This is a genomic window from Amycolatopsis sp. NPDC004772, from assembly GCF_053601215.1.
Genome location: NZ_JBSGBK010000042.1, coordinates 1 through 56,348 on the forward strand (window position 1 = coordinate 1; position 56,348 = coordinate 56,348).

A 56,348-nucleotide genomic window follows, 5' to 3' on the forward strand; every position below is an offset into this window, starting at 1 on the left:
GGGCGCTCATCCTCGGCGGTGTGGGGGTGGGGGGGGGGGTTGTGGGGTGGTCGCCGGGCGACTCCCCACCCGCCTTACCACTCACGACCGCGAGGAGGTGGTGTGGTGGTGCTACGAGGCTTCGGCGGCGGGTTCCTCGGGAGCCGTCGGGTCGTCCGCGGTGCCCAGCGCGTTGCGCAGCCACTGCTCCACGCCCGCGACGTGCACGGTCGCCCACGAGCGGGCCAGTTCCGGTTCGCGCGCGGCGATGGCCTCGTAGATCGCCGTGTGCTGCTCGCGGGTCTTCGCGACCGCGCCCTCCTGGGTGAGCCCGCGCCAGATCCGGGCGCGGGCGGTCGGCCCGGACAGGCTGTCGAGCAGCGAGCACAGCACCGGGTTGCCCGAGCCGTCGGCGATCTTGCGGTGGAACTGCAGGTCGTTGGCGACCAGCGCCTCGACCGTCGGCGAGTCCTCCAGCTCGCCGAGCAGCGTGCCCAGCTCCGCGATGTCGGCGTCGCTCATGTGCAGGGCGGCCAGCGCGGTCGCGGCGGGCTCGAGGATCCGGCGCACGGCCAGGAAGTCGAGCACGGTGTCGTCGCGGTGGAAGTCGACCACGAACGTCATGGCGTCGAGCAGCAGGTTGGGCTCGAGGCTGGTGACGTACGTGCCGTCGCCCTGGCGGACGTCGAGGACCCTGATCAGGCACAACGCCTTGACGGCCTCCCGCAGGGAGCTGCGCGAGAGCCCGAGCCGCTGGGCCAGCTCGGCCTCCTTCGGCAGCCGGTCGCCCGGCGCCAGCTCGCCGGAGATGATCATGTCCTTGATCTTGTCGATCGCGACATCGGTGACGGGCATCGCGTCCGCCCTCCCTGCAACAGACCTCGGATGTTTCGGTGTTACTCCCCAGCGTGCCATGTCCCGGCGAAGGAGGGGCGATGACCCACCAGGGCACACCACAACGAGTGGCTCTGCACACCCGGCTCAAACCCGGCAAAGAGGCCGAGTACGAGTCCGTCCACGCGGTCATCCCGCCGGAACTGGACACCGCGTTGCGCGAAGCCGGTGTCCACTCCTGGCGGATCTGGCGTAACGGACTCGACCTGTTCCACGTCCTCGAAGTCGACGACTACGAAGCGATGCGCGCGGCGCTGCGGGACCACCCCGCGAACGTGCCGTGGCAGGCCAGGATGGCCGGGCTGCTGGCCGTCGAGGACGACTACTCCGGCGGCGACACCGGCATCGGACTGGTCTGGGAACTGCCGGTGAAGGAGTGACGGCGTTGGAACTCTCCCTGTCCCCGCTGGGGCTCGGCTGCGCGCAACTGGGCAACCTCTACCACGCGATCACCGACGAGACGGCGGCCGCGACCGTCCGGCGCGCGTGGGAGGAGGGCATCCGCTACTTCGACACCGCGCCGCACTACGGCCTCGGCCTGTCGGAGACCCGGCTCGGCGCGGCGCTGAGCGCATACCCGCGGGACGAGTACGTGCTTTCGACGAAGGTCGGCCGGGTGCTGGAGCCGAACCCCGGCGGCGCCGGCGCCCGCGACGACCAGGGCTTCGCGGTCCCGGCCGCGTACCGGCGCCGGTGGGACTTCAGCCGCGACGGCGTCCTGCGGTCCCTCGACGACAGCCTGACGCGGCTGGGCCTCGACCGCGTCGACATCGTGTACGTCCACGACCCCGACGACCACTTCGAGGAGGCGGTGTCGGGGGCGTTCCCGGCGTTGCGCGAGCTGCGGGAGCAGGGCGTGATCGGCGGGTTCGGCGCCGGGATGAACCAGGCGCCGATGCTGGCCGAGTTCGTCCGCCGCACCGACCTCGACGTCCTGCTGGTGGCCGGCCGCTACACGCTGCTCGACCAGCCGGCGCTGGACGAGCTGTTCCCGCTCTGCGCCGCGCGGGGCGTCGAGGTGGTGGCCGGGGGCGCGTTCAACGGCGGGATCCTGGCGACCGCCGAACCGGGCCGGGTCTACGACTACGCCGAAGCCCCGCCCGAGCTGGTCGAACGGGCCGGGCGGATCGCGGAGATCTGCGCGCGGCACGGCGTCGAGCTGCCGGAAGCCGCGCTGGCCCTGCCGATGGGGCATCCCGCGGTGGCGTCGGTGGTCGTCGGCGCGCACGATCCTTCGCAGGTGAGCGTCAACGCCCGGCGCGCGCGGGCCGCGGTGCCGCCGGCCCTGTGGACCGAGCTGATCGACGCGGGACTGCTGCGCGCCGACGTCGTCATCGCCGAAGGGGTCTCATGATCGACGCGCACCACCACCTTTGGGACCCCGCGCGGCGCGAGTACCCGTGGATGACGGGTGACGCCATGGACCCGATCCGGCGTCCGTACACCGTCGACGACCTGCGCGCGGTGACGAAGGCGGCGGGCGTGCACGCGACGGTCCTGGTCCAGACGGTGTCCTCGGCGGAGGAGACGGCGGAGTTCCTCGCGACGGCGGCCGCGGAGCCGGTGATCGCGGGTGTGGTCGGCTGGGTGGACCTCACCGCCGCGGACGTCGCCGACCGCCTGGCCGCCCTCGGCGGACCCCTGGTCGGCGTCCGGCACCAGGTGGAGAACGAGCCGGACGACGACTGGCTGCTGCGGCCCGAGGTGCTGGCCGGGCTGAGTGCCGTGGCGGCGGCGGGATTGGCGTTCGACCTGCTGGTGCGCCCTGCGCAGCTGCCGGCCGCGGCCGAGGTGGCGTTGCGCCTGCCGCAGCTGCGCCTGGTGCTGGACCACGCGGCGAAGCCCCCGATCGCGGCGGGGGAGTGGGAGCCGTGGGCGTCCGCCGTGGCGGCGCTGGCGGGGCGCGAGAACGTCGTGTGCAAGCTGTCCGGCCTGGTCACCGAAGCGGACTGGACGGGCTGGGAGGTCGGGCACCTGCGCCGGTACGTCGACCACGTGCTGGACGTGTTCGGCCCGGAGCGCCTGCTGTTCGGCTCGGACTGGCCGGTCTGCGAACTGGCGGCGTCCTACGAAGTGGTCCTCGACGCGGCGATCGCCCTGACGGGCTCGCTGTCGGACGCCGAGCGCCTGGCCGTCTTCGAGCACAACGCCCGCACGGTCTACGGGCTGGATGCGGGCGGGGTCACCTCCTCCAGGGGGTAAAAAAGGCGACCCCGCCCGCCCGCCGGTGTGGTCTCAGAACTCTTCGTCGCGGATCATGCCGCGCAGCCGGGTCAGGGCGCGGTGCTGCGTCACGCGGACGTTGCCCGCGGAGATGCCGAGCGCTTCGGCGGTTTCGGTGGCCGAGAAGCCGACGGCGATGCGCAGGGTCAGGATCTCCTGCTGCACGCGGGGCAGGGAGGCGAGCAGCCGGCCGAGGCGGGCGCCGAGGTCGAGGTGCAGCGCGTGGGACTCGGGCTCGTTGCCGGCGACGTGCGGGCTCTCCGGGAGCTCGGGGACGGGCTCGGAGCGGTCGCGGGCGACGGCGCGGTAGGCGTCGGCGACCTTGTTCGCGGCGATCGCGTGGACCAGGTAGAGGAAGGAGCCGCCGCGGTCCTGGTAGTCGGGCAGGGCCTTGAGCACGGCGAGGCAGACTTCCTGGGCGACGTCGTCGGCCGACAGGTAGGAGAGGTCACGGCCGCCCATGCGCGCGCGGCAGTAGCGGACCACCACCGGCTCGATCATCTGCAGCAGCGAGTGGATCGCCGCCGGGTTGCCCTCGCCCGCGTCCTTGACGAGGGGGTCGAGGTCCTCCTTGGTGAGCCGTCCGCCCGGGCGGGGCAGAGTCTCGGGGGTGCGATAATCGCGAAGGCTGGAAGCGGATTGTTCGGTGGTACTCGGCGGTGCCGTCATGGTCGTCTCCCCGGCCGACCCTCGACCGTCGCTGCCGGGGGTTCAACACTCCGTAACTGATCCATCGCAGATGCTCCGATGGATCGGGGCCGATCTGCGGTCCGTGCGACGCAGGGTAATCGTAAGCACCTCCAGGCGGGTCAGTCCAGATTTCAACGACCAATACCCCGTTAGCAGTATCGACCGTGATGTTCCCGCGACCCGCCCCCGCACATTGCGATTAATCGGTTTCAGGATGTGCCGAGTTCACTCGTCAGTGGAAGACGACCACGGAAGTGGCGGTCACGGTCACGGCGAGCGACGCAATGGCGGGCAGCAAGCGGCTCGGCGGCCCCGGTTCGGCGGCGCGCAAGGCCCGTTCGCGGTGCATCCCGATGGCTGCCAGCAGGGCAGATGTCCCGGCGGCGAGCACCACCGGGACCAGCGTGCCACCCCAATGGCGCTGGGCGGCGGAGTGCAGGAGCAGTACCGTGCAGGCGGCGGACGCCAGTGCGGTCCGCCGCCAGGCGAGCCCGGTGCGCTCGGCTTGGGCGCCCGCCGGGGTGGTCACGGCCGGATCTCGGTCGGCGTGTCGGTAGTTTTGACGTCACGATAATCGCGAAGCGGCGGTATTCGCGTCCAAGCGGGCCGCTCGCCCGGGGCCGGCCGGCCGGCTCGCGGGGAAAGCCGGGCGGACGGGCCGTTTTTCCCGGCCGTCACCGTCCGCTGCCATTCGTGTCACTCACGAGACCACCAGCAGTACGGCCGCGGCGACGGTCAGCGTCAGCAGGCCGCCCGTCAGCACCAGGATCGTCCGGCTCGGCGGCAGCGGCTGCCCGGCCCGCATCGCGATCTGCACCCGCCGCCAGCGCGGGTAGGCGGTCGCGGCGAGGACGGCGGCCAGCGCGACGCACAGCCCGGCGAGCACCGTGCTGGCCGCGGCCGGCGACGGCACGAGCTGGTGCACGGCGACGCCGCCCGCGAGCAGCCCGAGGGCGGTGCGGAGCCAGGCGAGGAAGGTGCGTTCGTTGGCCAGCGTGAAGCGGTAGTCCGGTTCGGTGCCGCCCGCGTGGGGCGTGATGCCGCCGGCCGCCTGGGTTTCGGTCGGCTTGATCTCGGCCGGTTTGGTCTCGGTCGGCTTGATCTCGGCCGGTTTGCTTTCGTCAGGGGCCACGTCCGCAGACGCTAGCCGGTGTGGGCGGGCGCGGCCGGGTCGGTGCGGTGCGCGAACACCCACCAGCGCAGCACGGCGAACCGCACGAACCCGCCGACGAGGCTGGCGAGCAGCAGGGTGCCGGTCTCCTCCCACGACGTCGGCCGGTCGACGAAGGCGTCGAGCAGGGCCAGCACGGCCGAGCCGTACAGGGCGTAGAAGGCGAAGGTGAGCAGGTCCTGCAGGTGCCGCTTGCCGGCGTTGCTGCGTCGCCCGGCGAAGGTGACGCGGCGGTGGAACTCGGTGTTGCCGACCGTGGTGAGCGCGATCGCGACCAGGTTCGCCACCTGGGAGCCGAGCTCGTCGCGCAGCAGGAGGAACAGGACGGCCTGGACGCCGGTCGTCACTACACCGGCCACGACGTACCACGCCGCGTGTGTGCCGAGCTCGTGGTGGCGGTCCGGATCGGTGGCGAGCAGCCGGCGCTCCGGTGCGCACCTGGTGGTGGCCATGATCCCAACCTAGCTGACATTCACAAACTTGTGAATGTGTTAAACCCTGTGATCCCTGCGACACCGGCACGTTTCGCCGCCCGGCCGGCCGGGGTAGGTCACCGGCGACGATGCTTCCGACGCGCCTGGAGGGCCAGTGAGTGACCGTGACTCGGCCGAACCGCAGAGCTTGAGTCCCAGCGAGGCGCTCGACGAGGACGAGCTGCGCGTGGATTCGCTCGAGGAGGGCATCGAGCCGCCCGAGCACTGGAGCGCCGCCGACCGGTACGGCACCACGCCCCGGGAGATCCGCGAAGGCGAGCCGATGGACCAGCGCCTGGCCGAAGAGATCCCGGACGCCGAGCCGGAGCCGGTCCCGGACCGCCCGCTCGCGGCCACGCCGGCGGCCGAGCTCGACGAGACGATCGAAGACGCACCGGCGGACTTCGAGCCGGTGGTCCCGGAGGACACGCTGCCCCGCCGTCATTCCAACCAGGGCCGCCGCGAGACGACGGACTACGCGGGCGAGTCGGTGGCGGACGCCATCCGCGCGGCAAGGCAGGGCTGATCCGCTCAGACTGCACGTCCGTGCGGACGCCCCTAGCGTGGGGAAAACATCGGACCGCGACGAAGGGAAGGCCGAAAATGCTGACCGTGACCGAAGCCGCCGCCGAGGCGATCACCGCACTGACCAGCCAGGGCGAGGGGGAAGCCGGACTGCGCCTGGCGGTCCAGAACGCCGACGGAGAGAGCGCCCAGCTGGCCCTGTCGGTGGCGCCCGAGCCCGCGGAGGGCGACAGCGTCCTGGGAGAGGCCGAGGGGCCGAAGGTGTTCCTCGAGCCGCAAGCGGCCGCGCTGCTGGACGACAAGGTCCTGGACGTCCAGGAGAACGAAGCGGGCGGCGTGGCCTTCGCCGTGCTTCCCCAGCACACGAGCTGACCGCGGCGGACGGGCCTTTCGCTCCTCGGGATGCGGAAGGTCCGTTCGCAGGCGGGCGCCGCGCAGCGCCGCGCGCCGCCGACCGCCGGTGGTGCTGGCCGCCGACTCCGCCGCTGGCTGCCTTGCGGTCGGCTGCCGACTCGGCCGACATCCGGTACCGCTGGCCGCTGGTCCCGCCGGTCGCCGGTGGCGCGAGGCCTGCCCGGCGGGTGCGCTTTGCGCACCCGATTGCCGGTCCCGTCGGCCGCTGGCCGCGCGAGCCTGTCCGGCGGGTGCGCTTTGCGCACCGCTTCCCCGGTTGCCGACTCCGCCGACCGCCGGTGCTGCTGGCTGCCGGTCCCGCCGGTCGCCGGTCTCGCAGGGCCTGCCCGGTGGGTGCGCTTTGCGCACCGCTTCCCCGGTTGCCGACTCCGCCGACCGCCGGTGCCGCCGGCTGCCGGTCCCGCCGATCGCCGGTCTCGCAAGGCCCGCCCGGCGAGTGCGCCCTCGCGCACCGCTCCCCGGCTGCCCTCGCGTCGAATCAGCCAAAGCCCCCGTCTACCCCTCCCTCCAAGCGCGAACCAGCTCCGCCGCCCGCTCCCGCAGCAACTCCGCCGCGTGCTTCCGCGCGTGGTCCAGCGAGGGCGCGTGGTCGATCAGCGCGCTGCTCCCCACCACTCCCAGCCGTGCCAAGCCCGCCGCGTCGAGCTGGATCCGCCCGGCCAGTGCCATCAACGGCACCCCGCGCGGCCGCGCTCGGTCGGCGATGCCCGCCGGGGCCTTTCCGTTGAGGCTCTGCTCGTCCAGCGATCCCTCGCCCGTGATCACCAGGTCCGCCCCGGTCAGCGCCTCGTCGACTCCGGTCAGTCCCGCGATGAGGTCGAACCCGGACTCCACGCTTGCCCCGAGCGCGATCGCGGCCGCCGCCACCCCGCCACCGGCGCCCGAACCCGGCACCCGCGTGACGTCCGGCGCGCCGCCCACCTGCAGTGCGTGCGCCCACCGCCCCAATCCCTCGTCGAGCAGCGCCACCTCCTCGGGGCCCGCCCCCTTCTGCGGCCCGAACACCGCCGCCGCGCCTTCCGGGCCCAGCAGCGGGTTCGTCACGTCCGTGGCGACCGCCACGCGCACGCCGTCCAGCCGGTCGCGCACCGGTGTCAGCTCCGTCGACGCCACCCGCGTCAACGTCCCGCCGCCCAGGCCGACCGGTGCGCCGAACGCGTCGAGCACGCCCGCGCCCAGGGCACCGAGCATCCCGGCGCCGCCGTCGGTGCTGGCCGTGCCTCCCACCGTGAGCACCAGCCGCTTCGCGCCGTGCACCAGCGCGTCCGCCAGGAGCTCGCCGACACCCCAGGTGTGCGCGGCCAGCGCTGTCGCCGGGGAGGGTTCGACGAATTCGATCCCGCACGCGCGCGCGGATTCGACGTACGCCGTGCCGTCCAATACCGCGTACCGCGCCTGGACCTGCTCGTCCAGCGGCCCGCGCACCGTCATCCGCACGATCCGCGCGCCCGCGGCCTCCAGTACGTCGAGGGTGCCCTCGCCGCCGTCGGCGACCGGGCACGTCACGATTTCCGCGTCCGGCAAGGCATCGCGCACGCCGAGCGCGATCGCCTCCGCGGCCTCGACCGCGGTCAGGCTGCCCTTGAACTTGTCGGGCGCGATGACGACCCGGGTCACGGCTTCACCTCCGTCAGCGGGGGACGCCCGGCGAGGACCGCCGCGACGTTGCGCGCGGCCAGCACGGCCATCGCGGTGCGAGTCTCGACCGTCGCCGACCCCAGGTGCGGGCTGAGCACGACGTCGTCCCGGCCGAGCAGCCGCGGTTCGACCTCGGGTTCCTTTTCGAACACGTCGAGCGCGGCGCCGGCGATCTCCCCGGCTTCCAGCGCGTCGGCCAGGGCGGCCTCGTCGACGACCGGGCCGCGGGTCGTGTTCACCAGGTACGCCCCGGGTTTCATGGCCCGCAGCGCCCCGGCGTCGATCAGGTGCCGCGTCTCGGGCGTCAGCGGGCAGTGCAGCGAGACGACGTCCGAACGCGCCAGCAGCTCCTCGAAGGACACGTACTCGGCGTCTGTGTCCTTTTTAGACCGTCCAGAATAGACAATCGACATCCCGAAGGCCGCTGCCCGGCGCGCCATCGCCTGCCCGATCTGCCCGTACCCGACGACGCCCAGCGTCTTGCCCTGCAGCCCGGAGCCGAGCAGGAAGCCGAGGTGGAACGACCACGGCGTGCGCGATCGCAGCAGCCGTTCGCCCTCGCCGAGCCGCCGCGTGACGGCCAGCAGCAGCCCGAAGGCGAGGTCGGCGGTGGCGTCGGTGAGGACGCCGGGCGTGTTGGTGACGACGATCCCGCGCGACGCCAGCGCCGGGACGTCCACGTTGTCGTACCCGACCGCGACGTTCGCGACCACCTTCAGCCCCGGCCCGGCGGCGTCGGCCAGCGCGCCGTCGAGCCGGTCGTGCAGCATGCCGACGACCGCCGACGCGCCGCGCACGAACTCGTGCAGTTCCGCAGGCGCCAGCGGACGATCGGCGGGGGAGACCTCCACATCGCCTGCCTCGGCGAGGAGCTTCACCGCGTCGTCGGGAATCCATCGGGTCACCGCGATCTTGGCCACGACGACAGCGTAGGGCACCCCACCGACATTTTTCGGGGGCTCGGGTGGCGGAGCCCCCGCCCCGGGGCGAAGCCCCGGATGTCACCGACAATTCAGCCCACGCGCGTCAGCCGCACCACCGCGCTCGCGTACCCGCTCCCCGGCAACGAGACGTCCAGCCCGTGGCTCAGCAACACCGCGCCGTGGTGCACGACGCCGTCCTGGTCGCGGTACGACCCGGCCGGGTCCAGCCCCGCGAGCCGCGGCGGCGTGATCGGCCGCGCGAACTCCGTGGGCCGCCGCCAGAAGAACACGACCGCGGAATCGCCGAGCACGTACTGCACCGCCGTCAGCGCCGAGACCGCCGGGTCGGCCAGCCGGTACTGCGTCCCGTGCTGCACCACCGGCCGGATCTCCTTGTACAGCGCCACGAGCGACGCCGCTTCGGCGAGTTCGCCCGGCGTCCAGCGCGGCAGGTCGCCGCCCAGGCCGAGCACGCCCGCCATCGCCACGTGGAACCGGAACCTCAGCGGCGCTTCCCGGTGCGTGGCCGGGTTCGGGCTGTCGGTCACCCAGGCCGACATCGTGCCCGCGGGGTAGATCTGGCCGTAGCCGTGCTGGATGGTGATCCGGTCGGCCGCGTCGGTGTTGTCCGACGCCCAGATCTCGTCGGTGCGCGCGAGGATCCCCAGATCGGTGCGCCCGCCGCCGCCCGCGCAGCCCTGGATCCGCAGGTGCGGGTGGTCGGTGCGCAGCCGGTCCAGGATCGCGTACACCGCCCGGATGTGGTCGACCCAGAGGCGTGCGGCGTCCGGACCGGCTTCGGGCCAGCCGGCCTCGGTGAACGCGCGGTTCATGTCCCACTTGAGGTAGTCGATGCCGTGCGCGCCGACCAGGCCGTCGAGCCACTTGTGGGCCCAGTCCGCGACGTCCGGGCGCGCGAAGTTCAGCACGAGCTGGTTGCGCAACGTCGTCCGGGAGCGGTGCGCCATGTGCAGCACCCAGTCCGGGTGCGCGCGGTAGAGGTCGCTGTCCGGGTTGACCATCTCCGGCTCGACCCACAACCCGAACTGCATCCCGTGCGCGTGGACGGCATCGACGAGGGGCTGCAACCCGGCGGGGAAGCGCTGTTCGTTGGCGGTCCAGTCGCCGAGGCCGGCGGTGTCGCCGCTGCGGGCCCCGAACCAGCCGTCGTCCATGACGAACAGCTCCGCGCCCAGTTTCGCGGCCGCCGCGGCGAGCTCGGTCTCGGTCCGCTCGTCGACGTCCCAGCCGGTCGCCTCCCAGGAGTTGTAGACGATCGGCCGCAGCTCGCCCGGGTGCGGCTGGACGAACTCGCGGACGTACGCGTGCCACCGCCGGCTCGTCCCGCCGAAGCCGTCGGCCGCGTAGAGCCCGGCGAACACCGGCGTCTCCCACGTTTCGCCCGGCTGCAGCCGCCAGGCGACGTGCTCGTGGCCGAACCCGCCGGTCCAGGTGACGCGGCCGGTGTGCGTGCGCTCGACGGTGATCCGCCAGCTCCCGCTCCACGCCAGCGCGGAAGACCACACTTCGCCGGTTGTCTCCGTCGCGTCGCCCGCGTCGAGCATCACCCACGGGTTGACCTGGTGGCTGGAGGCGCCGCGGCGGCTGGTGAGCGTGGTTTCGCCGACCGGCAGCGGTTCGCGCAGCACGCCGTACTCGGCGCTCCACGCCCCGGACGTCCGGCTCAGCCGCGCGCCCTCGCGCCGGGGGAGCGTCCACGACGCGGAATCGGTGCGCAGCAACGCGATCGGCTCTTCGGAACCGGTGTGCCGCAGCGACGTCCAGCGCTCGACGACGTCCCCGCGGACGCGGTAGTGCAGGGACAGCTCCAGGGGGTAGTGCCGGTCGGCGAGCCGGACGACGAGCGCGTCGTCTTCGAGCGCGAAGCCGTCGTAGCGCCACTCGAGCGCCGAAGTCCCGTCGGCGTAGCGCACGGCCAGCGCCGCGACGCCGAAGAAGGCGCCGCCCTCGGCCGGGAGTTCCTGCCGCTCGTCGCCGGGCTCGTCGAAGCTGCTGTCGGCCGGGTTGCGGCGCGCGGCGACCTGCGTGGCCTGGGCCAGGGTCAGCGGCGGGCCCCAGTGGACGTGCCGCGGGCGGTCGTCGGCGTCCAGCCGGAAGGCGTACGAGCTCTCGGGGGTGCGCAGCAGCCACAGCCGGTGCGCGGGGTCGTGTTCGACGAGCGACATGCCCGACAGCGTAGAGCTGACCAGGCCGAAAATAAATTCTTGACGAAGTTAATTAAATCTCTCTACCCTTCCGGCCATGCCTCGCAGTGCACCGGCAAGGGCGCCGATCACCAGTCCCGCGGCCGCGACCGTGTTCACCACGGTCCTGACCGAGGGGCCGGTTTCCCGCGTCGACGTCGCCCGCCGCACCGGGCTCTCCTCCGCCGCGGTCACCAAGGCCGCCCGGCCCTTCATCGAGGCCGGCTACCTCGAAGAACTCGCCTCCGAAGGCCGCACCGCGCCCGGGGCCGGCCGCCCGGCGAACCCCCTGGCCATCCGGCCGGACCGCGAGTACTTCGTCGGCGTCAAGATCACCGGTGACGACCTGATCGGCGTGGTCACCGATCTGCGCGCCGACGTCCGGGCCAGCGCCCACCACGCCCTGACCGGCCACGACGTCGGGCACGTCGTCCGCGCGCTGGCCGATCTCGTCGGCGAGCTGCTGACCGGCACCCTCCGCGAGCGCGCCTACTGCCTCGGGATCGCGGTGTCGGGCGACGTCGACCGCGCGTCCGGCGTCGTCCGGTACTCCCCGTTCCTCGGCTGGCGGGACGTGCTGCTGGCCGAACTCCTCGAGGAGGCCACCGGACTGACCGTGACCCTCGAAAACGACGTCAAGGCCCTCGCCGTCGCCGAGCAGTGGTTCGGCGAAGGGGTCGGCGCGTCGTCGTTCGCGCTGGTCACCGTGGGCACCGGCATCGGCAGCGCGCTGGTCGTCCACGGCGACCTGGTCCGGGGTGCGCACGGTGTCGCCGGCGAGATCGGGCACGTCCCGGTCGCCGACGGCGGACCGTCGTGCCACTGCGGCGGACAGGGCTGCGTCGAGGCGATCGCGTCCACCGAAGCGATCCTGACGCGTGCCCGGCAGGTCACCGGCGAGCCCGGCCTGTCGATGGCCGACGCCGTGACGCGGGCCCGCGGCGGCGACGAGCCGCTCCGGGAGGTCTTCGCCGGGGCGGGGCACGCGATCGGCCTCGGGCTGGCCGCGCTGGTCAACCTGTTCGGCCCGGAACGAGTGGTCGTCTCGGGTGAGGGCGTCGCCACCTACGACCTGTTCGAAGACCAGATCCGCCGGACCTTCGCGGTCCAGGCGTTCGGCAGCGCGGCCCGGTGCGGCCTGGTCATCCGGCCGCTGCCGTTCGAGGAGTGGGCCCGCGGTGCCGCCGCGGTCGCCGTCCAGAGCCTTTTCGCGTCAGAAAGCGTCTAAGGAGACACCGTGAGCCCCATGAATCGTCGTAGCTTCCTGGTCGGTTCGGTCCTCTTCGCCGGGGGAGCGGCCCTCGCGGGTTGCACCTCGGACCCGTTGAACAAGAACGCCTCCTCTTCGGGCGCGAAGGTCACGTTGCAGCAGTGGTACCACGCGTACGGCGAATCCGGGACGCAGCAGGCGGTCCAGCGGTACGCGCAGGAGTTCACCAAGGCCAACCCGGACATCGCGATCAACGTCAGCTGGATCGCCGGCGACTACGAGACCAAGCTGAACTCGGCGATGCTCACCGCGCAGGCCCCGGACCTGTTCGAGCTGGGTGACTTCCGGTACCAGAACGTCAAGAACGGCCTGCTCGCGCCGCTTGACGACGTGGTCGGCCCGGTCAAAGCCGACTTCAGCCCGGCCGCGCTGGACACCGTGACCGTCGACGGCAAGGTCTACGGCGTCAAGATGATCGACGACGTCATGATGCTGTACTACCGCAAGAGCGCGCTGCAGGCCGCGGGCGTCCAGCCGCCGCAGACGTTCGCCGAGCTCCTGGAAGCGACGAGGAAGCTGAACAACGGCAAGCAGAAGGGCCTCTACGTCGGCACCGACGGCGTCGGCGAGGCGGCGACGCTCCTGCTCTGGTCGTCCGGCGGGGACTTCTTCGACGCGAGCGGCAAGAAGGTCGCGTTCGCCTCGCCCGAAGCGATCGCCGCGATCGGCGGGCTCAAGCAGCTGCACGACACCGGCGGCCTGCTCCAGGGCTACCCGACCGACTGGTCCGACCCGGGCGCGTTCACCGGAGGCGCCACGGCCATGCAGTGGGGTGGCCTGTGGTCGCTGCCGGACATCAAGAAGGCCCTGGGCGACGACTTCGGCGTCGTCGCGTGGCCGAAGTTCGGCGACGCGGGCAAGCCGGTCGCCCGCGTCGGCGGCTGGTACCAGCTGGCGAACGCGAAGTCGGCGAACCTCGACGCCGTCAAGAAGTACATCGACTGGCTGTGGATCAAGAACGCCGACCTGCAGAAGGACTGGTGCGTCCAGTACGGCTTCCACATCCCGGCCCGCAAGGAGGTCGCGGCGCGGACGACCGAGTTCTCGAGCGGGCCCGCGAAGGACGCCGTGACGATCTCGCAGCAGTTCGGCAAGTCCTACTCGGGGCTGTGGAACAAGGCGTCGGCGACGCTGTTCCTGCAGGCCGCGACGAAGATCGCGAACGGGCAGGCCGACCCGGCCGCCGAACTCGGCGACGCGGCGAAGAAGGCGCAGGCCGAAGTCGACAAGCAGCTGGCATGACGGCCCTGATGGAGGCGCCGGCCGTCTCGGCGCCGGCGAAGCCGCGCCGCCGGCGTCGCGACTGGCGGGCGATCGGCGCGTTCGCGGTGCTCACCGGGCCGGTCGTGCTCGGGCTGGGGCTGTTCAAGTACGTCGCCATCGCGTGGAGCTTCCTGCTCAGCTTCAACGACGCTCGCGGCACCATCACGCTCGGGCACTGGATCGGCTTCGGCAACTACGCGTTCCTGCTGGGCGACGACGCCTTCCTGACCTCGTTGACGACGATCGCGCTCTTCACGGTCTTCATCGTGCCGATCACCTTCGTCGCGTCGCTGGGGCTCGCGGTGCTGATCAACAGCATCAAGCGCGGCAGGGCCTTCTTCCGGACCGTGTTCCTGATCCCGGCCGCGGTGTCCTACGTCGTCGCCGCGCTGGTGTGGAAGATGGCGCTGTTCAACGGGCTGCCGTCCGGGGTCGCGAACGTCGTCGGCGGGCTGTTCGGCGCCGACCCGGTGCCGTGGCTGTCGACGACGAGCCCGCCGGTGTACTGGGTCGCGGTCGTGACGCTGCGGCTGTGGCTGCAGGTCGGGCTGTACATGATCCTGTTCCTGGCCGGGCTGCAGGCGATCCCGCCGTCGCTGTACGAAGCCGGCGAGCTGGACGGCACGACGAAGTGGCAGGCCTTCCGCCACCTCACGCTGCCGCAGCTGCGGAACACGTCCGTGGCCGTGCTGCTGCTGATCCTCATCGCCGCGTTCCAGGCGTTCGACGAGTTCTACAACCTGTTCGGCACCGGGCTGTCCGGCACGGCGACCGCGCCGGTGAAACCGCCGCTGGTCTACCTGTACGACTCCGCGCTCGGCGACCAGAACTACGGCGTCGGCTCGGCCGGGGCCTTCCTGCTGACGGTGATCATCGTCGTGATCACGCTGCTGCAGGGCCGGTTCGTCGGCTTCGGGAAGAAGGACTGATGGCCGTTCTGCCGGTGTCCCGGAAGGCGCCCAAGTACGTCCTGGCGTCCGTGCTGTCGCTGGTCTTCCTGCTGCCGTTCTACATCATGCTGCGCAACGCGCTGATGACGCGGCAGCAGGTCAGCTCGCCGGACTGGGCGTGGCTGCCGGACCCGCTGTCGTGGGTCAACTTCGGCGACCTGTTCGCCGACGCCTCGGTGCCCATGGCGCACGCGCTGGGGAACTCGTTCCTGGTCGCGGTGGTGACGGCCCCGGTCGGCACGCTCTTCGGCTCGATGGCGGGGTACGCGCTGGCCCGGATCAACGTTCCCGGGCGGCGCTTCGTGTTCACCTACGTGCTGGTCACGCTGATGATCCCGCAGTCGGTGACGTTCGTGCCGACGTTCGTCGTCGTCGGCTCGATGGGCGGGGTCAACACCGAGTGGGGCATCATCGCGCCGAACCTGTTCAGCGCGTTCACGGTGATCCTGTTCCGCAACTTCTACCTGCGGTTCCCGGCCGAGATCGAGGAGGCCGGGCGGCTCGACGGGCTCGGTTACCTCGGCGTCTACCGGCGCCTGGTGCTGCCGAACTCCGGGAGCATGATCGCCTCGCTCGGGGCGCTGATGTTCATCGAAAGCTGGAACGCGTTCCTGTGGCCGCTGGTCATCGGGCAGGACCCGTCGTCGTGGACCGCGCAGATCGCGCTTTCGACGTTCCTGACCGCGCAGTCGGTCAACCTGCCGGCGCTGTTCGCCGGTGCTCTGGTCACCATCGCGCCGCTGGTCGCGATGTTCCTGGTCGCCCAGCGGTTCATCGTCCGCGGGATCGCGGCCAGCGGGCTCAAGGAATAGGTCCCCTATCGAGGAGTGTTCAGTGAAGCGCCTCCTTTCCGTTTTCCTCGCTGTGCTCGGGTTTTTCTCGCTGGTTGTCCCTCCGGCCGACGCACGGACGCCGTTCGTCAAGCCGTTCATGGGCTGGAGCAGTTGGAGCCTGGAGTCGTCGACCCGCGCGGGTTACGGCACTTCGTGGCTGAACGAGTCGCACATCCGTGACGCGGCTCAGGCTCTCGCCACCAAGCTCAAGTCCGCCGGTTACACCTACGTCAACATCGATTCGGGCTGGAACGCTTCGCAGTCCTGGGTCTTCCACACCGACGTCAACGGCATCCCCGACCCCGATCCGACCCGGTTCCCGTCCGGGATCCCGGCTCTGGCTTCCCACGTGCACTCGCTCGGGCTGAAGCTGGGCCTGTACGCCGTGACCGGGCTCGAGAAGGAGGTCTACGACAAGAACGCGCCCATCCTCGGGACGTCGTGCCACGCGCAGGACATCGCTTTCAAGCCGTTGACGCCGTCGAACGGCTGGGGCGGGAACTGGAAGGTCGACTTCACCAACCCGTGCGCGCAGAAGTACTACGACTCGATCGTGGCCCGGTTCGCGTCCTGGGGTGTCGACTTCGTCAAGGTCGACGGGACGACCGCGGACAACGTCGCCGACATCCGGGCCTGGTCGACGGCCATCGACCACTCCCGGCGGCCGATGTGGCTGACGGCGAGCGCGTGGCCGGTGCCGCGGTCCATCGGTGCTTCCCTGGCGCCGTACGCGAACGGCGTGCGCGTCGACACGGACATCGAGTGCTACTGCGAGACGGTGTCCACCTGGGACAGCTCGGTGAAGGCGCGGTGGGCGGACCTGCCTTCGTGGCTCGGCGTCTTCGGGCCGAACTACCGGCCGGACCTGGACTCGATGCCGATCAGCAACAACACGGGGTCCGGCATCCAGGACGGGCTCTCCGACGTCGAGCGGCAGAGCGTGATGACGTTCTGGTCCATGGCTTCGTCGCCGCTGTATGTGGGAGGAGACATCTATTTCCTTGATGTCTCCGCCGTGTCGATCCTGACGAATCCCGAGGTCATCGCGGTCGACCACGCCGGTTCGTACCCGACGCGGGTCAGCGGCGGGGACCTCCAGGTGTGGAAGAAGCGCGCGCCGGACGGCCGGTGGTACGCGGCCGTCTACAACCTGGGTTCCTCGCCCGCGGACATCACGGTGGACTTCGCCGGGGCGCGGCCGGTGCGTGACCTCGTCGCGCGCCGGGATCTCGGGCGGTTCCGGGGCTCGTGGACGGCGTCCGCCGTGCCGCCCCACGGCTCGCGGCTGGTCCGGATCGGCTGACCGTTCTTCCGGAAGGGGACTTTTCCTGCCTGCCCGGGCGGGGAAAGTCCCCTTCGACGTGCGGGCGTCATCCATTGGGTGGAAGACATCTGGTCGGGCCCCCGGCCGCCGTGCTATGTTCGCTGGCAGAACGAGTGTGCGTGATGCGAACAATGCGGAGGGTGTGATGGCGGAGCTGCTGTCGCTGGAGGAGGCCGTGGCCCGGCTGGTGCACGACGGCGACACCGTCGCGCTCGAAGGGTTCACGCACCTCATCCCGGTCGCGGCCGGGCAGGAGATCATCCGGCAGCGCCGGCGTGACCTCACGCTGGTGCGGATGACCCCGGACATCGTCTACGACCAGCTGATCGGCGCCGGCTGCGCGCGCAAGCTGATCTTTTCGTGGGGCGGCAACCCGGGTGTCGGCTCGCTGCACCGCTTCCGCGACGCCGTCCAGCACGACTGGCCGGTGCCGCTGGAGATCGAGGAACACAGCCACGCGGGCATGGCGAACCGGTACGTCGCCGGCGCGTCCGGCCTGCCGTTCGCGGTGCTGCGCGGCTACACGGGCACGGACCTGCCGGCCCAGACGGCCACGATCAAGCCGATCACCTGCCCGTTCACCGGCGAGAAGCTGACGGCGGTGCCGGCGTTGAACCCGGACGTCTCGATCGTGCACGCCCAGCGCGCGGATCGCGCCGGCAACGTCCAGATGTGGGGCATCACGGGCGTCCAGAAGGAAGCGGTGCTGGCGGCGAAGCGGTCGCTGGTGACGGTCGAGGAAGTCGTCGACGAGCTGGACGACCGCCCGGGCGCGGTGGTGCTGCCGGCGTGGGTGGTCACGGCGGTGGCCGAGGTCCCCGGCGGCGCGAAGCCGTCGTACGCGGCGGGGTACTACGAGCGGGACAACGCGGCGTACCAGGCGTGGGACAAGGTCGGGCGCGACCGCGAGGAGTTCACGAAGTGGCTGAACGAGCTGACCGGGGTGAAGGCATGAGCGCGGATTACACCGCCGACGAGATGATGAGCGTCGCGGCGGCCCGGGCCCTCGGCGACGGCATGTCCTGCTTCGTCGGCATCGGCCTTCCGAGCAAGGCGGCGAACCTCGCCCGCCGCGCGCACGCGCCGAACCTGACCTTGATCTACGAGTCGGGCTGCCTCGGCGCCAAGCCGTCCCGCCTGCCCCTGTCGATCGGCGACGGCGAGCTGGCCGACACGGCGGACGCGGTGATCAGCGTGCCGGAGGTGTTCAACTACTGGCTCCAGCCCGGCCGCATCGACGTCGGCTTCCTCGGCGCGGCCCAGCTGGACAAGTTCGGCAACATCAACACGACGGTGATCGGCTCGGACTACCACGACCCGAAGGTCAGGTTGCCGGGAGCGGGCGGCGCCCCGGAGATCGCCGCCTCGTGCGGCGAGGTGTTCATCGTCCTCCGCCAGAACCCGCGCGCGTTCGTGGAGAAGGTCGACTTCGTGACGTCGTTCGGCCACGGCACCGGCAAGGGCGACCGGGAGCGGCTGGGCCTGCCCGGCCGCGGTCCCACCCTGGTGGTCACCGATCTGGGGCTGCTGCGCCCGGACCCGGAGACGGCGGAGCTGACGTTGACGCACCTCCACCCGGGGGTGGATCTCGACAGCGCCATCGCGGCCACGGGGTGGAAACTGAAGGTGTCCGACGACCTCGAGACCACCCCGGCCCCCACGGAGCAGGAGCTGACCGTCCTGCGAGACCTGGAGAAGGCAAGCGCATGACCGACGCGCCTCCCGGCAACGGACCCACGTCGCGCCCCATCCACCCGGGCCCGCCATCGCGGCGAAGCGCCCGGCCCGTGGCAGGCTCTCCCCACGCGATCACCCTCGCGTCACCCACCCGGAAGGCGAGCGCATGACCGACGTCTACATCCTCGACGCGATCCGCACCCCGTTCGGCCGCTACGGCGGCGCGCTGGCCGGCGTCCGCCCCGACGACCTCGCGGCCGGCGTGCTCAAGGCGCTCCAGCAGCGCAACGACCTCGATCCGTCCACAGTGGACGAAGTCACCCTCGGCGACGCGAACGGCGCGGGCGAGGACAACCGCAACGTCGCCCGCATGGCCGCCCTCCTCGCCGGCTGGCCCACCACCGTCCCCGGCAGCACGGTCAACCGCCTCTGCGGGTCCGGCCTCGACGCGGCCATCCAGGCCAGCCGCGCGATCCAGACCGGCGACGCCTCCCTCGTCGTCGCGGGCGGCGTCGAGTCCATGACCCGCTCCCCGCTGGTCATGCCGAAGCCGGACAAGGCCTTCCCCGCGGGCAACCAGACCCTCTACAACACCGCGCTCGGCTGGCGCATGGTCAACCCGGCGATGCCGTCGCAGTGGACGATCTCCCTCGGCGAGTCCACCGAGCAGCTCGCCGAGCGCTACGGCATCGGCCGCGACGAGCAGGACGCCTTCGCCGCCCGCAGCCACGTCAACGCCGCCCAGGCGTGGGACGAGGGCTTCTACGACGACCTGGTCGTCCCGGTCGAGGGCGTCGACCTGGCCCGCGACGAAGGCATCCGCCCGGACTCCAGCTCCGAGAAGCTCGCCAAGCTGAAGCCCGTGTTCCGCAAGGAAACCGGCACGGTCACCGCGGGCAACGCCTCCCCGCTCAACGACGGCGCCTCGGCCCTCCTCCTCGGCGACGAAGCGGCCGCGAGGAACCTGAACAAGGCCCCGCTGGCCCGGATCGCCGGCCGGGGCGCGGCGGGGGTCGACCCGGACGTCTTCGGCATCGGCCCGGTGCGCGCGGCCGAGATCGCCCTCGAACGCGCCGGCATCGGCTGGGACGACCTGGCCGCGGTCGAGCTCAACGAGGCCTTCGCCGCGCAGTCGCTGGCCTGCCTGCGCGACTGGAAGGACCTGGACCCGGAGATCGTGAACACCCACGGCGGCGCGATCGCCATCGGGCACCCGCTCGGCGCGTCCGGCGGCCGGATCCTCGGCACCCTGGCGCACGACCTGCACCGCCGCGGCGGGGGCTGGGGCCTGGCCGCCATCTGCATCGGCGTCGGCCAGGGGCTGGCTGTCGTCCTCGAAGGCCGATAAGGGAGAGAAACGTGGCCACTCCGACCGAATTCAGGCTGCCGCGCTACGGGGAAGACCCCGAAGGCACCCACCCGCCCCTCGACTCCAGCGGCTACCGTTCCACGGCGCTGCGGCACCCGAAGCAGGAGCTCGTCCTGCTGCCGCAGATGCTGACCGAGGTCACCGGCCCGCTGCTCGGCCCCGGCCGCCTCGGCGAGCTCGACAACGACCTCACCCGGCAGCACGCCGGCGAGCCGCAGGGCCAGCGCATCATCGTCACCGGGCGGCTCCTCGACGGCGACGGCCGTCCGGTGCGCGACTCCCTGGTCGAAATCTGGCAGGCGAACGCGGGCGGCCGCTACCGGCACACCGGCGACCGCTGGCCGTCCCCGCTCGACCCGAACTTCGACGGCGTCGGCCGCACCCTGACCGACAGCGACGGCCGCTACACCTTCACCACCATCAAGCCCGGCGCGTACCCGTGGAAGAACCACGACAACGCCTGGCGCCCGGCGCACATCCACTTCTCGGTGTTCGGCTCGGCGTTCACCCAGCGGCTGGTCACCCAGATGTACTTCCCGGACGACCCGCTGTTCTCCCAGGACCCGATCTTCAACTCGATCCCGGACGAAAAGGCCCGGCAGCGGATGGTCTCGCGCTACGACCACGACATCACGCAGGCCGAGTGGGCGCTCGGGTTCCAGTTCGACATCGTGCTGCGCGGGCGCGACGCGTCGGGGTTCGAAGAGGAAGAGGACGAGGACGAATGACCAGGCTGCTGCCCACCCCTTCGCAGACCGTCGGCCCGTACCTGTCGATCGGGCTGCCCTGGCCCGACGGCCCGCACGTCGTGCCCGAGGGCACGCCCGGCGCGTTCTGGATCCGCGGGACCGTTCGCGACGGCAACGGCGACCCGGTCCCGGACGCCATGATCGAGACCTGGCAGGCCGACCCCGAGGGCGGCTTCTGCCACCCGGACGACCCGCGCGGCGCGGCGAACGGCGAGTTCCGGGGCTTCGGCCGCTGCCCGACGGAGACCGACGGCACGTACGGGATCTTCACCGTGCTCCCCGGCGTGGTGCCGGGCGAGGGCGGAGTCACGCAGGCCCGGCACATCGACGTCTCGGTCTTCGCGCGCGGCCTGCTCAACCGGGTCGTCACGCGGATCTACTTCGAGGACCAGGACAACACGGGCGACCCGGTCCTGGCGACAGTCCCCGAGGAGCGGCGCGGCACGCTGATCGCGGCGAAGACCGGCGACGGCTACCGCTTCGACGTGCGGCTGCAGGGAGACGGCGAGACCGTCTTCTTCCGGGTGTGACGCCGTGAGCGCCGTGAAGCTGCACCGGGTCGTGGAAGGGCCCGAGAACGCGCCGGTGGTCGTGCTCGGCGGGTCGCTCGGCAGCGACCTGCGGATGTGGGAACCCCAGGTCGCGCCGCTGGTGGAACGCGGGTTCCGGGTGGTCCGCTACGACACGCGCGGGCACGGCGGGTCGCCGGTCCCGCCGGGGCCCTACGAGCTCGAAGACCTGGGCGCCGACGTCCTGGCCCTGCTCGACGACCTCGGCGCCGAGCGGGTGCACCACGTGGGCCTGTCGCTCGGCGGCATGACCGGGATGTGGCTCGGCATCCACGCGCCGGATCGGATCGCGAGCCTGGTGCTGTGCTGCACGTCGGCGAAGCTCGGACCGCCGTCGATGTGGGCCGACCGGGCCCGCACGGTCCGCGCCGAGGGCACCGCGGCGGTGGCCGAGGCGGGCGTGCAGCGCTGGCTGACCCCGGGGTACCGCGAGCGGCACCCGGACCGGGCCGAGTTCCTCCGGGCGATGATCGCCGCGGTCCCGGCCGAGGGCTACGCGGCGTGCTGCGGGGCGATCGAGCGGATGGACCTGCTCGACCTGCTGCCGAAGATCACCGCCCCTACGGTGGTCATCGCGGGCGCGGACGACCCGGCCACGTCGCCGGCCGAGCACGCGCGGCCGATCGCCGAGGGCATCCCCGGCGCGCGGCTGGAGGTCGTGGCGGACGCCGCGCACCTGGGCAGTTACGAGCGGCCGGGGGAGTTCACCCGGCTGATCCTGGACCACTTGGAGCGAGCGTGACGGACCGCCACGAGCAGGGCATGAAGGTGCGGCGCGAGGTGCTCGGCGACGAGCACGTCGACCGCGCGGTCGCGGGCACCACGGACTTCAGCCGCCCGTTCCAGGACTACGTCACCGAGGGCGCGTGGGGCTCGGTGTGGGCCCGCGACGGCCTGGACCGCCGCACCCGCAGCTGCGTGACCCTGGCGGCGCTGACGGCGCTGCACGCGCACAACGAGCTGGCGATGCACGTCCGGGCGGCGGTCCGCAACGGCCTGTCGGCGGCGGAGATCGGCGAGGTCCTGCTGCACACGGCGGTCTACGCGGGCGCACCGGCGGCGAACGCGGCCTTCGCCATCGCCCAGCGCACCCTGGCCGAGCTCGGCGAGCCGAGCGCCGTGCCGAAGGACGCCGGATAAGGTGCCGGGCATGGACGTGACGAGGCCGCAGACCGACGTCCGCCTGGCCGGCGAACCGGCGCACCGTGGAGCCCACCACGTGCAGTCGCTGGAGCGCGGCCTGGCGGTGATCAAGGCCTTCCACGCGGGCGCGTCCGAGCTGACGTTGAGCGACGTGGCCCGCGCGACGGGCCTCACCCGCGCGGCGGCGAGAAGGTTCCTCCTGACCCTGGCCGACCTCGGCTACGTCCGCACCGACGGCAAGTACTTCTCGCTGACGGCCCGGGTGCTGGAGCTGGGCTACGCGTACCTGTCGAGCATGACGCTGCCGGAGGTGGCCCAGCCGCACCTGGAGCACCTGTCGGCCCGCGTCCACGAGTCGAGCTCGGTCTCGGTCCTGGAGGGCACCGACATCGTCTACGTGGCCCGGGTGGCGGTCTCCCGGATCATGACGGTGAGCATCAACGTGGGAACCCGCTTCCCGGCGCATGCGACATCGATGGGCCACGTCCTCCTGGCGGGTCTCGCCGAGGCCGACCTGGAGGCGTACTTCCTGGTGGCGAGCTTGGACCGCCTCACGGACCACACGGTGACGGCGCCGGCCCGCCTGCGCACGGAGCTGGCCAGGGTGGCCACCCAGGGCTGGGCCATGGTCGACCAGGAACTGGAGGAAGGCCTCCGCTCGGTGGCCGCCCCGATCCGGGACCGGAGGGGTCAGGTCGTGGCGGCGGTGAACCTGTCCACCCACGCCAGCCGCACAACGGCGGAGTCGGTCGAGAAGGACCTGGTCCCCCCGCTGCTGGAGACGGCCCGCGCCATCGAGGCGGATCTGGCGGTCGGAGCCCCGGCCCACGCCCGTGGCTGACCCGCGGGCAGGCTCGCCCTCATGACCACTTCTCTCCGGGTCGCCGGCCTCCTCCTGGCCGCCGGTGCCGGCCGGCGCTTCGGGGGTCCCAAGGCTCTCGTCGAACTCGACGGGGAACCGCTCGTCCTCCGCGCGCTCCGCACCCTCACCGCCGCCGGGTGTCAGCCCGTGCGGGTCGTCGTCGGGGCCGCCGCCGACCAGGTTCGCGCCCTCCTGCCCGATCCCGCCCAGGCCGTGACCGCCGAAGACTGGGCCACCGGCATGGGCGCCTCCCTCCGCGCCGGCCTCACCTCGCTCGAAACGACCGACGAGCCCGCCGCCGCTCTCGTCCACCTCGTCGACCTCCCGTGGGTCGGCACCGACGTCATCGCCCGGCTCACCGCCGGCGTCACCCCCGAAACCGTCGCCCGCGCGGCCTACGACGGCGTGCCCGGCCACCCCGTTGTGCTCGGCCGCCGCTGGTGGGGCGAGGTCGCGGAAACCGCCCGAGGCGATCGTGGCGCCCGTGACTGGCTCGCCACCCGCGCCGACCTCGCCCTGGTCGAGTGCGGTGACCTCGGCAGCGGCCGGGACGTCGACCGCCCCGGCGATCTCGCCGGTCCCGCCGGAAGACCTACGATCGACTCGTGACGGACTCGCCCGAAGACCTCGCCGCCGCGCTCGACGCGACCGGTTACCTCGCCGATGACGGGCTGGCGACCGCCGGCTTCCTCGCCCTGCGGATGGGCCGCCCGCTCTTCTGCGAGGGCGAACCCGGCACCGGCAAGACGTCACTCGCCCTGGCCCTGGCCACCGCGCTGGACAGGCCGCTCGTCCGCCTCCAGTGCCACGAAGGCATCGACGCCGCCCAGGCCCTCTACGAGTGGGACTTCCCCCGCCAGCTGCTGCACCTGCGCGCGCTCGAGGCGGCCGGCGGCGGGCAGCTCGACGTCGAGGCCGCCGAGCGCTCGCTCTACACCGAGCGGTTCCTGCTGGCCCGGCCGCTGCTGCAGGCCCTGATCAGCGCCCCGTGCGTCCTGCTCATCGACGAGATCGACCGCGCCGACGACGAGTTCGAGGCCTTCCTCCTGCAGCTGCTCGACGAGCACGCCGTGACCATCCCCGAGTACGGCGAAGTCCGCGCCGAGCACCCCCCGCTGGTGATCCTCACCTCGAACCGGACGCGCGAGGTCCACGACGCGCTGAAACGCCGTTGCCTCTACCACTGGCTCGAACACCCGGACCTGGTTCGGGAGGTCGAGATCCTGCGCCGTAGGATCCCGCGGGTAAGTGCAGCTCTGGCTCGGCAAATCGCTGAAGCGGTGCATCGGCTCCGCGAAATGGATCTGCTGAAACCACCGGGAGTGGCGGAGTCCCTCGATTGGGGGCGGGCTCTTTTGACTCTTCACCGTGACGAGCTGGACGCGGCGACAGCGGCACGCACGCTGGGCGCCGTCCTGAAATACAGCGAAGACCTCGACCGGGTCAGGGCGAAGCTCGACGCCTTGTTCGCCTGACACCCGGGTCGGGGGCCGGGTCGAAGCGAGGGAGAACCAGCGGATGAGCGTGGCGGAGACGACGGAGACGAGACCGCCGTCCGAAGCGGAACCGGATCGGCCGGGTGCGGCCGGGACGCCGACCGCGCGCCGGGGCTGGCGGGGCAAGCTCGCCGCGGTGGCCGCCGTGCTCGGCGGGACCGCGCTGATCGCCGTGCACGCCTCCTTCTACGGGCACTGGCTGATCGACGACTCGGCCATCACGTTCGCCTACTCGCGCAACCTCGCCGACGGCTTCGGGCCCGTGCTCCAGCCCGGTGCCGCGCCGGTCGAGGGGTACTCCAACCCGACCTGGATGGTCCTGATCGCCCTCGGCAAGCTCGTCGGTCTCTTCGACCACGGGACGCTCTTCGGCGTCAACGACCAGATCCTCTTCCCGAAGGCGCTCGCGCTGCTCTGCTGCGCCGCCATCCTGGTGCTCTTCTACTTCGGTGCCAAGGTGCTCAGCCGCCGCCCGGCGCTGATCACGTTCGTCGCCGGGGCCGCGCTCGCCGCGATCCCGTCCTTCGTCATCTGGTGCTTCTCCGGGCTGGAGAACTCCTTCTACGCCCTCACCGTCGCCGCGCTCGCGGTGCTGATCGTGCGTGCGGTCCACAGCGGCCGGCTGCTCGACACCCAGGTCGCCGTCGGCACCGGGCTGATCTCCATGCTCGCCGCGCTGACCCGGCCCGACGGCATCATCTACGCCGGGGCCTACCCGATCGCCGTCCTGCTGTTCCTCAAGCGGGAGCTGCTCGGCCGCAGCGTGCGCGCGGTCGTGCTCTCCGTCGCCGGCTTCGCCGTCCCATACGGCGCGTACCTGGTTTTCCGCTGGTTCGAGTTCGGCCGGCTGGTCCCGAACACCGCCGTCGCGAAGGGGCAGGAGCCGCCGACGCTGGAAGACCTCGCCCGCCCCGGTGACATCGTCTCCTACGTGGGCTGGCTGGTCGTCGCGGTCGCCGTCGCGTGCCTGGTGGTGCTGATGGTCCGGCCGTCGCGCCTGCGCACCGGGCTGATCGCCCTGATGGCGCCGTTCGGGCTCACCGTGGTCGCCTACATCGTGCTCGAATACGACTGGATGGGGCAGCTGCGGTTCGCCACCCCGGTTTGGACGCTGGGTGCGTTCGGTGCCGCGATCGTGGTCGTCGAGGCGCTGGCCGCGGTCCGGCTGCGCGGCCGGATCGCGCTCGCCTGCCTGCTGGTGGTGGCGCTGGTCAGCTCGGTGAGCGGGCTCTACGACCAGGGCAAGTCCTACCGCGCCAACGTCAAGACCGCGTTCTGCATCGTGGCCGAGCGCGACGCCCGGACCATCAACGGCCTCGCGGACGTCCTCAAGCTCCCTGACTCGGCCCAGGTCGGCCTGATCGACCTCGGCGGGACGTCGCTGGGCAGCCGCCTCCGGGTGCTCGACCTGGCCGGCCTCGGCGACAAGCAGGTCGCCGACTACCTGCACGAATCCGACGTGACGGGCGTCCGCAACTACGTCTTCAACCATGAGAAGCCCGAGCTGATCACGTTCATCGGTTCGTGGATCACCACGCTGGGCTTCGACAAGGACCCGCGGTTCGAGAGCGAATACGCGACGATCTTCGTCAACCCGCCGATCGGCAACCTGACCATCGATTCGCGCAACTGGGTCAGCTACCACGTCCGGCGCGACCTGGTCGACGACGCGAAGCTCGCCGAGCTCAAGGCGTACACGCAGAAGACGCTGCCGCCGGTCCTGGAGCTCAACAAGACGGCGGGGCTGCGCGGCTGCGCCAACATCCAGCCCGGCTTCAAGGCCGCTGCTTGATCGAAGCCGCAACGCCCGCCTCTTCGGTCCACAAAGGACCGCCGGGGCGGGCGTTTTTAATTGCGTTGCCGCCCTCGGCGGACTGGGGCATTCTTTTCTTCACCACAGCACGCCACCCCGAGAGGAGGAGATCGTGACCCGACGGCAAGACCGGAACCCCTGCGGCGCGATCTCCCGCGTCGTTCGCTGATTCCCTTTTCTTTCCGAAGGCTCTTCGCGCCCACCCGCCGCTACCTTGGGTCGGCCGCGGCGAAGAGCGCGGTCTGCGCGCCTGCCCGGGGAGGGGCGCGTGCGCAGACCGCCCTTGTCCCGGTAGCTCAGCAGGACAGAGCGCGGCGCTACGAACGCCGAGGTCCGAGGTTCGACTCCTCGCCGGGACGCCAGAAAAGCGCACAATGGACGTATGACCACTGCCGCCGATCCCGTCGCCGGGTACGTCGGGTTCGCCGCCGCGCTGCGCGAAGCCGGTGTCGCCTGCGACGCGCACCGCGTGCAGGCGTACCTCACCGCCGTGGCGGAGATCGACGTCGCCGAACCCACCCGGCTGTACTGGGCCGGGCGGCTGACGCTCTGCTCCAGCCCCGACGACCTCCCGTACTACGAAGAGGCCTTCAGCCAGTGGTTTTCGATCGAGACCACGACGCCGAAGCGGGCGACGTCCGCCGCGCCCAAGAAGGCCAGGATCGCCCCGCTGGGCGAGGCCGACGGCGGGGACGCCGCGGGCGGCGAAGGGCAAGACCAGCTGAAAGTCGCCGCCAGCGCCCACGAAGTGCTGCGCCACCGCGACCTCGCCGAACTCACCACCGCCGAGCGCGAACACCTCCGCGAGCTGCTGGCCACTCTGAAGCCCGCACTCCCGAAACGCCCGGCCGCCCGGCGGACGCCGTCGCGGCGCGGCCGGCTCGACCCGCCGCGGACGCTGCGCGCCATGCTCGCCAGTGGCGGCGAACCGCTCCGGCTCGTCCACGCCCGGCGCGGCAGCCGGCCGCGGCGGGTGGTGCTGCTCATCGACGTCTCCGGCTCGATGAGCCCGTACGCCGACGCCCTGCTGCGGTTCGCCCACGTCCTGACCCGGGCCGCACCGCCGTCCGTCGAGGTGTTCACGCTCGGCACGCGGCTGACCCGGGTATCGCGCCAGCTGCGGCAGCGCGATCCGGAACGAGCGATGCTCGCGGCGGGCTCGGCCGTGCCGGACTTCGCCGGCGGCACCCGGCTGGGGGAGACGCTCCAGGCGTTCCTCGACCGCTGGGGCCGGCGCGGGGTGGCGCGCCGCGCCGTGGTCACCGTGTTCTCCGACGGCTGGGAGCGCGGCGACACCGGCCTGCTCGGCGAGCAGCTCGCCCACCTGCGCCGGCTCGCGCACGCCGTATTCTGGGTGAATCCGCACGCCGGCCGCGCGGGGTACGCTCCGGTCCAGTCGGGCATCGTGGCCGCGCTGCCCCACATCGACCGGCTCCTGGCCGGGCACACCCTGGCCACCTTGGAACGACTGCTCGGGGAGATTTCCGATGCGTGACGTACTCGACGACGTGTTCCGCCGCTGGTCCGACGGGGAGACCGTCGGCCTCGGCACCGTGGTCGCCACCTTCTCCTCGGCGCCGCGCGCGCCCGGCGCCGCGATGGTCGTCGCCCCCGACGGGACCGTCGCCGGCAGCGTGTCCGGCGGCTGCGTCGAGGGCGCGGTCTACGAGCTCGCGCAGGAGGTCGTCGCCGAGCGCAAGCCGGTGCTGCAGCGCTACGGCGTCAGCGACGACGACGCCTTCGCGGTCGGCCTGACCTGCGGCGGGATCATCGACATCTACGTCGAGCACGTCGACCGCGCGTCGATGCCGGAGCTCGGCGACGTCGTCGCGTCGGTGCGCGGCGGCGAGCCGGTCGCGGTCGTCACGGTCATCGAGCACGAGCAGGAGGGCCTGGTCGGCGAGCACATGATCGTCTGGCCGGACCGCACCGCGGGCTCGCTGGGGTCGTCGCGGATGGACGACGCCGTCGCCGACGACGCGCGCGGCCTGCTGGCCAGCGGCCGCACCGGCACCCTGCACTACGGCCCGGACGGGCAGCGCCGCGGCGAGGGGATGGCGGTGTTCGTCAACTCCTTCGAGCCGCCGCCCCGGCTGCTGGTCTTCGGCGCGATCGACTTCGCCGCCGCGATGGCCCGCATGGGTGCCTACCTCGGCTACCAGGTCACGGTGTGCGACGCGCGGCCGGTGTTCGCCACCACCAGCCGGTTCCCGGACGCGCATGAGGTCGTCGTCGACTGGCCGCACCGCTACCTGCGGGCCGAGGCGGACGCGGGCCGCGTCGACCGGCGCACGGCGATCGCGGTGCTGACCCACGACCCCAAGTTCGACGTGCCGCTGCTCGAAGTCGCGCTGCGCCTGGACGTCGGGTACGTCGGCGCGATGGGCTCCCGCAAGACGCACGACGACCGGTTCGCCCGGCTGCGCGAGGCCGGGATCACCGAGGCGGAACTGGAACGGCTGTCGTCGCCGATCGGTCTCGATCTCGGTGCGCGCACGCCGGAAGAGACGGCCGTGTCGATCGCCGCGGAGATCATCGCGCTGCGGTGGGGCGGTGGCGGGAAGCGGCTCGCGGAGCTGTCGGGACGCATTCACGGCTGACTCAGCCAGGTGGCCGATAAAGTTCACCCATCCGGCGTTCCGCAGATACGGCGTTGTTCCGCACTTGGACGCGTATCTGCGGAACCGGTAGTTGAACGTGTGACATCAGGGCTTGAAGGCGCGAAGGTCGCGTAGCACGCTCGGGGTCTGTGAGCCCGATCACGGTCGGGCAGGCCGTTCCCGAACCGGCTTTTGGAGGCCTGATGCGCATCACCGTCACCGTCGACGGGACGAAGTACACCGACGAAGTCGAACCCCGCACCCTCCTCGTGCACCACCTACGGGAAAAACTCGGGAAGGTCGGCACCGTCGTCGGCTGCGACACCAGCAATTGCGGCGCCTGCACCGTCCACCTCGACGGGCACAGCGTGAAGTCCTGCTCCGTGCTGGCCGTGCAGGCCGACGGCTGCGAGGTCACCACCGTCGAGGGCCTCGCCCGCGACGGCAAGCTGCATCCGGTGCAGCAGGCGTTCCACGACAACCACGCCCTGCAGTGCGGGTTCTGCACGCCGGGGATGATCATGCAGTCGATCGACCTGCTGGCCGACAACCCGGACCCGGACGAACAGGCCGTCCGCGAGGGTCTCGAAGGCAACCTCTGCCGCTGCACCGGCTACCAGAACATCGTCCGCGCGGTCCGCGACGCCGCGAAGCACATGAGCCCGGGCGCCGGGCCGGAAGCCGAGCGGATCGCCGAGAACAAGCACGTCGGCGTGGGTGGTGACTGATGACCGCCACGATCGAACCGGAGGTCGGCAAGTCCCGCCGCCGCAAGGAGGACGAGCGGCTGATCACCGGCCGCACCCGCTGGACCGACAACATCACGCTGCCGGGCCTGCTGCACCTGGCCGTCCTGCGCAGCCCGTTCGCGCACGCCAAGATCGTCTCGATCGACACGTCGGCGGCGAAGGACGCGCCCGGCGTCATCGCCGTCTACACCGCGCAGGATCTCGACCCCGAAGGCGCGGTCGGCATGCCCTGCGCGTGGCCGATCACGCCGGACATGAAGGCGCCGCGCCGCCCGGTGCTCGCCGCAGGCACGGTCAACTTCGCCGGTGAAGGCGTCGCGGTCGTCGTCGCGCGCTCGTCCGCCGAAGCGCACGACGCGCTCGAGGAGATCGACGTCGAGTACGACGAGCTGCCGGTCGTCCTCGACATGGAAGCCGCCATCGCCGACGGCGCGCCGCTGGTCCACGAGGACCTGGGCACGAACACGAGCGCGGTCTGGAAGTTCGACTCGGCCGAAGCCGGCACCGGCGGCAACGTCGAGGACGCGATCAGCTCGTCGGAGGTCGTGCTCAAGCGCCGTTTCCGCCAGCAGCGCCTGGTCCCGGCGTTCATGGAGCCGCGCGCCTGCGTCGTCGACCCGACCGGCACCCAGATCACCATGTGGTCGGCCACGCAGATCCCGCACATCCTGCGCGTGATGTCGGCGCTGACGCTCGGCATCCCCGAGCACAAGCTGCGCGTGATCGCCCCCGACGTCGGCGGCGGCTTCGGCGGCAAGATCGGCGTCCTGCCCGAAGAGATGATGTCGCTGTTGGTCGCGCAGAAGCTCGGCAAGCCGGTCAAGTGGAACGAATCGCGGTCGGAGACGATGCTCGCCGCCCACCACGGCCGCGACCAGATCCAGGACCTCACCATTTCGGCGACCCGCGACGGCCAGCTCACCGGCCTCAAGGTCGAGCTGCTGGCCAACCTCGGCGCGTACAACGGCCTGGTCGGGCCGGGGGTGCCGATCCTCGGCGCGTTCATGTTCAACGCGATCTACAAGATCCCGGCGTACCACTTCGCGTGCACCAACGTGTACACGACGACGACGCTGACCGACGCCTACCGCGGCGCCGGCCGCCCGGAGGCGACGTTCGCCATCGAGCGGATCATGGACGAGCTCGCCGTCGAGCTCGGCATGGACCCCCTTGAGCTGCGCGAGAAGAACTGGATCAAGCACGAGGAGTTCCCGTTCACGACCGTGTGCGGGCTGACCTACGACTCCGGCAACTACGAAGCCGCCACCGAGAAGGCGAAGCAGCTCTTCGACTACGACGGCCTGCGCGCCGAGCAGGAGCGGCGCCGCGCGGCGAAGGACAAGGTGCAGCTCGGCATCGGCATCTCGACGTTCACCGAGATGTGCGGGCTCGCGCCGTCGCGGGTGCTCGGCTCGCTCGACTACGGCGCCGGCGGCTGGGAGTACGCGTCGATCCGGATGCTGCCCACGGGGAAGGTGGAGGTCACGACCGGCGCGTCCGCGCACGGCCAGGGCCACGAGACGGCGTGGAGCCAGATCGTCGCCGATCAGCTGGGCGTCGCGTTCGAGGACGTCGAAATCCTGCACGGCGACACGCAGTCGTCGCACAAGGGCATGGACACCTACGGTTCGCGCTCGCTGGTCGTCGGCGGCATCGCGATCGTCAAGGCCGCGGAGAAGGTGATCGCCAAGGCCAAGCCGATCGCGGCGCACCTGCTCGAATGCGCCGAAGACGACCTCGAGTTCGCCGGCGGCAAGTTCACCGTCAAGGGCACCGGCACGTCGACGTCGATGGGCGATGTCGCGCTCGCGGTGTTCGCGGCGCACAACCTGCCCGACGGGGTCGAGCCGTCGCTCGACTCGGACGCGACGTTCGACCCGGAGAACTTCTCGTTCCCGCACGGCACGCACCTGTGCGCCGCCGAGGTGGACACCGAGACGGGCCGGATCACGCTGCGCTCGTACGTCTGCGTCGACGACGTCGGCGTCGCGGTGAACCCGCTGATCGTCGAGGGCCAGGTGCACGGCGGGCTCGCGCAGGGCATCGCGCAGGCGCTGTTCGAGGGCACCGAGCACGACGAAAGCGGCACGTTGACGACCGGCACGTTCGCCGATTACCTGCTGCCGTCGGCGGCCGACCTGCCGTCGTTCACCACCGACCGCACGGAAACGCCGTCGACGACGAACCCGCTCGGCGCCAAGGGTGTCGGCGAGGCGGGCACGATCGCGTCCACCCCGGCGGTGGTCAACGCGGTGATCGACGCCGTGCGGCCCTTCGGCGTCGACGACATCGAGATGCCGCTGACCCCGATGCGGGTGTGGCACGCCATCCAGCACGGCACCACCGACGCGGGCGGCCCCGGCCGTGACGAAGCGGGCGGCGGATTGGGTTCCATCGACGCCACCGGAGGTGCGCAGTGATCCCGGCTCCCTTCGACTACGTCCGCCCGTCCACAGTGGACGAAGCGGTCCAGGCGCTGGCGACGGCGGGCGAGGACGCCAAGGTGCTGGCGGGCGGGCAGAGCCTGCTGCCGGTGCTGCGGATGCGCCTCGCGGCGCCGACGACGCTGATCGACCTCGGACGCGTCGCGGAACTCCGTGGCGTCCGCGAGGAGGGCGACTCGCTGGTGATCGGCGCGATGACCACGCACTACGACGTCCAGCGGGACGCGTCGGTGGCTGCGCACGCGGCGTTGCTGAAGTCGGCGACCGACACGGTGGCCGACCCGCAGATCCGCCACCGCGGGACGCTGGGTGGCGCGATCGCCCACGCCGACCCGGCCGGTGACCTGCTGGCGCCGGTGCTCGCGCTGGACGCCTCGCTGGTGGTGGCCGGCCCGTCGGGGCGGCGCACGGTGCCGGCCGCGGACTTCTTCCGCGACCTGTTCACCACCGCGCTGGCGCCGGACGAACTGCTGGTCGAGGTTCGCATCCCCAAGCACACGGGGTGGCGGGCGCACTACGAGAAGTTCAACCGCGTCGCCCAGGCGTGGTCGATGGTGGCGGTCGCGGTCACGGTTCGTACGGAAGCGGGCGTCATCGAGGAAGCCCGGGTCGCGCTGACGAACATGGGCTCGACCCCGATCCGCGCCTCGGGCGTCGAGTCGGCACTGGTCGGCGTCCAGGCATCGGCGGAATCGATCGCGGCGGCGGCCTCCCACGCGGCGGAGGGCACGAATCCGCCGGTGGACAGCAACGCCGACGTCGAATACCGCCGTCACCTGGCGCAGGTGCTGACGGGACGCGCCATCGCGGCGGCCGCGGGAGCCTGACGCGGCACCCTGGCCGCCGCTCCGGCGGCGGCTAGGGTGGGCAGCGGACCCGTCCGCTTTCAGGAAGGAGGTCGGCCCGTGCGGCTCGACCACGAATTCACCGTCCCGGCTCCGATCGGCGAGGTCTGGCAGGCGGTCACCGACCCCGAGCGCGTCGCCCCGTGCATGCCGGGCGCCACGCTGACCAAGGTCGAAGGGGACAGGTTCAGCGGAACGGTGAAGGTCAAGCTTGGGCCGATTTCCTTGCTGTACAAGGGAAATGGCGAGTTCCTGGAGAAGGACGAGGCAGCCCGCAAGGTGACGATCAAGGCCTCGGGCAAGGATTCCCGCGGCTCCGGAACAGCGGCGGCGACGGTCACACTGACGTTGACGGAGAAGGACGGCGCAACCCACGGATCGGTGGCCACCGACCTGGCGATCACGGGCAAGCCGGCCCAGTTCGGGCGCGGGTTGATCAGCGAAGTGGGCGGCAAGATCCTGGACACGTTCGCGGGCTGCCTGTCGGGAAAGCTGGCCCCGGCGGAGGGGGAGGGGACGGCCGCTTCGGCTGGAGCCGCCTCGGCGAAGGCTGCCTCGGCTGGTGCCGCCCCGGCGAAGACCGCTGCGGCTGGCGATGCCCCGGGCCAGGCGAAGGCTGCCACGGCTGCCTCGGCCGGTACCGCCCCGGCGAAGACCGCTGCGGCCGGCGATGCCCCGAGCCAGGCTGTCACGGCCGGGGCAGCCCCGGCTCAAGGCGCACCGGCCGGCGATGCCCCGGCGACCCCCGCGGCGGCGGCCGCCGCCCAGCCGGTGGCCGAGCCGGCCGCGAAGCCGGTTCCGGAGCAGGGTGCGCCGGCGGCCGAGCCGACGGCCACGTCCGAGCCGGTGGCCAAGCCCCAGCCGGCGGTCAAGCCGGCGCCGACCACCCCGGAAATTAACACGGAGCCGAGGCCCAGGCCGGCGGACCGGCCGGCGCTGCACAGCGTCCCGGCACCTCCGGAAACCGAGGCGATCGACCTGCTCGACTACGCCGGGCAGTCGGTGCTGAAGCGGGTGGTTCCGGTGCTGGTCGCCGTCGCCGCGGTGGTCGGCTTGGTGGCGATCGTCCGCGCTCTGCGCAAGTAGCCCGGCTCGGGTCGGCGCGCTCGGGGCATGACCGGTTCGGTGGCGATCGTTCGCGCCCTGAGCAGGTAGGCCGGTTCGGAGCGGTGGGCTCTGGCCGTGGCTGGGCCGGTGGTGATCGCTCGTGCCCCGCGCAAATGGGTCGGCTCGGGGTTGCCGCAGTGGTCGGCTCGGTGGCGATCATCCGCGCCCTGCGCCGGTGGCCGGTTCGGAGCGGTGGGCTTCGGGCGCGGCCCGGATGGTGGTCGGCCGGATGTTGCGCAAGTGAGCCTGCCCGGCCGGGCGTGTCCCCGATGGTGATCGGCCTGTGCGGGGCTGAGCTGCGTCGATCTACCCTGCGCGGGTCTTCGAACCGGGTGTTGGGCGCAATTCGCCCGGACTGGCGACGGGCGTCGTCGGAACGGCTACGCTGGGCTACCTGGTCGGCCGAACTTCGCGCAAGGGGTACGTCACGATGGCGGTTCGTCACGTCTGTGGCCTCGGCTCTTGAGAGCGCAGGCCGCCGTGCGCCGGGAAGCGCTTTCCACCTGGCCGGGCTGGCCTGCGCGATGGGCGATGTGGGGTGGCGCCAAGACCCGCTGGATCGCCTATGCCCTCGGCTGCGAACTGCTCGCCGTCGTCGCGACCGGGACGGCGCTGGCCACCGGGTTCGGCGGGCCCGTGCGTCCAGGGTGGTTCGCCGTGCTCGTCGCCCTGGGGGTGGCGCAGGCCGAGATGTCGCGCCGGATCGAGCGGTTGCGGCGGTGGATGAGCGGGCAGACGCACATCAACGTCACGTCCGTGTGGTACCTCGCCGGTGTCGTCCTGCTGCCGCCGGCGTGGGTGGCGCTGCTGGCCGTCGTGCTCTACACGCACCTGTGGGTGCGGGTGTGGCGTCAGGTCCGTACGCGGCCCGCGCACCGCTTCGTGGCGAGCACGGCTTGGGCGATGCTCTCGTGCTTCGCTGCTTCCTCCGTTCTTGCGGTGCTGGGGTTGCACGGGACGCCGTTGCAGACGCCGCGCGGGTTGTTCGCCTTGTGCCTGGCGGCCGCGGTGTTCGAGCTGGTGAACGTCGGCCTCGTGGCGGCCGGGATCTACCTGTACACGAGCCAGCGGTCGGCGGCCGACCTGATCGGCACGTGGGAGGACAACGCTTTCGAGCTGGCGACCCTCTGCCTCGGCGGGCTCGCTGCCCTCGCGTTGGTCGAGCAGCCGGTGCTGGTCGTGTTCGTGGTGGCGCCGTTGCTGCTGCTCCACCGCTACTTGCTGTTGAAGCAGCAGTTGCAGGTTGCGGCCGTCACAGACGAGAAGACGGGGTTGCTCAACACCGCCGGTTGGCACGAATCGGCGACGCGCGAGCACACCCGCGCCCAGCGCCGCGGCGCCGGCGGCTTCGCGGTGCTGATGATCGACCTGGACCACTTCAAGCGGATCAACGACACCTACGGCCACCTGACCGGCGACGACGTGCTGGCGGCGGTCGCGGTGGCGATTTCCGGGTCGGTGCGCCAGGGCGACACGGTGGGCCGGTTCGGCGGTGAGGAGTTCGTGGTGCTGCTGCCGGGCATGGGCCGCGCGGACGTGCTGGCGATCGCCGAGCGGGTGCGGGTGGCGGTGGGTGAACTGAACGTGGTGATCTCGACGGGTGCCGGGACGGTCCGGGTGAGTGGCCTTTCGGTATCGATCGGGGTCGCGCGGCATCCGGACGCCGGGCCGACTCTCGATGATGTGCTGCGCACCGCTGATGCCGCGCTGTATCGGGCCAAGGACGCCGGGCGGAACCAGGTCGCGGTGTAAGGGCGACCAGGATGCGCGGGTGGTGGCCCGCGGTGGTGGGCTGCTGGTGCGCGTGGGGTGCGGATGAGCGGTTCGGGCGCCAGTTGTGCGGGCGGGTCGGCTCTGGCTTCGTTGGGGTGAGGCTCGCTCGGGTCTCGGGTTGGGGCACCTTGGGGCAGGAGCGCCGGTTACGTCGAGGTCGGGGCGGGCGTGAATCTCGGGTGGGAGGGCGGGGGCGGTGGTCGCGATCAAGTTGGGTCGGCTGAGCTGCGATGCCGGGGCAGAGGGGGAGGTTCCGGCCTGGCCGCGGCCGACGCGGTGTGATGCAGGGCGCGAAATATGCCGCTGCCGTGGGTGTTGATTCCGTTATGAGCGGCGCGGATCACGAAACGGATGTTGTGGTCATCGGGGCCGGGCAAGCCGGGTTGTCCGCCGCCTATCATCTGCGGCGGGCCGGGTTTGGGAACCGGGGTGGGTTCGTTGTTCTCGACCACGGGAAGCGGGCCGGGGGTGCCTGGCAGTACCGGTGGCCGTCGCTGGTTCTCGGCAAAGTTCATGGCATTCACGACCTTCCGGGGATGGCCTTCGGTACTCCCGACGTGACGCGGCCGGCCTCGGAGGTCGTCTCCGAATACTTCGGGCGGTTCGAAAGCGTTTACGACCTTCCCGTGCTGCGGCCCGTCGACGTGCAGTCCGTGACGCGGGCGGGGGAGCGGCTGGTCGTCTCGAGCCCGGCCGAGTCGTGGGCCGCGCGGGCCGTCATCAGTGCCACCGGGACCTGGGACCGGCCCTTCTGGCCGCGCTATCCCGGCCAGGAAACCTTCGCCGGGCGGCAGCTGCACACCGCCGACTACACCGGGCCGGAAGACTTCCGGGGCCGGCGGGTTGTCGTCGTCGGGGGTGGGGCGTCCGCCGTTCAGCTGCTCATGGAGTTCGCGCCGCTCGCCCGCGCGACCGCCTGGGTAACGCGCCGGCCACCCGTCTGGCGGGACGAGCCCTTCAGCGAGAACTGGGGACGCACCGCCGTCGCCAAGGTCGACGAGCGGGTGCGGGCCGGGCTGCCGCCCGAAAGCGTGGTCAGCGTCACCGATCTGGCCGTGACGCCGGAGGTGCGGGCCGCGCGGGCGGCCGGGATCCTCGACCGGCGGCCGATGTTCGAGCGGATCACGCCCGGCGGCGTCGTCTGGCCGGACGGCGAGCGGTTCGACGCCGACGTGATCCTCTGGGCCACCGGGTTCCGCCCGGCGATCGACCACCTCGCGCCGCTGCACGTGCGCGAACCCGGCGGTGGCATCCGGATGGACGGCACGCGGGTGGTGCTCGAACCGCGCCTGCACCTGGTCGGGTACGGGCCTTCGGCGAGCACGGTCGGGGCCAACCGGGCCGGCCGGGCCGCGGTGGCGGAGATCCGGAAACTGCTGCGCTCGGAGCGGTGAAGGTCTTCGCCGGACGGTGACGGCGCGGGTGTCAGGAGCCATGAAATCCACGCTACCGAACATCTGTGCGAACACCATCGCTGGATCGGGTGATCTTGCTCGGCGCAAAACCGTTGTGCCACAACGGAAACCTCACGTCAGCGCCATGCCTGGAACGCGAGCGCGGACCGCCGCCATGGCCGCCTCGTCCGAGACGCCCTGCCAGTCGTACCGCGGCGTGTACGGCGCGGTGAGCGCCTGCACGTCCGAGTCGGTGAGCTCGACGTCCAGCGATGCCACGGCTTCGTCGATCTGCCGGATCGAACCGGCGCCGACCAGCGGGGCCGTGACGACCGGCTGGTGGTGCAGCCAGGAAAGGGCGATGGACGCGCGGCTCACCCCGTGTGCGGCCGCCACCTTCCCGACCGCCTCGACGATCGCGCGGTCCGACTCGGCCGACGAGTAGAGCAGGTCCGCGTAGGCCCCGTCGGTGCCGGCGCGGGCCGTCGAGTTCGCGTCGTCCCACGCGCGGGCCAGGCGGCCGCGGGCCAGGGGGCTCCAGACGATCGTGCCGACGCCCTCGTCCAGGCACAGCGGGATCATCTCGCGCTCTTCCTCGCGGGCCAGCAGGTTGTAGTGGTCCTGCATGGACACGAACCGCGCCCAGCCGTGCTGCTTCTGCAGGTGCAGGGCCTTGGCGAACTCCCACGCGAACATCGACGACGCGCCGAGGTAGCGCACCTTGCCGGCCTTCACCAGGTCGCTCAGTGCCTCCAGGGTCTCTTCCAGCGGGGTCGAGTGGTCGTTGCGGTGGACCTGGTAGAGGTCGACGTAGTCGGTGCCCAGCCGCCGCAGCGAGTGGTCGATCTCGGTCATGATCGCCTTGCGGGACAGGCCTTTCCCGTTCGGGCCGGGACGCATCGGGTGCCGCAGCTTGGTGGCGATCACGACGTCGTCGCGGTCGGCGAAGTCCTTGAGCGCCCGGCCGAGGATCTCCTCGCTGGAGCCGTTGGAGTACATGTTCGCGGTGTCGAAGAAGTTGATGCCCGCTTCGAGGGCGTGCTTGATCAGCGGCCGCGCCTCCTCTTCGCCGAGGGACCAGACGGGGTGGCCGCGGTCGGGCTCGCCGTAGCTCATCGCGCCGATCGCGACGGGGGAGACGTCCAGGCCGGTGGTGCCGAGCTTCACGTAACGCATGGGATTCTCCAGACTGGGGCAACTTGCGGAGGATTCTCCGGATCTGACGTCGAAACTAGCGGAGAATTCTCCGCATGTCAACGATGAGGCATGATCGGGGCATGACCGACGGCACGTACGGCACCCAGCGCAAGGCCGCCGCGCGCAACCGGATCGCGATCATCGAGGCCGCTCACGAACTGTTCGCGGAGAACCCGCTGGTGCCGCTGAGCGAGGTCGCCAAGCGCGCGGGGGTCGGCGCCGGGACCCTCTACCGCCACTTCCCGACCCGCGAGGACCTGATCCTCGGCGCCTACCAGCACGACATCGAGCGCCTGACGACCACGGCCGACGACGTGCTGGCCCGCCATTCGTCCGCGAAAGCCGCGTTCGTCGAGTGGTTCGAGACGCTGTCGGCCTACATCCGCGTCAAGCACGGGCTCGGGGACGCGCTGCACGGCGCCGCGGCCCAGGAGCTGATCAGCGCGTCGTGGGCGCCCACGACGGCCGCCGTCAAGAAGCTCGTCGACGCCTGTGTGGCCGAAGGCTCCATCGCGCCCGGGCACGACCCTGCCGACATCATCATGCTCATGAGCTTCCTGTGGCGGGTGGCGAACAACGACGACGGCGCGGCTCAAGGACGGCGGCTGATCGCCGCGGTCTTCCAAGGTCTTCAGGCGCCTCCGGCCGGCTGACCGGTCCCGGCGCACGGAGCAGTATCCCGCTCACTGGTACCCGTGCTGAGCTGCGGAAATCGTGAAAAACTCACCCTCTTGACCGATTCAAGGACAAGACAAGTCTTGTCAGCCGGAACGGACCCTCGCTACAGTCCGCTTAGTTAGGAAACTTTCCTAACTGTTTCCCTTTCGTTAACCCGACGCCGCAGCCCACCCGCCACCGTCAGGCCCGCAAGGAGCGCGACGTGCCGTCCACCCGCCTACGCCCGTTAGCCCGACTCACCCCGGTGCTCGCCGCCGTGGTGCTGTTGCCGTCCGCGATCGCCGCGGCCGCCACCACCCAGGCCGCCGATGTCCTGCTGTCGCAGGGAAAGCCCGTTGCCACCTCGACCACCGAGAGCTCGTCCTACACGGGCGCCAAGGCTGTCGACGGCAGCACCACCACCCGCTGGGCCAGCGCCGAGGGCTCCGATCCGCAGTGGCTGCGGATCGACCTCGGCCAGTCCGCCAGCATCCACCGCGTCGTCCTCAACTGGGAAGCCGCCTACGCGAAGAAGTACCGGATCGAGGTCTCCGACGACGGCACGTCGTTCACCACGGCCGCCACCGTCGACACCGGCGACGGCAAGATCGACGACCTCGGCGGTCTCACCGCCCGCGGCCGCTTCGTGCGTTTCGTCGGCCTCACCCGCGCCACCAGCTACGGCTACTCCTTCTGGGAGATGCAGGTCTACGGCAGCACGGACTCCTCCGGCGACACCCAGGCCCCGAGCACCCCAACCGGCCTCGCCGCGGGCACGGCGACCGCCACCAGCGTCCCGCTGACCTGGGGTGCCGCCACCGACAACGTCGGCGTCACCGGGTACGACGTCCTCCGCAACGGCACGGCCGTCGCCACCAGCGCGACGACGTCCTACACCGACACCGGGCTCACCCCGAACACCAGCTACACCTACGCTGTCCGCGCCCGCGACGCCGCGGGGAACACCTCACCCGCGAGCACGCCGATCACGGTCAAAACCGCGGCCGGGAGCGCCGGCCTCGTCCTCGCTGCGGCCGGGGACATCGCCGAGCAGTGCACCGCGAGCAGCTCGAGCTGCGTTCACCCCAAGACCGCGAAGCTCGTCGAGAACATGAACCCCGCGGCCGTGATCACCATGGGCGACAACCAGTACGACGAGCCCACCCTGTCGGACTTCAAGAACTACTACGACAAGACCTGGGGCAAGTTCAAGAACATCACCCGCCCGATCCCCGGCAACCACGAGTCCTACTCCGGGTTCACCGGCTACGAGCAGTACTTCGGCGCCCTCGCCAAGCCGCAGGGCAAGCGCTACTACAGCTGGGAAATGGGCAACTGGCACTTCATCGCCCTCGACTCCAACGACTTCGTCACCCACGACGACTTCGCCGAGCCGCCCCAGATCACCTGGCTGAAGCAGGACCTGGCCAGCAACACGAAGGGCTGCGTCGCCGCGTACTACCACCACCCGCGGTGGAGCTCGGGTGACCACGGCGACAACATCGACAGCATCGCGCTGTGGAACCTGATGGTGGCCAACAAGGTCGACCTCGTCCTCAACGGACACGACCACGACTACGAGCGGTTCGTCCCGCAGAACGCCGACGGCAAGGCCGACGCGAGCGGCCCGGTCGAGATCGTCGGCGGGAGCGGCGGTGCCAACCTGTACGACCTGAGCCCGGCGCACGCGACGACGGCCAAGCTGCTGAAGACCTTCGGCGTCTTGAAGCTGTCGATGACGGACACGACGTTCCAGTCGCAGCTCATCGGCGTCGACGGCAAGGTCCTGGACAGCAGCCCGACCTACACCTGCCACCAGTAGGCCCGGCCATGTACATCGCGGCAAGCCGTACCTCGGACCTGGCCTCGGCAACCGACCGCAAACCGGCGCTGAAGCGGGTGTCCGCCAACGTGGTGGCACTCGGGATGGTCAGCCTGGTCACCGACGTCTCCTCGGAGATGGTCACCGCCGTCCTCCCGCTCTACCTGGTGCTCGGCCTCGGCCTCAACCCGCTGCAGTTCGGGCTGCTCGACGGGCTCTACGCCGGCGCCACCGCGGTCGTGCGGGTGCTCGGCGGGCACCTCGCCGACCGGTGGCGGCGGCTCAAAGCGGTCGCCGGGTTCGGGTACGGCTTGTCCGCGGTGTGCAAGCTCGGCCTGGTCGCGGCCGGTTCGTCGGTCGCGGCCATCGGCCTGGTCCTCGCCGCCGACCGCACCGGCAAGGGGCTGCGCACCGGCCCGCGCGACGCGCTCATCTCGCTGTCCAGCGAGCCGGCGACCCTCGGCCGGTCGTTCGGCGTGCACCGCGCGATGGACACCGTCGGCGCGTTCCTCGGCCCGCTGGTGGCGATGGCCGTGCTCGCCGTCAGCCTCGGCAGCTACACCAGCGTGTTCTTCACCAGCTTCTGCATCGCGGCCATCGCCGTGCTGCTGCTGGCGCTGTTCGTCCGCGACCGGCCCGGCGGCGTCGACCGCGCGGCGGTGTCGGTGAGGACCGCGTTCGGCCTGCTCAAGCAGCGGGACTTCCGGCGCGTCGCACTCTGGGCGGCGCTGCTGGGGCTGGTGACGGTCGGCGACTCGTTCGTCTACCTCGTCCTGCAGCGGCGCTGGGAGATCGCGGCGACGTACTTCCCGCTGCTGCCGCTGGGCACGGCCGGGGTCTACCTGCTGCTGGCCGTCCCGCTCGGCAAGCTCGCCGACCGCGTCGGCCGGTGGCCGGTGTTCCTCGGCGGGCACGTGGCCTTGTGCCTGGCCCTGGTGCTGCTCTGCGGCCCGGTCTACGCGGTGCTCCCCGTGGTCGCGCTCGGCCTGCACGGCGTGTTCTACGCGGCCACCGACGGCGTCCTGATGGCCGCCGCCGGCCCGCTCATCCCGGCCGGCCTGCGCGCGACCGGGCTGGCCGTGGTGCAGACGGGCCAGGCCGCGGCCCGGATGCTCTCCTCCGTCCTGTTCGGACTGGCGTGGACGCTGTGGGACCTGCGGCCAGCGGTGCTCGTCGCCGCGGCCGGCCTGGCCGTCGTCGCCCTCGCCGCCGCCTTCGCGAAACCGGTGCGCCCGTGAAGAAACTCGTCCTCGCCCTCACCGGCACGGCCCTCCTCGTGGCCGCCGCCGTCACGTACACGCTCAGCGCGCGGCACGACACCGCGGCCGCCGAACCCGCGGCCGCGGTGACCCTCGCGCCCGGCCAGTTGTTCTTCCGCGACACGGCCACCGGCCGCGTCGGCGCCGTCCCGCTCGCCGAACCCACGGCAAAACCGCAGCTCAGCGGCCTGAAGTGCGACCGGTTCGCGGTGGCGAAGCAGACGGCGGTGTGCCTGGCTGTGCGGCCCGGCACGCTCCCGGCGATCACCGACGTCCTCGTGCTCGACGGCCACCTTGCCGTCCGCCACACCGAAACCCTGCCCGGCACGCCGAGCCGCGCGCGCGTCTCCCCGGACGGCAAACACGTCTACTGGACGCTGTTCGTCACGGGCGACTCCTACGCCCAGACCGGCTTCTCCACCCGCGCCGGGCTCTACGACGTCGAGACCGGACGGCTGGTCAAGACGATCGAGGAACTGCCGGTCTTCAAGGACGGCGAACGCTACTTCGCGGCCGACGTCAACTACTGGGGCATCACCTTCGCCCCCGACGGCAACCGCTTCTACGCCACCCTCGGCAGCAAGGGCAAGACGTACCTCGTCGAGGCCGACTATGGGCGCTACCGGGGCAAGACGCTCCGCGAGAACGTCGAATGCCCGTCGCTGTCCCCGGACGGCAAGCGGGTCGCCTTCAAGAAGAAGGTCGGCGACGGCGTCTGGCGGCTGTCGGTGCTGGACCTCGCGAGCATGACGGAAACCGAGCTCGCCGAGACCCGCAGCGTCGACGACCAGGCCCTCTGGCAGGACGACCGCACGGTCCTCTACGGGCTGGACAACGCCACGTGGGCGGTGCCGGCCGACGGCTCCGGCGAGCCCCGGCAGCTGCGCGCCGGGGCGGTGTCGCCGGCCGTCACTCAGGACCCGAGGTAACGCACCTGGCCGCCCTTCCCGCGCTCGTAGCCGTCCCGCCCGGCCAGGTGCTCGGGCACGCCGACCTCCCACCAGGCCCCGGCTTCGGTCCACGCCGACGGCTGCGTCTTCACCACGACGACGGCCGGCCGCTGTTCCGAGACGGCCGCCTCGCGAGCCGACGCGTACGCCTCCCGCAGCGAGTCCACAGTGGACGCCGTGAACACCACGCAGCCCAGTGACTCCGCATGGCGCGCGAAGTCGACCCGCGGCGGCGAAGCGTGCGAAGTCGTGCAGTCGGCGTAGAAGTTGTTGAACGGCTTCCCGCCCTGACCCTCCTGAAGCCGCGCGATGACGGCGTACCCGTCGTTGTCGCACACCACCGCGACGAACGGATGGCCCGCGAACGCGGCCGAGAACAGTTCCGAGTTCAGCATCAGGTACGAGCCGTCACCGAGCAGCGTCGTCACCAGGCCCTGGTGGGCGATCGCCGCGCCCCACGCGCCGGACAGCTCGTAACCCATGCAGGAGAACCCGTACTCGACGTCCATCGAGACCGCGCCGGAGCCGCGCCAGCCGCCGATCAGCTCGCCCGGCAGCCCGCCGGACGCCGTCATGACGTAGTCGTGCTCCTCCGACAGGGTGTTCACGACGCCGACCACCTGCGCGTACGAGGGCAGCTCGCCCGAGGGGGAGCGCAGCGTGTCGATGTGCTCGTCCCAGGTGGCGCGTTCGGCCGCGGCTCGTGACGTCCACGACGAGTCCACCCGCCAGCTTTCCAGCTGGGCGGCGAGGTCGGCCAGACCCGCGTCGGCGTCCCCGACCACCGACAGGGCACCGTGCTTCACCGCGTCGAACCGGGCCGCGTTGAGCGACACCAGCCGGACGTCGGGGGAGAAGACCGTCCAGGACGCCGTCGTGAAGTCCTGCAGCCGCGTGCCGACCGCGAGCACGACGTCGGCGGCCGCCGCGACGACGTTCGCCGACGTCGAGCCGGTGATGCCCAGCGGACCGGCGTGCAGCGGGTGCTCGTGCGGCACCAGGGTGCGGCCCGCCGTCGTCTCCACGAGCGGGATCCCGTGCCGCTCGGCGAATTCGAGCGCGCGCTGCCCCGCCCCGGAGTACCGGACGCCGCCGCCGAGCACCAGCAGCGGACGGTGGGACGCACGCAGGACCCCGGCCGCTTCGGTGACCGCACGCCGGTCCGGGCGCGGGCGCAGCGGGCGGTGCGTGACCGGCTCGAACAGCGCGTCCGGGAAGTCGTACGTCTCGGCCTGGACGTCCTGCGGCAGCGCCAGGGTGACCGGCCCGGCGTCGGCCGGGTCGGTGAGCACCCGGGCCACCTGCGGCAACGTCGAGATCAGCTGCTCGGGCCGGGTGATCCGGTCGAAGTAGCGCGATACCGCGCGGAAGGCGTCGTTGACCGTCGCCGTCGCGTCGCCGAACGGCTCGATCTGCTGCAGCACCGGGTCCGGCGCCCGGTTGGTGAACGTGTCGCCCGGCAGGAGCAGCACGGGCAGCCGGTTCGCGTGGGCGACGCCGGCCGCGGTGACCATGTTCAGCGCGCCCGGCCCGATCGACGACGTCACGACCCCGACCTGCCGCCGGTGCGTGGCCTTCGCGTACCCGACCGCGGCCAGCGCCATGCCCTGCTCGGTGTGCCCGCGCCAGACCGGGATGTCCCCGCGGTGTTCCTCCAGCGCGGTGCCGAGGCCGAGGACGTTGCCGTGCCCGAAGATCGCGAACACACCGGGGAACAGCGGGACCTCGCGGCCGTCGAGGGTTTCCGAGCGCTGGGCGAGGATCCAGCGGACCAGCGCCTGAGCCGTCGTCAGCTTCACTGCACACGCCCTTCGTGACTCGTGACGGGACACCGCGGGTCGAGGTCCTGCGTCGCCCACGTGTCGCGGACCCAGCCGTGCGCGGGGTCGTCGCAGAACGCCATGGACCGCTCCTCGGCCGGCCCGGCCAGGACGTTCAGGTAGTACATCGGGTAACCCGGCGCGGCCACGCACGGCCCGTGGTAGCCGCGCGGGATGAGGAAGACGTCGTGGTCGCGGACCGCCACGTCCTCGTCCAGTTCGCCGTCGCTCGTGTACGTCCGGTGCAGGCCGAAGCCTTCGCGGGACGGCGTCACGCCGTCGCGCCCGGCGATGCGGAAGTAGTAGATCTCCTCGTTGACGACCTCGCAGTCGGTCGCTTCGTCGTGCTTGTGCGGCGGGTAGGACGACCAGTTGCCGCCCGGCGTGATCAGCTCGCACGCGTTGAGCTTGTCGGCGTGGTCCCACACCCCGGGCACGCCGAAGTTGGTCACCTGCCGCGTGGCCTGCCCGGCGCCGCGCACCTCCACCGGCACGTTTTCCGCCGGACCGTACGCCGGGGTCAGACGGCGGGTGCAGCGCGCCATCGGCAGCGCGACCTCCAGGCCGTCCTTTGTCGACAACTCGACTTCGGCGTCCCGGGGCACGTACGCGAAGTCCGTCACCCGCGTGAAGACCGAGTCGCGGCCGCGCAGTGCGAAGACCTCGCCGTCCACCCGGACGGCCGCCGACCCCGAAAGCGGCAGCACGAAGGCCTCGAACTCGCCGGTGTGCAGGACGCGCGTCTCGCCGGGGGCCAGGGAGAACACGCGTAGGCCGGAGTACCGCCACCCCGCGGTGTCCGGTGTCAGCCGGACCGGGTCGGCGGCGTCGGACAGTGTCCCGAGTGGACGGTGCAGCTTGCTCACTTCGCGGCCTCCAGTGCCGTTGCGGCGGCTTCGACATTTCCCGCAGGGTTCATGACCAGACCGCGGACGACCCCGTGCGACAGCGTCCAGTCCGGTGGCAGGCCGCCGAGCAGCACCGGCAGCGTCGTGGCGTCCAGGACGGCGGGCGAGCTGGTGGCCGGCAGCTTCAGCCAGGTGTGCGCCGACGTCGTCCCGAGGGCGGACGCGAGAGCGACCGACGGCGCCAGGGCCTCCGGCAGCTCGATCAGGGCGACCAGACCGTACGCAGCCAGCTCGGTGACCGCGTCGGCGCAGGCCTGCCGGGCCGGGACCGGGCCCGGCAGCTGCATCTCGCCGCCGTCCAGCCCGCAATCGATCAGCGTCCGGGCGTCGTAGCCGGTGAACCCGTCGTCGCGGTTCATCGACCCGAAGACGACCTTGTCGTGCAACGCGCCGAGGAGGAGCAGTTCCTCGACGATGTCCGGGGTGCCGACGACGCCGTCGACGGCCGGGTTCGCGAGCGCGGCCAGCAGCCGCTCCAGCAGCGCCCGCCGGCCGGCCGTCGCGAGGGGATCGCCGGAGACAAGGAACAGCGTGCCCCGGTCGGACAGCAGCTGCGGACGCCGTTTGCGGATCGCGTACGCCTGCCGGACCGCACCGGGGTTGGTCGCGCGGGTGTGCAGGAGCTCCCTCCAGCGCTCGTCGGTGAGGATCACAGCAGCTCCTCGATCTCCCCGGCGGTCGGCATGGCGTCGGCGCAGGCCAGCCGGGACGCGACGAGCGCGCCCGCGGCGTTCGCGTACTCCGCGATCCGCACCGGGTCCCAGCCCGACAGCAGCCCGTGGATCAGCGCGCCGCCGAAGCCGTCGCCCGCACCGAGGCCGCAGACGACCTCGACGCGCTGCGGCGGCACCGTCCAGCGGCCGTCCGGCGTCGCTACCAGCACCCCTTCGGCGCCTTTCTTGATCACGGCCAGCCGAAGCCCCCGCGCCAGCATCCGGTCCGCGGCCGTGTCCGGGTCCGCGGTGCCGACGGCGACCTCCACCTCGGTCCGGTTGCCGACGGCGACCGTGACGTGGTCGAGCAGCCCGCCGATCTCGGCGCGGGCCTGCTCGGCGGACGGCCAGAACATCGGCCGGTAGTCCAGGTCCAGCACGGTGTGCTCCCGCCGCCCGCGGGCTTCGAGGATCTTCCGCTGGGTCGCCCGTGCCGGCTCCACGGAGACGCCGGTGCCGGTGACCCACAGCAGCGGCACCGACTCGACGACGTCCCACGGCACGTCTTCGTCGGTGAGCGTGAGGTCGGGGGCGATCGGGGAGCGGTAGAACAGCAACGGCGGGTCCGCGGGCGGGTTCAGCTCGCAGAACACCACCGGCGTCTGCAGGTCCGGCGAGGTGCCCACGAAGTCCGGCGAGACGCCGAAGCCGTCGAGGGCCTGCCGGACGTAGTCGCCGAAGCCGTCCGGGCCGACCTTGGTGAGCACCGCCGTGCGCCGGCCGAGCCGCGCGGCGGCGACCGCGACGTTGGTCGCGGTCCCGCCGAGCGACTTGGCGAACGTGCTGACCCCGGCCAGGGGCACGCCGCTCTGTTCCGGGTAGAGGTCCACCCCGACCCGGCCGATCGTCAACGCCTCGATGGTCATGCCGCCTCCGCGGGAAAGAGTGCGTCGGCGGGCATCACGCCTTTTCCACCTGCCGAAGCTCGTGTTCGAGGGCTTCCAGTTCGGCACCGCCCGCCATCTGCCGCGTGAGCTCGCCGATGTCGATCTCCGACTTCTCGTAGTGCCCGAGCGCGGCACCTCGCTTGAGCAGCAGGAACCGGTCCGCCACCGGGTAGGCGTGGTGCGGGTTGTGCGTGATGAGCACGACGCCGAGCCCGCGGTCCCGCGCCTGGGCGACGTACTTCAGCACCACGCCGGCCTGCTTGACGCCCAGTGCGGCCGTCGGCTCGTCGAGGATCAGCACCTTCGCGCCGAAGTACACCGCCCGCGCGATCGCGACGCACTGGCGTTCACCACCCGAGAGCGTCCCGACCGGCTGCTCGACGTCCCGCAGGTCGATGCCCATGTCGGACAACGCCTTCTTCGTCGTTTCGCGGCCCTTCTTCCGGTCGAGCATCTTGAACGGCCCGAACCCCGTGGTCGGCTCGGACCCGAGGAAGAAGTTCCGCCAGACACTCATCAGCGGCACCACGGCGAGGTCCTGGTACACGGTCGCGATGCCGCGATCGAGGGCCTCGCGCGGCGAGGAGAACCGCACCGGCTCGCCCTCGACGAGAAACTCGCCGCGGTCGTGCTGGTGCACGCCGGCCAGGATCTTGATCAGCGTGGACTTCCCGGCGCCGTTGTCGCCGAGCACGCAGGTGACCTCGCCTGCATTGACCACAGTGGACACCTCGCGCAGCGCGATCACGCTGCCGTAGGTCTTCCCGATCTCGCGAACTTCGAGCAGGCTCATCGGCGTACCCTCTCCGCGCGGCGCCGGAAGGCGTTGTTGACCAGGACCGCCGCCAGCAGCATGACGCCGAGGAACAGCATGAACCAGTCGCTGTTCCACTGCGCGAACACGATGCCCTGCCGCGCCATGCCGAAGATCAGCGCGCCGATCGCCGCGCCCACGGCCGAGCCGAACCCGCCGGTGAGCAGGCAGCCGCCGATCACCGCGGCGATGATGTACTGGAACTCCAGCCCGATGCCCTGGTTCGCCTGGACGCTGGCGAAGCGCAGGATGTTGATCGAGCCGACCAGCCACGCGCCGAGCGCGGTCCCCATGAACAGCAGGATCTTCGTGCGCACCACCGGCACGCCGACCGAGCGGGCCGACACCTGGGACCCGCCGACCGCGAAGATCCAGTTGCCGAACCGGGTCCGCACCAGCAGCCACGCGGCGATCGCCGTGACGACGATCCACCAGACGATCGACGACTGGAACTCGGTGCCCCCGATGTCGAACGTCGAGGCGAACAACCCGCCGGCCGACTCGTACCCGCTGGTCGAGCGCATGCCCGAGACCTGGACGGTGTTGGTGACCAGCCGGGTCACGCCGAGGTTGAGCCCCTGCAGGGCCAGGAACGACCCCAGCGTGACGATGAAGCTGGGCAGCCCGGTCTTCATCACCAGCCAGCCGTTGAACGCGCCGACACCGAGCGCGAAGGCCAGCGACGCCAGCAGCGCGAGCCAGACGTTCCAGCCCGCCTGCGTCGCCAGGATCGCGGTGACCAGCGACGTCGACGCCGTCATCACGCCCGCCGAGAGGTCGAACTCGCCGCCGACCATGAGCAGCGCGACCACGACGGCCATGATGCCCAGCGTCGAGGAGTCGTCGAGCCAGGTCGCCACACCCAGCGGGCTGAGGAACTGGCCGGTGACGACGGAAAAGAAGACGAAAACCAGCACGGCTCCGAGGAGCGCGCCGATTTCGGGGCGGACGACCAGCCGGTCGGTCAGCCCTTTCTTGGCGACGCGCTCGTCGGGTTGTGCCTGGATCGCTGCGGTCATCGCGTGCCGCGCTGCGCGTACGGGGCGATGGTGTCGATGTTGGTCTTGTCGACGAAGCCCGGGCCGGTCTGGACGGGCTTGCCGCCGCCGATGGTGTTGCCGTTTTCCTTGTACAGCTTGAGGAACACGATCGGCAGGTAGCCCTGCTCGTACTGCTGCTGGTCGACGGCGAAGAGGATGCTGCCGTCCTTGATGGCCGCGACGACGTCGGCGTTCAGGTCGAAGGTGGCCACCTGGGCCTTGGAGCTCGCTTCCTTGGCGGCGGCGACGGCGCGGGCCGCGACCTGGGAGTTCAGCGCCAGCACGGCGTCGATCGACGGGTCGGACTGGAGGGCGCCGCGGATGCGGGCCTGCGCGTCGGTCGGGTTGGAGATGTCGACCTGCAGCGTGGTGACGTTGCCGAAGGTCTGCTTCGCGCCGTCGCAGCGCTGGTTCTGGCCGATGTTGCCGGCCTCGTGGATGACGCACAGCAGCTTCGTCTTGCCCGCCGCCTTGAGCCGCTGGCCCGCGCCCTGGCCGGCCAGGCCCTCGCTCTGCCCGACGTGCGCGATCGCGCCGAACTGGGCGCTGAAGTCCTCGCCGGAGTTGATGGTGATGACCGGGATGCCCGCCTTCACCGCGTTCTGGATCGACGTCTGCAGGGCCTGCGGGTTCGCCATCGAGACGACCAGGCCGCCGACCTTCTGCGCGACCGCGTTGTCGATCAGCCGCGCCTGGTTGCCCGGGTCGCCGTCGGAGAAGTAGTCGACGCCGACGTTCAGGTCCTTGCCCGCCTGCTCGGCGCCGTTCTTCACGACGTTCCAGAAGGCGTCGCCGGCGCTGCCGTGGGTGACCACGGCGACCTTCAGCGGGCCGCCCGAGCTCGGCGCGGCGGCCGACGGGCTGCCGCTGGTGCTGCTGCTGGAATTGTCGGCGGTGGGGCCGCTGCAGGCGGACAGGACGAGGCCGGCGGCGGCGATCGCCGCCACGCCGGCCAGCTTCTTCAGAGAAAACACAGTCACTCCTTTGGGACCAGGTTCAGAGGGAGTCGGTGATCTTCGCGAGGTGGGCCAGGCTGCGTCCGGTGTCCCGCCGGGGCAGGTCGTCGGGGCTCGAGTCGCCGAGGGCGGTGTCCTGTTCGAGGACGTACCAGCCGTCGTAGCCGGCGGCCTGGACGGAGCGCACCATCGCCGCCACGTCCACGTCGCCCTCGCCGAGCGGGGTGTACATGCCCCGCCCGACCGCGTCGGTGTAGGCCAGCCGGCCCGCGCGGACCTCGGCCGCCAGGTCTTCCCGGACGTCCTTGAGATGCACGTGCCCCACCCGTTCGGGATACCGCTTCGCCAGCTCCACCGGATCCGTCCCGCCGATCATCAGGTGCCCGGTGTCGAGGCACAACCCGAGATCGGAATCGGCGAGGAAGCGCTCGACCTCGGCCTGCTGCTCCACGTGCGTCCCGACGTGCGGGTGCAGCACCGTGCGCAGGCCGTGGGCGGCGGCGATGTCCCGGATCCGGCCCGCGGTGTCGACGAGCGTCGCCCATTCGGCTTCGCTCAGCTGCGGGCGGTCGTCGTAGCCGTCGAGACCGGTCGCGGCGGCGAGGACCAGGACGTCACCCCCGCAGGCGGCGAAGAGCGCGGCGGACTCCTCGGCCTCCTTCAGCGCGTTCTCCTGGTTTTCGTGGAGGACGACGGCGAGGAAACCGCCGACGAGCGTCAGGCCGTACCCGGCCAGCAGCTCGCGCAGGGCGGCGGGCTCGCGGGGGAGGTACCCGGGCGGGCCCAGCTCGGTGGCCTGGACACCGAGGGCCGCCATCTCGCCGAGCACGGTGGCCGCGTCCAGCACCCGGCCCCAGCCGGGGACTTCGCAGACACCCCAGGAGATCGGGGCGGCGGCCACGCGGATCGTCGCTGTCACAAGGGGCCTCCGTTGGTTCGTTGGAGCGCTCTATTGATTAGAGCGCTCCAATCTTGTAGCGTCCGTCACACCAAGTCAAGGCCGAGTTTTCCGAGATCAGGGGAGGTGCGCATGGTGCGTCCGACCATGGAGGACGTCGCCGAACGGGCGGGAGTTTCCCGCGCGCTGGTCTCCCTGGTGATGAACAATTCACCGAAGGTGTCCGAGGTCCGGCGCGCGGCGGTGCTGCGCGCGGCCGAGGAACTCGGCTACCAGCCGCACGTGATGGCGCGGTCCCTGGCCAGCCGGACGTCGACCGTGCTCGGCGTGATGGTCAACGACCTGCGCAACGCGTTCTTCGCCGACGTCGTCGAGGGGCTGGACGCGGCCGCGCAGGCCGCGGGCTTCGACCTCATCCTCAACACGGGCGGCCGCAGCCCCACCCGCGAGTGGAACGCCCTGCACAACCTGCTTTCCTTCCGCCCGGCGGGGATCATCCTGCTTTCCCCGGTGGTGCCGGCGGCGTCGATCCAGGTCGCGGCCAAGCAGTGCCCGGTCGTGCTCGTCTCCCGGACGATCCGCTCGTCCACAGTGGACACGGTGAACGACGACGGCGAAGCGGGGTCCGGGCTGGCCGTCGACCACCTCGTCGGTCTCGGGCACCGGCGCATCGCCCACCTGGACGGCGGCGGCGCGGCCGGGGCGGCCCAGCGCCGCCGCGGGTTCCAGGCGGCGATGCGGCGGCACGGGCTGGAGCCGATCGTGGTGCGCAGCGAGCACACCGACACCGGCGGCGAGAAGTCGGTGCGGGAGCTGCTGGCGACGTACTCCCGGGCCGACCTGCCGACCGGGCTGGTGGCGGGCAACGACTTCAACGCCGTCGGGGCCATCTCGGCCCTGGAGGAAGCCGGCTTGCGCGTGCCGGAAGACGTGTCGGTCGTGGGGTACGACAACACGTCGCTGGCGGCGCTGCGGCACCTCTCGCTGACCACAGTGGACCAGCCGCGCACCGAGATGGGGCGGCTGGCCTTCGAAGCGCTGATCGAGCGCGTCCGCGGGGAGCGCACGGAGCCGGTCCGGCACCTGCTGCACCCGTCACTGGTGGTCCGTGCGACCACCGCCGGGATTTCCGAAACAGGAGGAGCTGCACGATGAGGTTGGGACTGGCGGGCACCGGCCGGATCGGCACCGCGCACGCGGAGACGCTGAAGGGCTTCGAGGAGGTCGAGTCGGTCGTCGTGGCCGACGTCGACCCGGCGCGGGCCCGGTCGGCCGCCGCGAAGCTCGGCGTCGAATCGGTGGCGCTCGACGAGCTGTTCGCCGCGGGGCTCGACGGCCTGGTCGTCACCGCGGCCACGGACGCGCACCCCGGCCTGATCATCGCGGCGGTCGACGCGGGCATCCCGGTGTTCTGCGAGAAGCCGGTGGCCGCCGACATCCCGGGCACGCTGGCGGTGATCGACCGGATCGGCGCCTCCGACGTCGGAGTCCAGATCGGCTTCCAGCGCCGTTTCGACGCGGGCTACGCGGCGGCCCGGGCGGCGGTCGCGTCGGGCGAGCTGGGCTGGCTGCACACGCTGCGCGCGACGACGTTCGACCCGGCACCCCCGCCGGCGGAGTACGTCGCCCACTCGGGTGGATTGTTCCGCGACTGCGGCGTCCACGACTTCGACATCATCCGCTGGGTGAGCGGCCGCGAAGTCGAGGAGGTGTACGCCATCGGCGCGAACCGCGGCGAGCAGTTCTTCCGCGACGCGGGCGACGTGGACACGGCGGCGGCGACGCTGACCCTGGACGACGGAACCCTCGCCACGGTGTCGATGACCCGCTACAACGGCGCGGGGTACGACGTGCGCCTCGACGTGCTGGGCTCGGTGTCGGGTGTCGTGGTCGGCCTGGACGACCGGGCGCCGCTGCGGTCGGTGGAGCCGGGCGTGGCCCCGCTGCCCGGGCCGGCGTACCCGGGCTTCATGGAGCGCTTCCGCCCGGCGTACACGACGGAGCTGCGTGCGTTCCTGGACGTCGTCGCGGGCCGCGCCCCCTCGCCCTGCGGGGCGGCCGATGCGTTGGAGGCGTTCTACATCGCGGAGGCGTGCGAGGTGTCGCGCCGCGAACGGCGTCCGGTGAAGCTGTCCGAGATCCGCCGCTGAAATCCGGTGGCGCGCCCGGGCAGGCTTGGGGGGTGATCACGCTGACCCCGCTCGACGAGCCCGCTCTCGCGCGGCTGCTCGACGCCGCCGTCGCCGGAGCCGACCCCCTGGAGGTCATGCCCCCGGTCGACGACGTCCCCGGCTGGACCCCCGCGCGCCGCGCGGCGTTCCTGGCCTTCCACCGCGGCCGGTCCCTCGACGCCGCCACCGCGGTGGAACGCACGTGGGTGGTCGACGTGGACGGTGCCGCGGTGGGTGCCGCCCGGCTGGAGCGCCACGGCGACGCGGTGGAAGCGGGCCTCTGGCTGAGCCGCGCGGTCCGCGGCCGCGGGATCGGCCGAGAGGTCACCGGGCTGCTGCTGGCCGAGGCCCGGGCGTCCGGCGCGGCGAAGTTCGTGGCCTCGACGACGGCGGGCAACCACGGCGCCCGGGCCCTCCTGGCCGGCACGGGCGCGGCCCTCACCACCGAAGGGGACGAGGTCGCCGCGGAACTCCGGCTCAGGTCGTGAGTGGGAAGGCGGGTTCTAACCCGCCTTCCCACTCACGACCGGCCGGTGGCGAGCGTCAGCCGAGCTGCAGCTCCGGGGTGTACATCTCGATCCAGTGGTACAGGTCGAGCACCCGGTCCAGGCCGATGCGCATGGCCGGGTCCATGGTCGCCGGGTCCACTTCGGACGCCCGGTGCGCCCAGGCGCGGTCCACCAGGCCGAACACCTCGTGCTTCGGCTCGGCCAGCACCTCCTTGACCTGCTGCTGCAACGCCGCCGCGTAACCCGGGTCCTGCGTCGACGGGTACGGGCTCTTCACCCGCTGGGCCACCGACTCCGGCAGGACGTGCTTGGTCGCGTGCCGCAGGAGGCTCTTCTCGCGGCCGTCGAACGTCTTCAACGACCACGGCGTGTTGTACACGTACTCGACCAGCCGGTGGTCGCAGAACGGCACGCGGACCTCCAGGCCCACCGCCATCGACGCGCGGTCCTTGCGGTCCAGCAGCATCCGCACGAACCGGGTGAGGTGCAGGTTGCAGATGGTCCGCATCCGCGCCTCCTGCGGAGACTCGCCGTCCAGGTGCTCCACCGAAGCGACGGCGGACTGGTACTGGTCCGCGATGTAGGACTCGACGTCCAGGCTCTTCACCAGTTCCGGTGTGTACAGCGACGCCCGCTCGTCCATCATCGACGTCCGGAACGCCAGCCACGGGAACGTGTCCGCGTTGACCGCCTTCTCGTCGTGGAACCAGCGGTAGCCGCCGAACACCTCGTCCGCCGACTCGCCCGACAGGGCCACCGTCGACTGGCCGCGGATCGCCTTGAACAGCAGGTACAGCGACGTGTCCATGTCGCCGAGGCCGGCCGGGATGTCCCGGGCCCGCAGCACGGCCCGCCGGACCTCGGGGTCGGTCAGGTCGCCCGGGTTGAGCATGACGTCCTCGTGCGCGGAGTTCACCAGCTGGGCGACGTCCCGCACGAACGGCGAGTCCGCCGTGTCGCGCATCTCGTCCGGCTTGAAGTTCTCCTCCTGGCCGAAGAAGTCGACGGAGAACGTCCGCAGCTGCTCGCCCTGCTCGGCCAGCCGGGCGGCCGCGAGGCCGGTGACCGCGCTGGAGTCCAGGCCGCCCGACAGCAGCACGCACCGCGGGACGTCGGCGACGAGCTGGCGGTTGACGATGTCGGTCATCAGCTCGCGCACGCGCGCGACCGTGGTCTCCTGGTCGTCGGTGTGCTGCTTCGCGTCCAGCTTCCAGTAGGTGCGGGTCTTGATGCCCTCGCGGGACACGGTGACGATCGTGCCCGGCTGGACCTCTTCCATGTCCTTCCACAGCGACCAGCCCGGCCGCTTGGTGAAGCCGGCCAGCTCGCGGAAGCCGTCGAGGTCGACGACCTTCTTGGCCAGCGGGTTGGCGAGGATGGCCTTCGGCTCGGAGCCGAACAGGACGCCGTCACGGGTCGGGTAGTAGTAGAACGGCTTGATGCCCATCCGGTCGCGGATCATGACGAGCCGGCCGTCGCGCTCGTCCCAGATCGCGAAGGCGTACATGCCGTTGAGGTGGTCGACGACCGCGTCGCCCCACTGCAGGTAGCCGTGCAGCACGACTTCGGTGTCGCTGTCGGTCTCCCACTTGTGGCCGAGCTTGGTCAGCTCTTCCTTGAGCTCGGTGAAGTTGTAGGCCTCACCGCTGTAAACCATCGCCACCGCGCCGTTCGGTGTGGACACCGACATCGGCTGCCGGCCGCCGGGCAGGTCGATGATGGCCAGCCGCCGGTGGCCGAGCGCGACGTGCCGGCGCACCCAGGTGCCCTCGTCGTCCGGGCCGCGGCACGACATGGTCGCGGTCATCGCGTCGACGACTTCCTGGCGGCGGGTGAGGTCGGCCTCGTAGGAAACCCAGCCGGCGATACCGCACATAGCCCCTCCCGGAGATTGCTTAGCTGATACAACTATCGGTAACCCAGGTGTAACACGCCCCGTAGATCTTGTCTGCCCGAATTGCACGTTCCGCACTTGTTCGATCACTCGGTGTGTCACTTGTCACTGGCCGACTACCTGCGGTGAGAACCGGGCAAACGCTTGCGTGACCGCCGCCACCGGCCGTCAAGGCGGCGTAAATGCGCGTCAGGAACGCGTCAAGGCGCCATCAGCCGGCCTCCGGAAGGGCCTCCCAGGACCGCACAGTGACGTCGTCCCCGGTCACCGAACCCGGTGACCCGTCCTGAGAGGTGCCTGTGGCCGACTTGCTCTACGCCGTTCTGCTGATCGGCGTTTTCGTGGTGCTGGCGCTGGTGCTGCGCGGCTTGGAGAAGCTGTGAGCGGCGCCGGAACCCTGGCCAACGTCGTGGGCGGCCTGCTCGCGCTCGGCCTCCTCGTCTACCTGTTCGTCGCGCTGATCAGGCCGGAGAAATTCTGATGTCCGAC

Annotated in this window: 56 protein-coding genes and 1 tRNA gene (1 of these 57 running past the window's edge); 39 read left to right on the plus strand and 18 right to left on the minus strand. The window is 71.5% G+C overall.

What is annotated here, in order from left to right:
* Positions 1-111 precede the first annotated feature (111 nt).
* Entirely contained in the window at positions 112-834 is a 723-nt protein-coding gene (locus ACWEF6_RS24145) for a FadR/GntR family transcriptional regulator (RefSeq protein WP_449685023.1), read from the minus strand.
* A gap of 80 nt (positions 835-914) precedes the next feature.
* Here ACWEF6_RS24145 and ACWEF6_RS24150 point away from each other — a divergent pair, with 80 nt between their 5' ends.
* From ACWEF6_RS24150 to ACWEF6_RS24160, 3 genes are read left to right on the plus strand one after another with little or no spacing between them, the layout of a single operon-like run.
* Positions 915-1,253, plus strand: a complete 339-nt coding sequence (locus ACWEF6_RS24150) for an L-rhamnose mutarotase (RefSeq protein WP_449685024.1) — start codon at positions 915-917, stop codon at positions 1,251-1,253.
* Between the two features lie 5 nt (positions 1,254-1,258).
* Positions 1,259-2,227 (plus strand): aldo/keto reductase, encoded by a 969-nt coding sequence (locus ACWEF6_RS24155; RefSeq protein WP_449685025.1) that lies wholly within the window; start codon positions 1,259-1,261, stop codon positions 2,225-2,227.
* A complete protein-coding gene (locus tag ACWEF6_RS24160; RefSeq protein WP_449685026.1) occupies positions 2,224-3,075 on the plus strand; it encodes an amidohydrolase family protein in 852 nt (283 codons plus the stop codon). Before ACWEF6_RS24155 ends, ACWEF6_RS24160 begins: the two co-directional genes overlap by 4 nt.
* Positions 3,076-3,108: 33 nt before the next feature.
* Here ACWEF6_RS24160 and shbA read toward each other — a convergent pair whose 3' ends face one another.
* From shbA to ACWEF6_RS24180, 4 genes are all read right to left on the minus strand, one after another.
* Positions 3,109-3,765: an RNA polymerase sigma factor ShbA gene (gene shbA / locus ACWEF6_RS24165; protein WP_449679741.1), complete on the minus strand. Its 657-nt coding sequence runs from the start codon at positions 3,763-3,765 to the stop codon at positions 3,109-3,111.
* A gap of 253 nt (positions 3,766-4,018) precedes the next feature.
* On the minus strand, positions 4,019-4,315 hold the full coding sequence (locus ACWEF6_RS24170) for a DUF202 domain-containing protein (protein WP_449685027.1): 297 nt from the start codon (positions 4,313-4,315) through the stop codon (positions 4,019-4,021).
* Positions 4,316-4,486: 171 nt separating this feature from the next.
* Positions 4,487-4,858, minus strand: coding sequence for a YidH family protein (locus ACWEF6_RS24175; protein ID WP_449685077.1), 372 nt, complete (start codon positions 4,856-4,858; stop codon positions 4,487-4,489).
* Positions 4,859-4,929: 71 nt separating this feature from the next.
* A complete protein-coding gene (locus tag ACWEF6_RS24180; protein WP_449685028.1) occupies positions 4,930-5,409 on the minus strand; it encodes a GtrA family protein in 480 nt (159 codons plus the stop codon).
* Between the two features lie 136 nt (positions 5,410-5,545).
* On the opposite strand from ACWEF6_RS24180, the gene ACWEF6_RS24185 reads away from it, so the two are divergent.
* Both ACWEF6_RS24185 and ACWEF6_RS24190 read left to right on the plus strand, forming a co-directional pair.
* On the plus strand, positions 5,546-5,956 hold the full coding sequence (locus ACWEF6_RS24185) for a hypothetical protein (RefSeq protein WP_449685029.1): 411 nt from the start codon (positions 5,546-5,548) through the stop codon (positions 5,954-5,956).
* A 77-nt stretch (positions 5,957-6,033) separates the two neighbouring features.
* Positions 6,034-6,327: an iron-sulfur cluster biosynthesis family protein gene (locus ACWEF6_RS24190; protein ID WP_449685030.1), complete on the plus strand. Its 294-nt coding sequence runs from the start codon at positions 6,034-6,036 to the stop codon at positions 6,325-6,327.
* A 537-nt stretch (positions 6,328-6,864) separates the two neighbouring features.
* Here ACWEF6_RS24190 and ACWEF6_RS24195 read toward each other — a convergent pair.
* From ACWEF6_RS24195 to ACWEF6_RS24205, 3 genes are all read right to left on the minus strand, one after another.
* Entirely contained in the window at positions 6,865-7,986 is a 1,122-nt protein-coding gene (locus ACWEF6_RS24195) for a glycerate kinase (RefSeq protein ID WP_449685031.1), read from the minus strand.
* The gene (locus tag ACWEF6_RS24200; RefSeq protein ID WP_449685032.1) at positions 7,983-8,927 is read right to left on the minus strand and encodes a 2-hydroxyacid dehydrogenase; all 945 of its coding nucleotides are present in this window, start codon (positions 8,925-8,927) and stop codon (positions 7,983-7,985) included. The genes ACWEF6_RS24195 and ACWEF6_RS24200 overlap by 4 nt, the downstream gene beginning before the upstream one ends.
* 92 nt (positions 8,928-9,019) lie before the next feature.
* Positions 9,020-11,116, minus strand: coding sequence for an alpha-galactosidase (locus tag ACWEF6_RS24205; RefSeq protein ID WP_449685033.1), 2,097 nt, complete (start codon positions 11,114-11,116; stop codon positions 9,020-9,022).
* Positions 11,117-11,192: 76 nt separating this feature from the next.
* Here ACWEF6_RS24205 and ACWEF6_RS24210 point away from each other — a divergent pair, with 76 nt between their 5' ends.
* From ACWEF6_RS24210 to ACWEF6_RS24330, 25 genes are all read left to right on the plus strand, one after another.
* Entirely contained in the window at positions 11,193-12,362 is a 1,170-nt protein-coding gene (locus ACWEF6_RS24210) for an ROK family protein (protein ID WP_449685034.1), read from the plus strand.
* 18 nt (positions 12,363-12,380) lie between these two features.
* Entirely contained in the window at positions 12,381-13,646 is a 1,266-nt protein-coding gene (locus ACWEF6_RS24215) for an ABC transporter substrate-binding protein (protein WP_449685078.1), read from the plus strand.
* Positions 13,643-14,596 (plus strand): carbohydrate ABC transporter permease, encoded by a 954-nt coding sequence (locus ACWEF6_RS24220; protein WP_449685035.1) that lies wholly within the window; start codon positions 13,643-13,645, stop codon positions 14,594-14,596. Before ACWEF6_RS24215 ends, ACWEF6_RS24220 begins: the two co-directional genes overlap by 4 nt.
* Positions 14,596-15,429, plus strand: coding sequence for a carbohydrate ABC transporter permease (locus ACWEF6_RS24225; RefSeq protein WP_449685036.1), 834 nt, complete (start codon positions 14,596-14,598; stop codon positions 15,427-15,429). Before ACWEF6_RS24220 ends, ACWEF6_RS24225 begins: the two co-directional genes overlap by 1 nt.
* Before the next feature lie 22 nt (positions 15,430-15,451).
* A complete protein-coding gene (locus tag ACWEF6_RS24230) occupies positions 15,452-16,753 on the plus strand; it encodes a glycoside hydrolase family 27 protein (protein ID WP_449685037.1) in 1,302 nt (433 codons plus the stop codon).
* Between the two features lie 166 nt (positions 16,754-16,919).
* Positions 16,920-17,729: a CoA transferase subunit A gene (locus tag ACWEF6_RS24235; protein WP_310974532.1), complete on the plus strand. Its 810-nt coding sequence runs from the start codon at positions 16,920-16,922 to the stop codon at positions 17,727-17,729.
* A complete protein-coding gene (locus ACWEF6_RS24240) occupies positions 17,726-18,484 on the plus strand; it encodes a CoA-transferase subunit beta (protein WP_449685038.1) in 759 nt (252 codons plus the stop codon). The genes ACWEF6_RS24235 and ACWEF6_RS24240 overlap by 4 nt, the downstream gene beginning before the upstream one ends.
* Positions 18,485-18,617: 133 nt before the next feature.
* Positions 18,618-19,799, plus strand: coding sequence for a thiolase family protein (locus ACWEF6_RS24245; protein WP_449685039.1), 1,182 nt, complete (start codon positions 18,618-18,620; stop codon positions 19,797-19,799).
* A gap of 11 nt (positions 19,800-19,810) precedes the next feature.
* Positions 19,811-20,548: a protocatechuate 3,4-dioxygenase subunit beta gene (pcaH, locus tag ACWEF6_RS24250; protein WP_449685040.1), complete on the plus strand. Its 738-nt coding sequence runs from the start codon at positions 19,811-19,813 to the stop codon at positions 20,546-20,548.
* Positions 20,545-21,099 (plus strand): protocatechuate 3,4-dioxygenase subunit alpha, encoded by a 555-nt coding sequence (gene pcaG, locus ACWEF6_RS24255; protein WP_449685041.1) that lies wholly within the window; start codon positions 20,545-20,547, stop codon positions 21,097-21,099. The genes pcaH and pcaG overlap by 4 nt, the downstream gene beginning before the upstream one ends.
* 4 nt (positions 21,100-21,103) lie before the next feature.
* A complete protein-coding gene (gene pcaD, locus ACWEF6_RS24260) occupies positions 21,104-21,880 on the plus strand; it encodes a 3-oxoadipate enol-lactonase (RefSeq protein ID WP_449685042.1) in 777 nt (258 codons plus the stop codon).
* Positions 21,877-22,278 carry a 4-carboxymuconolactone decarboxylase gene (pcaC, locus tag ACWEF6_RS24265; protein WP_449685043.1) on the plus strand — a complete coding sequence of 134 codons (402 nt, stop codon included), beginning with the start codon at positions 21,877-21,879 and terminating at the stop codon, positions 22,276-22,278. Before pcaD ends, pcaC begins: the two co-directional genes overlap by 4 nt.
* Positions 22,279-22,288: 10 nt before the next feature.
* A complete protein-coding gene (locus tag ACWEF6_RS24270; protein WP_449685044.1) occupies positions 22,289-23,122 on the plus strand; it encodes an IclR family transcriptional regulator domain-containing protein in 834 nt (277 codons plus the stop codon).
* Positions 23,123-23,143: 21 nt separating this feature from the next.
* Positions 23,144-23,752: a nucleotidyltransferase family protein gene (locus ACWEF6_RS24275; protein WP_449685045.1), complete on the plus strand. Its 609-nt coding sequence runs from the start codon at positions 23,144-23,146 to the stop codon at positions 23,750-23,752.
* Complete coding sequence (locus ACWEF6_RS24280; protein WP_449685046.1) at positions 23,749-24,618, plus strand: AAA family ATPase; 870 nt, start codon at positions 23,749-23,751, stop codon at positions 24,616-24,618. The genes ACWEF6_RS24275 and ACWEF6_RS24280 overlap by 4 nt, the downstream gene beginning before the upstream one ends.
* A gap of 43 nt (positions 24,619-24,661) precedes the next feature.
* A complete protein-coding gene (locus ACWEF6_RS24285; RefSeq protein ID WP_449685047.1) occupies positions 24,662-26,431 on the plus strand; it encodes a hypothetical protein in 1,770 nt (589 codons plus the stop codon).
* 306 nt (positions 26,432-26,737) lie between these two features.
* Positions 26,738-26,814, plus strand: a tRNA-Arg gene (locus ACWEF6_RS24290).
* 20 nt (positions 26,815-26,834) lie between these two features.
* Positions 26,835-27,947, plus strand: coding sequence for a vWA domain-containing protein (locus tag ACWEF6_RS24295; protein WP_449685048.1), 1,113 nt, complete (start codon positions 26,835-26,837; stop codon positions 27,945-27,947).
* Positions 27,940-29,052, plus strand: coding sequence for an XdhC family protein (locus ACWEF6_RS24300; protein WP_449685049.1), 1,113 nt, complete (start codon positions 27,940-27,942; stop codon positions 29,050-29,052). The genes ACWEF6_RS24295 and ACWEF6_RS24300 overlap by 8 nt, the downstream gene beginning before the upstream one ends.
* Positions 29,053-29,255: 203 nt before the next feature.
* The gene (locus ACWEF6_RS24305) at positions 29,256-29,780 is read left to right on the plus strand and encodes a (2Fe-2S)-binding protein (RefSeq protein ID WP_091306596.1); all 525 of its coding nucleotides are present in this window, start codon (positions 29,256-29,258) and stop codon (positions 29,778-29,780) included.
* A complete protein-coding gene (locus tag ACWEF6_RS24310) occupies positions 29,780-32,221 on the plus strand; it encodes a xanthine dehydrogenase family protein molybdopterin-binding subunit (RefSeq protein ID WP_449685050.1) in 2,442 nt (813 codons plus the stop codon). Before ACWEF6_RS24305 ends, ACWEF6_RS24310 begins: the two co-directional genes overlap by 1 nt.
* Positions 32,218-33,072: an FAD binding domain-containing protein gene (locus ACWEF6_RS24315; protein ID WP_449685051.1), complete on the plus strand. Its 855-nt coding sequence runs from the start codon at positions 32,218-32,220 to the stop codon at positions 33,070-33,072. The genes ACWEF6_RS24310 and ACWEF6_RS24315 overlap by 4 nt, the downstream gene beginning before the upstream one ends.
* A 78-nt stretch (positions 33,073-33,150) precedes the next feature.
* Positions 33,151-34,176 (plus strand): SRPBCC family protein, encoded by a 1,026-nt coding sequence (locus tag ACWEF6_RS24320; protein WP_449685052.1) that lies wholly within the window; start codon positions 33,151-33,153, stop codon positions 34,174-34,176.
* 552 nt (positions 34,177-34,728) lie between these two features.
* Complete coding sequence (locus tag ACWEF6_RS24325; RefSeq protein ID WP_449685079.1) at positions 34,729-35,949, plus strand: diguanylate cyclase; 1,221 nt, start codon at positions 34,729-34,731, stop codon at positions 35,947-35,949.
* 347 nt (positions 35,950-36,296) lie between these two features.
* Positions 36,297-37,364 (plus strand): NAD(P)-binding domain-containing protein, encoded by a 1,068-nt coding sequence (locus ACWEF6_RS24330; RefSeq protein WP_449685053.1) that lies wholly within the window; start codon positions 36,297-36,299, stop codon positions 37,362-37,364.
* Positions 37,365-37,496: 132 nt separating this feature from the next.
* Here the strand turns inward: ACWEF6_RS24330 and ACWEF6_RS24335 are convergent, their stop codons facing one another.
* Positions 37,497-38,540 carry an aldo/keto reductase gene (locus tag ACWEF6_RS24335; protein WP_449685054.1) on the minus strand — a complete coding sequence of 348 codons (1,044 nt, stop codon included), beginning with the start codon at positions 38,538-38,540 and terminating at the stop codon, positions 37,497-37,499.
* Between the two features lie 101 nt (positions 38,541-38,641).
* On the opposite strand from ACWEF6_RS24335, the gene ACWEF6_RS24340 reads away from it, so the two are divergent.
* The 4 genes from ACWEF6_RS24340 (at position 38,642) to ACWEF6_RS24355 (ending at position 43,228) form a co-directional block, all read left to right on the plus strand.
* The gene (locus ACWEF6_RS24340; RefSeq protein ID WP_449685055.1) at positions 38,642-39,214 is read left to right on the plus strand and encodes a TetR/AcrR family transcriptional regulator; all 573 of its coding nucleotides are present in this window, start codon (positions 38,642-38,644) and stop codon (positions 39,212-39,214) included.
* Between the two features lie 269 nt (positions 39,215-39,483).
* Complete coding sequence (locus ACWEF6_RS24345; protein ID WP_449685080.1) at positions 39,484-41,040, plus strand: discoidin domain-containing protein; 1,557 nt, start codon at positions 39,484-39,486, stop codon at positions 41,038-41,040.
* Between the two features lie 8 nt (positions 41,041-41,048).
* Entirely contained in the window at positions 41,049-42,278 is a 1,230-nt protein-coding gene (locus tag ACWEF6_RS24350) for an MFS transporter (RefSeq protein WP_449685056.1), read from the plus strand.
* Positions 42,275-43,228 carry a hypothetical protein gene (locus ACWEF6_RS24355; RefSeq protein WP_449685057.1) on the plus strand — a complete coding sequence of 318 codons (954 nt, stop codon included), beginning with the start codon at positions 42,275-42,277 and terminating at the stop codon, positions 43,226-43,228. The genes ACWEF6_RS24350 and ACWEF6_RS24355 overlap by 4 nt, the downstream gene beginning before the upstream one ends.
* On the opposite strand, the gene iolD is transcribed toward ACWEF6_RS24355, so the two are convergent.
* From iolD to ACWEF6_RS24395, 8 genes are read right to left on the minus strand one after another with little or no spacing between them, the layout of a single operon-like run.
* The gene (gene iolD / locus ACWEF6_RS24360; RefSeq protein ID WP_449685058.1) at positions 43,213-45,048 is read right to left on the minus strand and encodes a 3D-(3,5/4)-trihydroxycyclohexane-1,2-dione acylhydrolase (decyclizing); all 1,836 of its coding nucleotides are present in this window, start codon (positions 45,046-45,048) and stop codon (positions 43,213-43,215) included. The genes ACWEF6_RS24355 and iolD overlap by 16 nt on opposite strands.
* The gene (gene iolB, locus ACWEF6_RS24365) at positions 45,045-45,935 is read right to left on the minus strand and encodes a 5-deoxy-glucuronate isomerase (protein WP_449685059.1); all 891 of its coding nucleotides are present in this window, start codon (positions 45,933-45,935) and stop codon (positions 45,045-45,047) included. The genes iolD and iolB overlap by 4 nt, the downstream gene beginning before the upstream one ends.
* Entirely contained in the window at positions 45,932-46,630 is a 699-nt protein-coding gene (locus ACWEF6_RS24370; protein ID WP_449685060.1) for a Cgl0159 family (beta/alpha)8-fold protein, read from the minus strand. The genes iolB and ACWEF6_RS24370 overlap by 4 nt, the downstream gene beginning before the upstream one ends.
* Entirely contained in the window at positions 46,627-47,556 is a 930-nt protein-coding gene (iolC, locus tag ACWEF6_RS24375) for a 5-dehydro-2-deoxygluconokinase (protein ID WP_449685061.1), read from the minus strand. The genes ACWEF6_RS24370 and iolC overlap by 4 nt, the downstream gene beginning before the upstream one ends.
* A gap of 34 nt (positions 47,557-47,590) precedes the next feature.
* Positions 47,591-48,370, minus strand: a complete 780-nt coding sequence (locus ACWEF6_RS24380) for an ATP-binding cassette domain-containing protein (protein ID WP_449685062.1) — start codon at positions 48,368-48,370, stop codon at positions 47,591-47,593.
* Positions 48,367-49,410: an ABC transporter permease gene (locus ACWEF6_RS24385; protein WP_449685063.1), complete on the minus strand. Its 1,044-nt coding sequence runs from the start codon at positions 49,408-49,410 to the stop codon at positions 48,367-48,369. Before ACWEF6_RS24385 ends, ACWEF6_RS24380 begins: the two co-directional genes overlap by 4 nt.
* The gene (locus ACWEF6_RS24390) at positions 49,407-50,405 is read right to left on the minus strand and encodes a sugar ABC transporter substrate-binding protein (RefSeq protein ID WP_449685064.1); all 999 of its coding nucleotides are present in this window, start codon (positions 50,403-50,405) and stop codon (positions 49,407-49,409) included. Before ACWEF6_RS24390 ends, ACWEF6_RS24385 begins: the two co-directional genes overlap by 4 nt.
* 22 nt (positions 50,406-50,427) lie before the next feature.
* On the minus strand, positions 50,428-51,306 hold the full coding sequence (locus ACWEF6_RS24395; RefSeq protein WP_449685065.1) for a TIM barrel protein: 879 nt from the start codon (positions 51,304-51,306) through the stop codon (positions 50,428-50,430).
* A gap of 111 nt (positions 51,307-51,417) precedes the next feature.
* On the opposite strand from ACWEF6_RS24395, the gene ACWEF6_RS24400 reads away from it, so the two are divergent.
* Genes ACWEF6_RS24400 through ACWEF6_RS24410 form a run of 3 tightly spaced genes read left to right on the plus strand, consistent with a single transcriptional unit; the run spans position 51,418 to position 53,944 of the window.
* Complete coding sequence (locus ACWEF6_RS24400; protein ID WP_449685066.1) at positions 51,418-52,440, plus strand: LacI family DNA-binding transcriptional regulator; 1,023 nt, start codon at positions 51,418-51,420, stop codon at positions 52,438-52,440.
* Positions 52,437-53,435 carry a Gfo/Idh/MocA family protein gene (locus ACWEF6_RS24405; RefSeq protein WP_449685067.1) on the plus strand — a complete coding sequence of 333 codons (999 nt, stop codon included), beginning with the start codon at positions 52,437-52,439 and terminating at the stop codon, positions 53,433-53,435. The genes ACWEF6_RS24400 and ACWEF6_RS24405 overlap by 4 nt, the downstream gene beginning before the upstream one ends.
* Before the next feature lie 32 nt (positions 53,436-53,467).
* Positions 53,468-53,944 carry an N-acetyltransferase family protein gene (locus ACWEF6_RS24410; RefSeq protein ID WP_449685068.1) on the plus strand — a complete coding sequence of 159 codons (477 nt, stop codon included), beginning with the start codon at positions 53,468-53,470 and terminating at the stop codon, positions 53,942-53,944.
* A gap of 55 nt (positions 53,945-53,999) precedes the next feature.
* Here ACWEF6_RS24410 and asnB read toward each other — a convergent pair whose 3' ends face one another.
* On the minus strand, positions 54,000-55,841 hold the full coding sequence (gene asnB, locus ACWEF6_RS24415; RefSeq protein WP_449685069.1) for an asparagine synthase (glutamine-hydrolyzing): 1,842 nt from the start codon (positions 55,839-55,841) through the stop codon (positions 54,000-54,002).
* 397 nt (positions 55,842-56,238) lie between these two features.
* On the opposite strand from asnB, the gene kdpF reads away from it, so the two are divergent.
* Both kdpF and kdpA read left to right on the plus strand, forming a co-directional pair.
* Positions 56,239-56,340 carry a K(+)-transporting ATPase subunit F gene (kdpF, locus tag ACWEF6_RS24420; RefSeq protein ID WP_191310381.1) on the plus strand — a complete coding sequence of 34 codons (102 nt, stop codon included), beginning with the start codon at positions 56,239-56,241 and terminating at the stop codon, positions 56,338-56,340.
* Positions 56,340-56,348, plus strand: partial view of a potassium-transporting ATPase subunit KdpA gene (kdpA, locus tag ACWEF6_RS24425; RefSeq protein WP_449685070.1) — the 5' end (the start) only. The gene runs 1,653 nt beyond the window's last position; 9 of the gene's 1,662 nt are visible here — the first part of the coding sequence; its start codon is at positions 56,340-56,342; its stop codon lies off the right edge, out of view. Before kdpF ends, kdpA begins: the two co-directional genes overlap by 1 nt.

Bases quoted from the DNA above. Each gene is read 5' to 3' on its own strand.
- ACWEF6_RS24300 (WP_449685049.1), top strand. From the start codon at position 27,940: ATGCGTGACGTACTCGACGACGTGTTCCGCCGCTGGTCCGACGGGGAG.
- ACWEF6_RS24240 (WP_449685038.1), top strand. From the start codon at position 17,726: ATGAGCGCGGATTACACCGCCGACGAGATGATGAGCGTCGCGGCGGCC.
- ACWEF6_RS24205 (WP_449685033.1), bottom strand. From the start codon at position 11,116: ATGTCGCTCGTCGAACACGACCCCGCGCACCGGCTGTGGCTGCTGCGC.
- ACWEF6_RS24215 (WP_449685078.1), top strand. From the start codon at position 12,381: ATGAATCGTCGTAGCTTCCTGGTCGGTTCGGTCCTCTTCGCCGGGGGA.
- pcaG (WP_449685041.1), top strand. From the start codon at position 20,545: ATGACCAGGCTGCTGCCCACCCCTTCGCAGACCGTCGGCCCGTACCTG.
- ACWEF6_RS24305 (WP_091306596.1), top strand. From the start codon at position 29,256: ATGCGCATCACCGTCACCGTCGACGGGACGAAGTACACCGACGAAGTC.
- ACWEF6_RS24350 (WP_449685056.1), top strand. From the start codon at position 41,049: ATGTACATCGCGGCAAGCCGTACCTCGGACCTGGCCTCGGCAACCGAC.
- ACWEF6_RS24405 (WP_449685067.1), top strand. From the start codon at position 52,437: ATGAGGTTGGGACTGGCGGGCACCGGCCGGATCGGCACCGCGCACGCG.
- ACWEF6_RS24330 (WP_449685053.1), top strand. From the start codon at position 36,297: ATGAGCGGCGCGGATCACGAAACGGATGTTGTGGTCATCGGGGCCGGG.
- ACWEF6_RS24325 (WP_449685079.1), top strand. From the start codon at position 34,729: ATGTGGGGTGGCGCCAAGACCCGCTGGATCGCCTATGCCCTCGGCTGC.
- ACWEF6_RS24225 (WP_449685036.1), top strand. From the start codon at position 14,596: ATGGCCGTTCTGCCGGTGTCCCGGAAGGCGCCCAAGTACGTCCTGGCG.
- ACWEF6_RS24400 (WP_449685066.1), top strand. From the start codon at position 51,418: ATGGTGCGTCCGACCATGGAGGACGTCGCCGAACGGGCGGGAGTTTCC.
- ACWEF6_RS24275 (WP_449685045.1), top strand. From the start codon at position 23,144: ATGACCACTTCTCTCCGGGTCGCCGGCCTCCTCCTGGCCGCCGGTGCC.
- ACWEF6_RS24220 (WP_449685035.1), top strand. From the start codon at position 13,643: ATGACGGCCCTGATGGAGGCGCCGGCCGTCTCGGCGCCGGCGAAGCCG.
- ACWEF6_RS24270 (WP_449685044.1), top strand. From the start codon at position 22,289: ATGGACGTGACGAGGCCGCAGACCGACGTCCGCCTGGCCGGCGAACCG.
- asnB (WP_449685069.1), bottom strand. From the start codon at position 55,841: ATGTGCGGTATCGCCGGCTGGGTTTCCTACGAGGCCGACCTCACCCGC.
- ACWEF6_RS24160 (WP_449685026.1), top strand. From the start codon at position 2,224: ATGATCGACGCGCACCACCACCTTTGGGACCCCGCGCGGCGCGAGTAC.
- ACWEF6_RS24285 (WP_449685047.1), top strand. From the start codon at position 24,662: ATGAGCGTGGCGGAGACGACGGAGACGAGACCGCCGTCCGAAGCGGAA.
- ACWEF6_RS24235 (WP_310974532.1), top strand. From the start codon at position 16,920: ATGGCGGAGCTGCTGTCGCTGGAGGAGGCCGTGGCCCGGCTGGTGCAC.
- ACWEF6_RS24295 (WP_449685048.1), top strand. From the start codon at position 26,835: ATGACCACTGCCGCCGATCCCGTCGCCGGGTACGTCGGGTTCGCCGCC.
- shbA (WP_449679741.1), bottom strand. From the start codon at position 3,765: ATGACGGCACCGCCGAGTACCACCGAACAATCCGCTTCCAGCCTTCGC.
- ACWEF6_RS24335 (WP_449685054.1), bottom strand. From the start codon at position 38,540: ATGCGTTACGTGAAGCTCGGCACCACCGGCCTGGACGTCTCCCCCGTC.
- iolC (WP_449685061.1), bottom strand. From the start codon at position 47,556: ATGACCATCGAGGCGTTGACGATCGGCCGGGTCGGGGTGGACCTCTAC.
- ACWEF6_RS24385 (WP_449685063.1), bottom strand. From the start codon at position 49,410: ATGACCGCAGCGATCCAGGCACAACCCGACGAGCGCGTCGCCAAGAAA.
- ACWEF6_RS24180 (WP_449685028.1), bottom strand. From the start codon at position 5,409: ATGGCCACCACCAGGTGCGCACCGGAGCGCCGGCTGCTCGCCACCGAT.
- ACWEF6_RS24310 (WP_449685050.1), top strand. From the start codon at position 29,780: ATGACCGCCACGATCGAACCGGAGGTCGGCAAGTCCCGCCGCCGCAAG.
- ACWEF6_RS24145 (WP_449685023.1), bottom strand. From the start codon at position 834: ATGCCCGTCACCGATGTCGCGATCGACAAGATCAAGGACATGATCATC.
- ACWEF6_RS24340 (WP_449685055.1), top strand. From the start codon at position 38,642: ATGACCGACGGCACGTACGGCACCCAGCGCAAGGCCGCCGCGCGCAAC.
- ACWEF6_RS24150 (WP_449685024.1), top strand. From the start codon at position 915: ATGACCCACCAGGGCACACCACAACGAGTGGCTCTGCACACCCGGCTC.
- ACWEF6_RS24210 (WP_449685034.1), top strand. From the start codon at position 11,193: ATGCCTCGCAGTGCACCGGCAAGGGCGCCGATCACCAGTCCCGCGGCC.
- ACWEF6_RS24190 (WP_449685030.1), top strand. From the start codon at position 6,034: ATGCTGACCGTGACCGAAGCCGCCGCCGAGGCGATCACCGCACTGACC.
- ACWEF6_RS24380 (WP_449685062.1), bottom strand. From the start codon at position 48,370: ATGAGCCTGCTCGAAGTTCGCGAGATCGGGAAGACCTACGGCAGCGTG.
- ACWEF6_RS24245 (WP_449685039.1), top strand. From the start codon at position 18,618: ATGACCGACGTCTACATCCTCGACGCGATCCGCACCCCGTTCGGCCGC.